The organism is Armatimonadota bacterium, from assembly GCA_031432545.1.
GTDB lineage: Bacteria > Sysuimicrobiota > Sysuimicrobiia > Sysuimicrobiales > Sysuimicrobiaceae > Caldifonticola > Caldifonticola tengchongensis.
In genome coordinates, this window is record JAVKGX010000010.1 from 1 (window position 1) to 57,671 (window position 57,671).

Genomic DNA, 57,671 nt, shown 5'->3' on the forward strand with positions numbered 1-57,671 from the left:
TTTGGCGAATTGCGAAAAGTGGGCGCAAGAACGTCAGATTGTTCTTGTTATGGCAGAAGACTTGCCTCAACTACCTGATATTCTCAGGAAAATTGTAACAGGCGATAAGAATGCCGAACCAAAGCACATACCTTGTTATGCAAGAATCTAGCCGAGAACGCAGGCTAACAACGGGTTGCAGCCGACACGCTTCGCTTCGCTCCGCGTGCGGCTGAACCCTATCGTAGGCGGACGCATACAAACGAGGACAAGATGTGACTCAGAATCCTGAGATGCGCGCTTCGGCGGCCCTGGGCTGCAGCGCGGCAGATGCCGTCGAGGTGTTGGTCGTCAATCTCGGCGTCCGGGCGGTGATCCAGTGACCATGGCTGGGATCGCAGAGCGGTTCGACGTTACCTCCCGCGACGGCACGAAACTGGTCATGTGGGTGCGGGGTGCCGGCCCCGCGCTCGTCCTCGTCCACGGCTCGCTCATGGACCATCGCCGCTGGGATCCAGTCGTCGCTGAGTTCGACAGCTCGGTCAGCACCTTCGCAATGGACCGCCGAGGTTTCGGGGCTAGCGGCGACGCCCCAGGCTACGACATCGAGCGCGAGTTCGACGATGTCGCTGCCGTTGTCGATGCCGTCGCCGCGCGGACCGGTGGGCCCGTCGCTCTGTGGGGGCACTCCTACGGCGCCAACTGCGCCATGGGCGGTGCCGCCCGCTCGGCGAACGTGGGACGCCTCATTCTCTACGAACCGAGCCTTGGGCTCACCTACCCGCCGGGCACGCTCGACGCCATCGAGCAGGCCCTCGCGGGCGGCGACCCCGAGCGGGCCATCGTCCTGCTTTTGACCGACGTGCTCGGCATGAGCGACGCTGAGGTGGCCGCCATGAAGGCCAGCCCGCTCTGGGAGGCCCGCCTGGCAACCGCTCCGACCGTCGCCCGAGAAGGCCGCGCCGAGGAGGGCTGGGTGTGGAGGCCGGGCCAGTTCACGACGATCACTGCGCCAACGCTGATGCTCGCCGGCACCGAATCCCCGTCTCCGATCGCGCGATGCACGCAGCTCGCCGCCGACGCCATACCGAACGTGCGCATCCACACACTTTTTGGACATGGCCATCTCGCCCATGTCACCCACCCATCGATGATCGCCACTCTGGTCCAGGAGTTCATCACATGACCCCCACCGAGGTTCTCCGCATCGTCTTCGAGCGTTTCCGAGCCGGCGACCGCGACGGCGCCGTCGCCCTCTTCCACAAAGACGCCACGTTCATCTACGATGGGCCCGGAGGCCTCCATGGAACATACGTCGGCCACGACGCCATCCAGCGATTCTGGGCAAACCAGGACCGCCTCTCCGGCGGGTTCGTGCCTGAACTCCTCGATCTCGGCGAGAGCGACCGCCACGCGTTCCTTCTCGTCCGAATCGGCAAGCCGCCCGGCCCGTCGTTCCTGCGCGTGGTCGTATACGAGGTCCATGATGGGCTCATCACCGCGGCGCGGGTCTTCGAGGACGATCCGGCGGCAGCGCAGCAGTTCTTCGCATCCAACACGTCATGACCGGACGGCCGCCCAACAACAGCATGCAGCGGACGGTCCGCTGCGCGGCCCGCCGCTGAACCGGAGCGTTAGGCTTCAGGGAGAGAAAACGTCATGTGTGAGTTGCTTGGACTCAATTTCAACCAACCTGTTCGACCCACGCTGTCTTTTAGAGGGTTTCGTCACCGGGGCAAGGATAACCCACACGGATGGGGGATAGCCAGATTTGATGGACGAGCCTGTCAGGTATTTAAGGAGCCGATCAAAGCTTTGAACAGCAAGTTGGCCACGTTTCTTCGCGACTATGAGTATTTCGTGAGCAAGATTTTCATTGGTCATGTGCGTCGCGCTAGTAAAGGCAACCACACGCTTCAGAACACCCACCCCTTTGTGCGCACTTTTCGGTCTCGGGAAGTAGCACTTGCCCACAACGGCACTTTGGACCCAGTTATACCAAAGTCTGCATTGAAGTTTCACCCTGTGGGCGAAACTGATTCCGAGTACCTATTTTGCGCGTTTCTCACGAGATTGTCCGACGAGGGAATTCGCTTCACAGATTTTCAGAGAATTGAGGCTCTCCTTCGTGAATTCAACAGATTCGGCACCATGAATCTTCTTTTTTCGGAGGGGGATCATCTTTACAGTTATTGCGACCAATGTGGCTATAACAGCCTTTGCATGACTGAGCGGACTGCGCCATTTGATAGAGTATCTCTGCGGGACGAAGACTGGGAGGTTGATTTGGCTGAGGAGAAGCGCCCGGATCAAAGAGGTTTTGTGATAGCGACTCGCCCTTTGACGGATGAAAAGTGGAATGATCTGCCGCGAGGCTCCCTGCGTGTTTTCAAGGATGGGCAGTGCGTTTATGGTGCCTAACAAGGCGCTGCACCGGACGGCAATTCCGCTGCGCTCCATTGCCGCCGGTGAGCTTAATCGTTAGCCACACCGCGACCTCCTTGTCCGTCCCTGACTCACCGATCTCGTCCGCCGGGCACAGACGCGAAACCTGCTCTTCCTGTCGGCCGACGCCGGCTACGACAAGACCAGCCTGCTGCTGCTAGAGCGGCGCGGCCCCGAGGCCGTGCGCAGGCCGCACCGACGCGCCGCGGCGCAGCTGAAAACCGAGGGTCTGCCCGAGCAGGTAGTCCGCCACTGCATCGCGGCCGCCCTGTATGAGGAAGCCGAGCGGGTGATGAAGCCCATCCTCAGGGCACGACTCGCGGCCCGGGAGGCTGCGGGCGCCACCGGCATGCGGTCGCAGGTGTGAAGGCCGAGGTTGACAATCAAAGTCCAGCACTGCGGATCTACCAGATGTTCGAACACAACAAGTCGGCATTCCGGGCCCCGCCTGCGCGATCACGCTGTCCGGGTCACGGGGAAGTGCGGCTTCGAATCGTCGCTATGTCGCACCGCCCCGCTCGAGGTCATGCGTCACGCCTCGCGCGGGCTTTCGCCGCTTTGCGGGCCGTCTCCGAGGCCGGCCAGCTCCGCCGGGCACACGTCGGCTACCCATAGCCGGTCAGGCCTGCTGCCCAAACTGTCGCCTCACTCGATCAGGTGCCGCGGCAGGCCGGCCGGTTTCGTAAGGGCGTGCAACCCCAGAACATCCCAGCAGGCGAGGCCAGGCCGCTGCGAATTCCTTCCTGGCGGCCGTTCAGTCCCTTGGAGAGGTTGGGCGAGGAGGCGACTGTGCTGGCCAAGGCGATGTCGGTGGCGGTGCTCGGCCTGGATGCGTACCCCGTGAACGTCGAGGTGGACGTGGCGACCGGGTTGCCCGCGTTCACGATCGTCGGACTGCCGGATGCCGCGGTCCAGGAAGCCAAAGAGCGCGTCCGCGCCGCGATCAAGAACGCGAACTTCGAGGTCCCGGCCCGCCGGATCACGGTGAACCTGGCCCCCGCGGATGTGCGAAAGGAGGGTCCTGCCTTCGACCTGCCGATGGCCGTCGCGGTGCTGGCGGCCACCGGACAGATTCCGGCCGAAGGCTGCGCCGATGCGCTGTTTTTGGGGGAGTTGAGCCTCGACGGCAGCGTCCGGCCGGTCGCGGGCGTGCTGTCGGCGGCGCTGGCCGCGGCTCGGATGGGTCTGCGGCGGATCGTGGTGCCGGCGGACAACGCCGAGGAGGCGGCGATCGTGCCGGACATCGAGGCGTATCCGGTCTCCCACCTCCTCCAGGCTGCGCGGTTCCTCGCCGGTGAGGTCGCGATCCAGCCCGCGCGCCGCAACGGAGCACACGCAGACGGCGCTGACTGGGACGTCGACTTCGCCGAGGTGCGCGGCCAGGAGCACGCCCGGCGTGCGCTGGAGATCGCCGCAGCGGGCGGCCACAATGTGCTGCTCGTCGGGCCGCCGGGATCGGGCAAGACGATGCTGGCGCGCCGGTTGCCGACGATCCTGCCGCCGCTGGCGTGGGACGAATCGGTGGAGGTGACGCGCATCTACAGCGCCGCCGGAGCCCTGCCGGCGCGCGGTGCACTGATCACACGCAGGCCGTTCCGCGCGCCGCACCACACCAGCAGCTACGCGGCCCTGCTGGGCGGCGGTACGGTGCCGCGGCCCGGAGAGGTGAGCCTGGCGCACCGGGGTGTGCTGTTCTTGGACGAGCTGGCCGAGTTCCACCGCGACGTCCTCGAGGCGCTGCGCCAGCCTCTGGAAGAAGGCCGCGTGACGCTGTCGCGGGCTGCCGCCACCCTGACGTTCCCGGCGTCGTTCATGCTCGTGGCCGCGATGAACCCTTGCCCGTGCGGTCACTTGGGCGACCGCGTGCGCGAGTGCCCGTGCACGCCCTCGCAGGTGCGGCGCTACCAGGCGAAGGCGTCGGGGCCGCTGCTGGACCGCATTGATCTGCACGTGGACATGCCGCGCGTGCCGGCCGAAACCGTCGTGGAGGGAGGAGCCGGCGAGCCGTCGAGCGCGATGCGCGCCCGTGTAGAGCGGGCGCGGCGGATCCAGCAGGAGCGGTACGCCCGCAGTGCGTTCCGCTGCAACGCCCACGTGCCGCCGCGCATCCTGCGCCGAGTGGCGGCCGCGGACGAGCCCGGCCGCGCGCTGCTGCGGGCGGCGATGGACCGGCTGGGGCTTTCGGCGCGTTCGCACGACCGCATCCTGCGGGTGGCGCGCACCATCGCGGACCTGGAGGGGTCCGAGGAGGTCAGGGCAGTGCACGTCGCGGAGGCGATCCAGTACCGGTCCCTCGATCGGAAGGGTTAGCCCTCAGGGAGCGCGATTGCATCATGGGAATCGTCACGGAGCAGGACGCCTGGCTGTTGCTCAACGCCGTCACGGGGCTGTCTTTGCGCCGGAAACATGCCCTGGTCGCGCGGACCGGGGACCCGCGCGCCGTCCTGGCGCTTTCGGACGACCGTCTGGCGGAGCTGTGCGGCCCAAAGGCGGCTTCGAAGATCGCCGCCGCGCGCACGCACACGGCCGACGCGCTGCGCGCGCAAGCGCAGCGGCTCGGGCTGCGGATCCTGACGTTGGCTGATACGGACTACCCGGACTGCCTGCGGACCATCGTAGACCCCCCGCTCGCGGTGTACGTGCGCGGGCAGGTCCCGCCGGATCCGCGCGTCGGGGTCGTGGGGACCCGTCGGCCTTCTCACGAAGGGGAGGAGGTCGCATTCGGGATCGGCCGGGACCTGGCGCAAGCAGGGGTGTGCGTGGTCAGCGGTCTGGCGCGGGGCATCGACGCGGCGGCGCACCGGGGCGCGCTCGAAGCGAGCGGTCCCACCATCGCGGTGCTGGCGTGTGGCCTCGATCAGGTGTATCCACCGGAGCACCGCGACCTCGCCGATCGGATCGCCCACCGCGGCGGGCTGATCTCCGAGCATCCGCCCGGCACCCCGCCGCTGCCGCACCACTTCCCGGCGCGCAATCGCATCGTCAGCGGACTTGCCCGTGCGGTCGTCGTGGTTGAAGCGCGCCTGCGCAGCGGCGCGCTGATCACCGCCGACTTCGCCCTGGAGCAGGGACGTGAGGTGTTCGCGGTGCCGGGCTCGGTGCTGAATCCCCGTAGCCGCGGGCCCCACCGGTTGCTGCGGGACGGAGCCCACCTCGCGGAGTCCGCAGACGACGTCTTGGAACTGCTCGGAATCCCCCTCCCGGCGCGATCGGCCCCGCTCAGCGCCGACGACCGGGCGCTGCTGGACGTGCTGTCCCAACCCCGTCACCCAGACGAGATCGCCGGCTCGTGCCCCGGCGGTGCGGCGGCGCTGGGGGCGCTGCTGACGTCGTTGGAACTGCGAGGCGCAGTCCGCCGGCTCGCTGGCGGACGGTACGTGCGGACGGTGCGCTGACTGCGCGGGACACTCCGGCAGGTGCGGCAGCGCGCGGCACGAATGCTCCCGGTGTGACGACTGCGTTGCCATCGGTGGCCGTGATCGGCGGTACCGGCAGGCAGGGATGGGGGCTGGCCGTCCGGTGGGCCGGCGCGGGTGTGCACGTGATCCTCGGATCGCGCGACGCGGCGAAGGCGCGTGCGGCCGTCGACAGAGCGCACCAGATACTCGGCGACGCGCCGATCGAAGGGGCGACGAACCCCCAGGCGGCAGCCGCCGCCGAGGCGGTGGTGCTCGCGATTCCGTTTGCGGGCCAGGAAGCGATCCTCGCGGAGATCCGAGAGCCGGCCGCCGGCAAGGTCGTCATCGATACCACGGTGCCGCTGCGCACGTACGCGCCCGCAGAACTGGAGCAGATCACGGACGGCTCGTCGGCGCAGAGGATCCAGCGCCTGCTACCGGAGTCGCGCGTGGTTGCCGCGTTCCACACGGTGTCGGCGCACCGCCTGCGCCGGTTCGCCGAGGCGTTGGCAGAGGATACGCTCGTCTGTGGGGATGACGCAGCCGCCAGGCAGACCGCCACCGCGCTGGCCGCCCGGATCGGTCTGCGCGGCCTCGAGGTCGGCGGTCTGGAGGCCTCAGCAGCCCTCGAGCACCTCGCGGTCGTGATCCTGCGGCTGAATTCCCGATATGGACGGAAGGCCATCGGCGTCCGCTTCGTCGGGCTGTAGCGGTGACCATCGGCGAGATCCAAATCCGCGTCTTTCCGTTCCCCCGTGTGGAGCCGGGCGACGACGTCCCCGAACTCGTCGTTCGTTGCCTGCGCGCGCAGCACGTCGCGCTGCGGCCCTCGGACGTGCTGGTGGTCGCGCAGAAGATCGTATCGACCGGCGAGGGGCGGATCGTCCGGCTCGAGACCATCGAGCCGTCCGCCCGCGCCCTGGCGCTGGCCCGCGAGGTGGACAAGGATCCGCGGCTGGTCGAACTGGTGCTGCGCGAATCGACGGCGATCGTCCGCCGGCGACCCGGCACCCTGATCGCGCGGCACCGGCTGGGGTTCGTGTGCGCGAACGCCGGGGTGGATCTCTCGAACGCCGGGCCGGGTTGCGCGGTGCTGCTGCCCGCTGACCCGGACGCATCGGCGCACCGCATCCGTGCTGCGATTGCCGATGCGTACGGGGTCTGGGTCGGGGTGATCGTCTCGGACACGCACGGACGCGCGCACCGCGAGGGTGCGGTCGGCGTGTGCGTCGGGGTGGCGGGGATCCGACCTCTGGCGGACCACCGGGGACGGCGGGATCTGTTCGGTTACGAGCTCCGCAGCTCGGTCGAGGCGATCGCAGACGAGATCGCCTCGGCGGCGACGCCGCTGATGGGTCAGTCCGACGAGCAACACCCTCTGGCGCTGGCGCGTGGGTTTCCCGTGACCACCGGCGTCGGCAGTGCGGCGGAACTCGTTCGGCCGCGACGGCGCGATTTGTTTGAGTGAAACGAGGTGCCAGCGGTGCGCATCGGCGTGGTGTTCCCGCAGACGGAGATCGGCAACGATCCGGTGGCGATCCGGGACTACGCCCAGGCGGCGGAAGGCGCGGGATACGACCACCTGCTCGTATACGACCACGTCTTGGGTGCACACCCCGATCGGTTCGCCGAACTGGGGATCCGCCCCCCGTACACCTACGAGGACGCGTTCCACGAACCGATGGTGCTGTTCGGCTATCTGGCTGCGCTGACCCGTCGCCTGGAGCTGGTGACCGGGATCCTGATCCTGCCTCAGAGACAGACTGCGCTCGTGGCCAAGCAGGCCGCAGAAGTGGACGTGCTGTCCAGCGGGCGGTTGCGGCTGGGCGTCGGGTTGGGGTGGAACCCGGTGGAGTACGAGGCGCTGGGCGAGCGGTTTGCCGACCGGGGGCGGCGCATCGAAGAGCAGATCGCCTTGCTGCGCTCCCTGTGGACGAGCGAACTCGTGGACTTCGCCGGCCGCGATCATACGGTGCGCCGCGCCGGGATCAACCCGCTGCCGGTGCGCCGGCCGATCCCGATCTGGATGGGCGGCGCTGCGGAGGGGGCGCTGCGCCGCATCGCGCGGATCGCCGACGGGTGGTTCCCGCAGCTGCGCGCGGGCCCGCAGGCGGCGGAGGTCGTGGAACGGGTACGCTGCTACGTGCGAGAAGCGAGACGGCCGGTGGAGTTGTTCGGGATCGAGGGACGGATCAGCGCAGCGGGTGCGTCCGAGGCGGAGTGGATCGAGGCACTGGAGGCGTGGCGAAAGATGGGTGCTACGCACGTCTCGTTCAACACGATGCGCGGTGGACTGTCGCCGGCCGGTCACATCGAGGCCATCCGCCGGATCCGCGAGGCGATCGCCTGACGGGGCGCGTTGACCTCGTATGCTAACATGGGGCCGCGTGAGAAGCGCACAGGCGCTGGGGCTTGCCATGACACAACCGAACTTGGTCATCGTCGAGTCGCCGACCAAGGCGCGCACACTGAAGAAGATGCTCGACCGCCGTTATCGGGTCGTGGCGTCGATGGGACACGTACGCGACCTCCCCAAGTCCAGGCTCGGTGTCGACGTTGAGCGGGGCTTCGCCCCCCACTACATCGTCATCAAGGGCAAAGGGCAGATCATCAAGGAACTCAAACAGGCCGCCAGGGAAGCCAAGACCGTTTACCTGGCGCCCGACCCCGACCGCGAAGGGGAGGCGATCTCCTGGCACCTGGCCTCGGTGCTCGACGGTGTGAACCGCAACATCCGCCGGATCGAGTTCCACGAGGTGACCCGCGAGGCGATCCGGCGGGCACTGCAGCATCCGCGCGACATCGACGCCAACCGGGTCAACGCGCAGCAGGCGCGGCGCATCCTCGACCGTCTGGTGGGCTACAAGCTCAGCCCGCTGCTGTGGAAGAAGGTGCGCGGCGGGTTGAGCGCAGGGCGCGTCCAGTCGGTCGCCGTGCGCCTGGTCTGCGACCGTGAACGCGAGATCGAGCAGTTCGTGCCGACGGAGTACTGGACGATCACGGCGCGGCTGTCCAAGCACGAGGCGGACGCGATCTTCGAGGCACGTCTGCACAGCCGCGGGACGGATCGGATCGAGATCCCCGACGAGCAGACCGCCCGCCGCATCCTCGGAGACCTCGAGGAGGCCGCCTACGTCGTCGCCGACGTGCGGCGCAAGGACCAGCAACGCCACCCCTCACCACCGTTCATCACGAGCACACTGCAGCAGGAAGCCAACCGGCGCCTGGGGTACACGGCGTCGCGCACCATGGCGATCGCCCAACAACTCTACGAAGGGCTGGACGTCGGCGAGGAAGGGACCGTGGGCCTGATCACCTACATGCGCACCGACTCGGTGCGCGTCGCTCCTTCGGCCCAGCAGGAGGCGCGGCGGTTCGTCGCCGAACGGTACGGGTCCGAGTACGTGCCGGCCCAGCCGAGGCGGTACGCGACGCGCCGCGGCGCCCAGGACGCGCACGAGGCGATCCGTCCCACATCCGTCTTCCGGACCCCGGAACGCGTCAAGCCCTACCTGCGGGCCGACCAGTTCAAGCTGTACAAGCTGATCTGGGAGCGCTTTATCGCCAGCCAGATGGCTTCCGCGGTGCTCGACACGCTGTCGGTGGACATCCGGGCCAAAGCGTATACCTTCCGCGCCACCGGCCAGCGGCTGAAGTTCCCGGGCTTCCTCAGTGTATACCGGGATGCGGCGGAGGCCGGCGAAGAGGAGCGCGAGGGGTGGCTGCCCGAACTGACCGTCGGCGAGGTCCTGCGCCTGGTCGCCCTGACGCCGCAGCAGCACTTCACGCAGCCGCCTCCTCGCTACACGGAAGCCACGCTCGTGCGTGCCCTGGAGGAGAAGGGCATTGGCCGCCCATCCACGTACGCGCCGACTCTGGAGACCATCAAGAAGCGGGGGTACGTGCGCGTCGAGGAGCGCAGGCTCGTGCCGACCGAACTGGGCCGCCTGGTCGATGACCTGCTGCGGGAGCACTTCCCCGAAGTCGTGGACGTCGGATTCACGGCCACCCTGGAAGCCGACCTCGACAAGGTGGAAGAGGGCAAGGCGGACTGGGTGGAGGTCGTGCGCGAGTTCTACGACCCGTTCGAGCGCGACCTGCGCAGGGCGGAGGCGCTGATCGAGGAGGTCGATCTTAAACCCGAGCCCATCGGGGAAGCGTGCCCCCAGTGCGGGCGCGAGCTGGTGCGCAAGCAGGGGCGGTTCGGCGAGTTCATCGCCTGCACCGGATACCCCGAGTGCACCTATACGCGGCCGATCGGGATCGGGGTGGCATGTCCGAAGTGCGGCGGCGAGATCGTCGAGAGGCGGTCCCGCCGCGGTCGGATCTTCTACGGCTGCGCGAACTACCCCGGCTGCGACTTCACCGCCTGGGACCGGCCCACCGCACAGCGGTGCGAGGTCTGCGGCTATCCGATGGCGCACAAGCGTCCGCGGCGCGGGGGTGCGTACTACCGCTGTGTCAACCCGACCTGCAGGGCCGCCCGACGTGAGGAACACGAACGGATCCCCGTCGGAGCTCGGTGACCGACATGCGGCGCGAGATCGAACGGTTCGTGCGGACTCTGGAAAGCGAACGGGGTCTGTCGGCGCATACGCTGCGCGCGTACGGGCACGACCTGCGGCACTTCCACGCCTTCCTGCAGGGCGAAGGCGTGACGGACTGGGCGGCGGTCGACGCCGGGACCGTGCGCCGGTACCTCTCGCGCCGGGTCGCCCAGGGATCCCGCGCGACGGTGGCGCGACGACTCAGCGCGCTGCGGGCGTTCTTCCGGTTCCTGGCGCGGGAAGGGAGGGTGGGCGGCAATCCGGTCGCTGCGATCCGGACGCCGCGACGGGGCCGGCGCCTGCCGAAGTTCCTGACGCCCGAGCAGGTGCGCGCGCTGCTGGAAGCACCTGACCCCGCCACACCGGAAGGGCTGCGTGATCGGGCCATCCTCGAGCTGCTATACGGCAGCGGGCTGCGGGTCAGCGAACTGGCGGGGTTGAGTGTTGCCGACGCTGCGGGCGGACGCGAGATGCGCGTTACGGGCAAGGGGCGCAGGGACCGCGTCGTGGTGCTGACCGCCGCAGCACGTGCCGCTCTCGACGCCTACCTGGAGCGCGGCCGCCCTGCGCTGGCCCACCCACAGACCCGGGCGCTGTTCGTGAACGCCCGTGGCGGCGCGCTGTCGGTGCGCGGGGTGCAGTACCGTCTTGCGCTGTGGATCCGACGGGCGGCGGCCGGATTGCGCTGCAGCCCACACACCCTGCGGCATACGTTCGCCACCCACCTGCTGGAGGGGGGTGCCGACCTGCGCGTCGTCCAGGAGCTGTTGGGCCACAGCAACCTCGCGACGACCCAGGTCTATACCCACGTGACCCGATCACGGCTGAAGGAAGTGTACGACCGCGCGCATCCGAGGGCGTAGGCATGCGCTCCACGACCATCCTCGCCGTACTCCGCGACGGACGCGCCGCGCTGGCCGGCGACGGCCAGGTGACGTTCGGCCAGACCGTAGTCAAGCACGGCGCGACGAAGATCCGGCGCATCGGCGACCGGGTGCTGGCTGGCTTTGCGGGCAGCGCCGCCGACGGCCTCACCCTGTTCGAGAAGTTCGAGGCGAAGCTGACAGAGCACCGCGGCAACCTTCCCCGCGCGGCGGTCGAACTCGCCAAGGAGTGGCGGACCGACAGGGTGCTGCGGCGCCTGGAGGCGATGCTCGTGGTGTGCGACCGCGAGCACCTGTTGCTGATCTCCGGAGCCGGAGACGTCGTCGAACCGGACGACGGCGTGGCGGCCGTCGGATCAGGGGGTCCATACGCTCAGGCCGCCGCGCGCGCGCTGCTGCGACACACCGATCTGCCCGTGGACCGGGTTGTTCGGGAGGCGATGCGGATCGCAGCCGAGATCTGCATCTACACCAACGAGCAGATCACCGTCGAGACGCTCTGAGCGGGTGGTGCGAGGCCCCAAACATGCCGATCCCAATGGAAGAGCTTACGCCGCGGCGGATCGTCGCCGAACTCGACCGGCACATCGTCGGCCAGGCCGCGGCCAAGCGTGCGGTCGCCATCGCCCTGCGCAACCGGTACCGGCGCAGCCGGCTTCCAGAAGAGATCCGGCGCGACGTGATTCCCAAGAACATCCTGATGATCGGCCCCACGGGGGTCGGCAAGACGGAGATCGCACGCCGCGTGGCACGCCTGGTCGACGCTCCGCTCGTCAAAGTCGAGGCGACGAAGTTCACGGAAGTCGGCTACGTCGGTCGTGACGTGGATTCGATTATCCGCGATCTGGTGGAAGTGTCCGTCCAAATGGTCCGTGCGGAGCGGATTGCCGCGGTGCAGGATGAAGCCCGGCGGCTGGCGCGCGAACGCATCCTGTACGCGCTCGTGCCCGAGCCGCAGCGTCCGGCGGCCAACCCGCTGGAAGCACTGTTCGGCGCCCGCGGCGTCGAACCCGCGACCGAGGGAGCAGCGCGCCGGGACGCGGAGGAAGCGAGCGCGCGCCGTGAGGCGCTGCGCGTCCCGCTGGAGCGCGGCGACTTGGACCGGGAAGTCGTGGAGATCGAGGTCGAAGAGCAGGGTTTGCCGATGATCGAGGTCTTCAGCGGTCAGGGCGTGGAAGAGATGGGCGTCAACCTCCAGGACGTGCTCGGCGGCCTGCTGCCCAGACGCCGCAAGAAGCGCCGCGTCACGGTCGCCGAGGGACTGCGGTTGTTGGCCGCCGAGGAAGCACAGAAGCTGATCGACCAGGAGCAGGCGCAGCGCGAGGGCGTGCGGCGAGCCGAGGAGATGGGGATCGTCTTCATCGACGAGATCGACAAGATCGCGGGTCCGCCCGCCGCCTCCGGTCCCGACGTCTCGCGGGAGGGCGTCCAGCGGGACCTGCTTCCGATCATCGAGGGGTCGACCGTGGGCACCAAGTACGGGCCGGTTCGCACCGACCACATCCTGTTCCTGTGCGCCGGGGCGTTCCACGCGAGCAAGCCGTCCGACCTCATCCCTGAACTGCAGGGCCGGCTCCCGATCCGTGTCGAGCTGGAGCCGCTGACCAGGGCCGACTTCCTGCGGATTTTGACCGAGCCGGAGAACGCGCTTACCAAGCAGTACCGCGCGCTGCTCGCCACCGAAGGAGTGGACGTCGTATTCACGCCCGACGGAGTTGAGGCGATCGCGGAGATCGCCGCGGAGATCAACGAGCGCAGCGAGGACATCGGCGCCCGGCGCCTGCACACCGTCCTGGAGAAAGTCACCGAGGAGATCTCGTTCGCCGCTCCCGACGGGCCGCGCCGCGTGGAGATCGACGGCGCCTACGTCCGGGATCGGCTGCGCGACGTACTGCGGGATCGCGATCTCAGCCGCTACATCCTCTGAGCTGCGTTCCGTCCTCCGCGTACGCCGGGCCCAGGTCACGGGAATCGGAACCGCACGGTGCGCCCCATCCGTAGGAAGAGTGACAACTCTCTTCATCGGGGCGTCGGGCCCGACGGGGTCGCGGCGCCGCGGGGGAGTCTGTGATGGTGGAGCTGCTGGAACGGGCCAGGAGGATCGTTCGAACGGTCGGTACGACGGCGGAACGCCACTGCGCCCGCGACGTGCTGTCGACGTTGGCGGAGATGATCCGGGCCGGTGTCGTCCTGGTGGACGCGGAAGGACAAATCCGGGCGGCGGCGGGTCGGGGCGTTGGCGATCGGCTGGCGGTGGGGACCCACATCCCGGCCGACGCGCGGCGGCAGTTCGCTGCCCCGCAGGCACCGCGCCAGGGTCTGAGCGAAGGCCCGGTGGCCTCGCTGTTCTCGCCCGGAGGGAAGGTCAGCGCCGTGCCCCTGCGCGCGTTCGGCCGCCGCGTCGGCACGCTGTTGATCGTGCGGGACGCCCCGCCCGACGACCGGGACCGCGTGCTGATCGAGTACACGGGTGCGCTGCTGGCGCTCGACCTGGCTTCAGGAGGGGATGGCGACCGCGATGGAGCCTCGACGGAACGGCTACGGGCGGCTCTGCGTGTGCTGTCGTACTTGGAGGTCGAGGCGGTGTGGTACGTCCTCGCAGAACTCGAAGGTGACGAGGGGATCGTCGTCGCCAGCCGCGTGGCGGACCGAGTCGGCATCACCCGCTCGGTGATCGTCAACGCGCTGCGCAAGCTCGAGGGTGGACAGGTCCTCCGGACCCGGTCCCTCGGAATGAAAGGAACCCACATCCAGGTCCTCCACCCGTCGCTGCGCGGGGAACTGGAGCGGCTGCGCTCCCGCTGCTGACCGCGGCCCTGCCGGTTTTCTGCTATACTACGTCGGGCGCGCCGGTGGCTCCGGGTCGACCGGGGGAGACGGCCGCACTTCCGCACGCGCGACGGCAGGCGAGGGGTCTCGAACACGGATTCGGGCCTTGCGGGCTCCCCGGAGAGCACATCGCGCGGAGGCAAACCAGGAGGCAGGATGCCCGTCGTCAGCATGAAGCAACTGCTCGAATCGGGAGTCCACTTCGGGCACCAAACCCGGCGGTGGAACCCGAAGATGGCCCGGTTCATCTTCACCGAACGGAACGGCATCCACATCATCGACCTCCAGAAGTCCGTTCCCCTGATGGAGGAGGCGTACCGTTTCGTCCGGGACACCGTCGCGCAGAGCGGACTGGTGCTGTTTGTGGGGACGAAGAAGCAGGCACAGGACGCCATCCGCGAGGAAGCCCAGCGTGCCGGCATGCCCTACGTCAATCAGCGGTGGTTGGGCGGCATGCTGACCAACTTTCAGACCATCCGACGCCGGGTCGACCGGCTCCGCGAGATCGAGCAGCTGCGCGAGATGGGCCAGTTGGAGATGCTCACCAAGAAGGAACAGGCCCGGGTCCTCGAAGAGCATGCGCGGCTGGAGAAGTACTTGGGCGGGATCAAGATGATGAATCGGCTACCGTCCGCAGTCTACGTCGTGGACACGCGGAAGGAGCACATCGCGGTCGCCGAGGCCCGCAAGCTGGGGATTCCGATCGTCGCGATCGTGGACACCAACTGCGATCCCGACGAGGTCGACTACCCGATGCCGGGCAACGACGACGCGATTCGGGCGGTGCGTCTGATCACCAGCCGGATCGCCGACGCCTGCATCGAAGGGGCCGAGGAACGGCGCAAGCACGCGGCCGAGGAACCGGTGCCCGTCCCGGAACCCGTGCCGCTGGACGGGGAGGTAGACGGACAACCGATGACGGCGGAGGCGTACGAGCGCAGCGAGAGCGAAGAGGAGGAAGCAGAGGTCTGATGGCGGCGACGGCAGAACTCGTGAAGGAACTGCGGGCACGCACCGGCGCGGGCATGATGGATTGCAAGGGCGCTTTGGAGGAGGCCGGCGGAAACCTCGACAAAGCCGTGGAGCTGCTGCGCAAAAAGGGGCTTGCGAGTGCGGCCAAGCGAGCGGGGCGCGCGGCCAGCCAGGGTTTGGTGGATGCGTACATCCACGGCGGCGGGACGCTGGGCGTGCTGATCGAGGTCAACTGCGAGACGGACTTCGTTGCCCGCACGGAAGAGTTTCGGGCCCTGGTGCGGAACCTGGCGATGCAGGTGGCCGCCACCGACCCCCAGTACGTCTCGGAGGCGGAGATCCCAGCCGAGGTCCTGCACCGGGAACGGGAGATCGCGCGCGCGCAGCTGCAACAGACGATGCGCGATCGCCCTCCAGCCGCGCTGGAGAAGGCGGTGGAGGGCAAGCTGCGCAAGTGGGTCGAGACGGTCGTGTTGCTTGAGCAGCCCTACATCCGCGACGAGAAGAAGAAGGTTTCGGAGATCGTCCAGGAGACGATCGCCCGGACCGGCGAGAACATCGTCGTGCGGCGCTTTGCGCGGTTCCGGCTGGGAGAAGCGACCTGAGGTCCGCAGCCGACCACCCGCTCCGATGCTACAGGCGCGCTACCAGCGCATCGTCCTCAAGATCAGCGGCGAGGAGCTGAGCGGCCCCGAGCCAGCCACCCTGGACCCCGAGGTCCTGCGGCTGATCGCGCGCGAGGTGCGGGCGGTGCAGGAGCTCGGCACCCAGATCGCTCTCGTCGTCGGAGGCGGCAACATCGTGCGGGGCGCAGAATTCAGCCGCAAACTCGGCATCGACAAGGTGACCGCTGACTACATGGGGATGCTGGCCACCGTCATCAACGCGCTGGCGCTGCAGGAGGTGCTCGAGAGCCACGGCCTGCAGACCCGGGTGCAGAGCGCGATCGCCATGCACGAGATCGCCGAACCGTTCATCCGACGCCGTGCCGTCCGCCACCTCGAGAAGGGCCGGGTGGTGCTGTTCGCGGCCGGAACGGGCAGCCCGTACTTTACGACCGACACGACCGCGGCGCTGCGCGCAATCGAGATCGAAGCCGGCGCGGTGCTGATCGCCAAGAACCGTGTGCCCGGCGTCTTCGACAAGGATCCCAACCGCTACGCCGACGCGGTGATGTTCGACCGGCTGACCTATCTCGACTACATCAACCGCGGCCTGCAGGTCATGGACACGACGACGGTGTCGCTGTGCATGGACAACGGTTTGGACATCTGGGTGTTCAACCTGCAGGAACCCGGCAACCTCGCGCGGATCGTCCGCGGCGAACACGTCGGCACGCTGATCGGAGGCGTGCGATGATCGCCGACATCCTCCGGGACGCCCGTCAGAGGATGCAGAAAGCCGTGGAGGCCACGCAGCGGGAGTTCGGCGGACTGCGCACCGGGCGCGCGAGTCCGGCGTTGGTCGAGCACATCCGCATCGACTACTATGGCACCCCAACGCCGCTCAACCGGATCGCCACGATCTCGGTGCCCGAGCCGCGCCTGCTCGTGGTCCAGCCGTGGGACAAGAACGCGCTCAAGGCGATCGAGAAGGCGATCCTGCAGAGCGAACTCGGACTCGTGCCCAGCTCCGACGGCGCGGTGCTCCGCATCCCGATTCCTCCGCTGACGGAGGAGAGACGGCGCGATCTCGTCAAGGTGGCGCGGCGGCACGCCGAGGAGGGGCGTGTGGCCGTGCGCAACATCCGCCGCGAGGCCAAGGAGATGATCGAGGAGCTGGAAGACGCCCACGAGATCTCGGAGGACGAGGCCAAGCGGGCGCAGGACGAACTGCAAAAACTCACCGACAAATTCATTGCGGAGATCGACGCCCTGCTCGAGAAGAAGGAAGCGGAGATCCTGACGCCGTAATGACGCCCGACGTCGTCGGCTACCCGCTCGACGAGGCGCGCGCGCTGCTGGATGCGCGCACCGTGGAGCTCCGCCTGACCGCGCCGCCTCGCGCGACCGGTCGGGGCCGACAGAGGGTGGTTCGCCAGCGCGAGATCGAAGGTCGCGTGGAGCTCGTCGTGGTCTGGGAGCAGTATGAGCGCGCGTCCCGCCCATCGCGGCCCTCACGTGGCTGAGCCACCTGCCATACGCCCCGGGGACCCCTCACCGACGACCGAGGCTGCACTCCCCCACGATGAGGGGCTGCGCCGCCTGGGGCTGGATCCCCGAAGGATTCCCGCGCACGTCGCGATCATCATGGACGGCAACGGCCGCTGGGCCACCTCGCGCGGGCTGCCGCGCATCGAGGGTCACCGGGCGGGGCGGGAGGCGATCCGGGAAGCGGTGCGCGCCGCGCGCGAGTTCGGGATCCGTGTTCTGACGCTGTACGCCTTCAGCACCGAGAACTGGCGCCGGCCGCGCGAGGAGGTCGAAGCGCTGTGCGCCTTGTACGAGCAAGTGCTTCGCGAGGAGACGCAGGAGCTGGCGCGCGAGGGCGTACGGATCCGCATCATCGGCGACCGGGAAGCCTTCCCACCTGGCTTGCGCGAGGCGATCCGCTACGCGGAGGAGGCGACTGCCCACAACCAGGACCTGGACCTTGTTGGGGCGTTGAACTACGGCGGCCGCGCGGAGGTGGTGCGGGCGGCACGGGCGCTGGTGGAATCCGGCGTGAGGGGGATGCTGCGGCCGGAGCAGGTGGACGAGGACGCATTCGTACAGTGCCTGCAGACGTACCCCCTGCCCGATCCGGATCTGCTGATCCGGACCGGGGGGGAGCAACGCATCAGCAACTTCTTGATCTGGCAGTGCGCATACGCGGAGATGTACTTCACTCCCGTGCTGTGGCCGCAATTCACCCGTCAGACGCTGCTCGATGCCCTGCGGAACTACCAAGCGCGGGTCCGCCGGTTCGGTGGTCTCGATGCTGACTAGACGCCTGTTGACCGCAATGGTCGGCGTGCCCCTCGCCGTCGCGGGGATCTGGGTGGGCGGGTGGTTTTTCGCCGCGCTGGTGTGCATGGTGGTCGCGTTCGGAACATGGGAGTTCTATGCGCTGATGAACCGCGCGGGATACGTGCCGAGTCGGGAGGCGGGCATGGTCGCTGCCGTGGCCTTCGTGGTCCTCGCGCACGTCGGCGAGCACCGCTGGATCCCGACGCTGCTGGCGGGCCTGCTGCTGTACGCGCTGTCGGCGCAGCTCGCCGAACGGCGAGGCCGCGCCCTGCCCAACGCCGCGGGCACCGCGCTGGGTGCGCTGTACGTCGGCTACTTCGCCGCCCACCTCCTCCTGCTCCGTCGGCTGCCCGACGGCGTTGCACTGACGCTGCTTGTGCTTGGAGCGGTGTGGGTTGGCGACAGCGCCGCCTACTTCGTCGGGCGCAGAATCGGGCGCCGCAAGCTGCTGCCCGAGGTGAGTCCGGCCAAGACGATCGAGGGTGCCGTCGGCGGCCTGGGGGGTGCCCTGGTCGCGGCGTTGGGGGTAGGATGGGCCGCCGGCCTGCCGGCGGCGTTCGCGGTGGTCGGCGGCCTGGCCTGCGGCGTGGCGTCGCAGGTGGGTGACCTGTGGGAGTCGGCGATCAAACGCGAAGCGCGGGTGAAAGACTCAGGCAACCTCCTGCCCGGACACGGTGGTTTCCTGGACCGGTTCGACGGGCTGTTGTTCGCGGGTGTGATCGCTTACTACGCGTTCGGGCTGTGGACGGGGGCGATCTGAGCACGGTCACCATCGGATGAAACGTCTCGCCATCCTCGGATCCACCGGATCGATCGGGCAACAGGCGCTGCAGGTCGCCGATGCGCTCGCCGACCGCGTACGCGTCGTCGCGCTGGCGGCCAGGCGGGACGTCGACACGCTGGCTGAGCAGATCCGCCGCTGGCGACCCGAGGCGGTAGCCGTCTGGGAACCCGCCGCCGCGGCGGCGCTGGCCGACCGCGTCGCCGGGTGGCGGGGCGAGTTGTTCGCGGGGCCGCCCGGCCTCGAACGTGTGGCGGGGTGGCCGTCGGCGAATGTGGTGCTCGTCTGCGTGGTGGGCATCGCTGGTCTGGTGCCGACCCTCGCGGCGATCGCCGCCGGCAAGGACGTGGCGCTGGCCAACAAGGAAGCCCTCGTCGCCGGCGGCCCGCTCGTCCGGCGCGCGGTCGCCGAGCACGGCGTCCGGCTCATTCCGGTCGACGGCGAACACAGCGCGATCTACCAGTGCCTGCGCGCGGGACACCGCGACCAGGTGGCGCGCATCGTGATCACCGCTTCGGGCGGTCCCTTCCTGCGCCGCTCACTCGAAGGGATGGAGTGCGTCACGCCGCAAGAAGCGCTGGCCCACCCGACCTGGCGGATGGGGCCGAAGATCACCGTGGACTCTGCCACGCTGATGAACAAGGCGCTCGAGGTGATCGAGGCGCGGTGGCTGTTCGACCTACCCCCCAGCCGGATCCAGGTCGTGATCCACCCGCAGAGCATCGTACACGGTATGGTGGAGTTCGCCGACGGGTCCGTGGTGGCCCACCTGAGCCCCCCCGACATGCGCCTGTTCATCCAGTACGCGCTGACCGACCCCGACCGCACGCCCCCGGCCCACACACCGATGGACTGGACGGTACATCACACGCTCACCTTCGAGCCGCCCGACCTGCGCCGGTTCCCGTCTTTGAGCTACGCGTACGAGGCGCTGGCCGTCGGTGGCACGATGCCAGCGGTCCTCAACGCTGCCAATGAGGCCGCGGTCCACAGGTTCCTGGCTGGCGAACTCGGCTTCGCGCACATCCCCCGGGCGGTCCGCGCCGCGATGGAGTTGCACGAAACCGTTGCAGACCCCAACCTGGAAGATATCCTGGAGGCGGACCGCTGGGCCCGGGCCGTGGTAAGGAGTCTGTGATGCCGATCGTGCTCGCGATTTTGGCATTCGGCCTGATGATCCTGGCCCACGAGCTCGGCCACTTCCTCGTGGCCAAGCGCGTGGGCGTGACCGTGCACGCCTTCGCGGTGGGGTTCGGCCCGGCACTGTTTCGGTTCCGCCGGGGTAATACGCAGTACAGCCTCAATGCCCTCCCGCTGGGCGGCTACGTGCGTCTGGAGGGCGAGGACTTCGCAGACGGCGAGGGCCCGGGGTCGTTCCGCCAAAAGAGCGTGTGGGCACGCATCGCCGTCGTGGCGGCCGGTCCGGCGATGAACCTGGTGCTCGCCGCGCTGCTGTTTGCCGTCAGTGTGTGGGTGTACGGACTGCCCGAGCGTGTCACCAACGAGATCGCCGATCTGCGGCCCGGTTGGCCCGCCGCGCAGGCGGGGCTGCAGCGGGGTGATCGGATCGTCGCGATCGACGGGCAGACGATCACCGACGGTGAGGCGATGGTGCGTACGATTCACCGCAACGCCGGCAACCCTCTGAGGTTGACCGTGCAGCGCGACAGCCGGACTTTCACGGTGACGGTGACGCCCCGGCTCGATCCGCGGCTGCAGGTGGGCGTGACGGGTATCACGCCCGGGGTGCAGCGGCGCTCCTTCGGGCTCGCAGGCGCCCTGGTCTGGGGTGCGCAGCAGACCGTGCGCGCGATGCGCGAGATCGTCGTGGGCATCGCGCGGCTGGTCACCACAGGCAGCTTTTTGGAGGAGCTGGCTGGCCCGGTGGGCGCGGTGCGGCTGCTGGGGGATGCCGCGCGGGTCGGCGTCGACGCCTACCTTTTCATGACCGCATTCTTGAGCATCATGATCGGCATGTTCAATCTGCTCCCCCTCCCGGCGCTGGACGGCGGGAGGCTGGGCTTCCTGCTCGTCGAGGCGATCCGGCGCCGGGGGATCGACCCGCGCCGAGAGGGCTACGCCCACCTGGTCGGGCTGGCGCTGCTGTTGATGCTGATCCTTGCACTCACCTATCGTGACATCCTACGATGGGTGGGCACGAGTTACTAGCCCATGATCGACACCTTCGAAATCGGCCTGCGCCTGCTTCTCGCGATCATCCTCGGAGGGATCGTCGGCATCGAGCGCGAGGTCTTGGAGAAGCCGGCGGGGTTCCGGACACACATCCTCGTCACGCTGGGGGCGGCCACCTTCACGCTGGTCAGCCGTTACGGATTCTTCGGCAGCGGGGCTGACCCGGCCCGCATCGCGTCCAACATCGTCGTCGGAATCGGCTTCATCGGTGCCGGGACGATCTGGCGGCACGGGGCCGGTGTCGGTGGGCTCACCACGGCCGCCAGCCTCTGGACGGTGGCGGCGATCGGCATGGCCGCAGGTGCCGGGTTCTACGCGGGCGCACTGCTGGCGACGGCGCTCGTGGTCGTCGTGCTCCACCTGTTCGCCCGGGTGGAGCGCCGCCTGCCGCGCCGGGTCGAGGGCGCGGGCATCCTGACGATGACGACGGTCGATCGCCCCGGACAGCTGGGGAGGATCGGGTCGATCCTCGGGCGCTACCAGGCGAGCATCGAGGGCGTGGAGATGACCGAGAGGCTGGACGGCCGCGTGAACCTGCAACTGGCGGTGCGCCTGCCAAAGGCCGCCGACCGCGAGAAGGTGCTCTTGGCTGTGGCCGAAGCCGAGGGTGTGGACCAGGCCGCCTGGGAGCGGTAGCCTGCCCCGACGATGATCCCACTGCGCGACAGCGAGCCGTCTCGCCACACGCCCGCCGTCATGCTGTCGATCCTCGCAGCGAACGTGGCGGTGTTCCTGTACACCGTCTCCTTGCCGAACGAGGCCGCGATCGGGCGGTTGTTCCAGACATTTGGCCTCGTGCCGGCACGGATCGCCGGGCCGGAACCCCCGTACTACGCCTTCGTCACGTCGATGTTCCTGCACGGCGGCTGGCTGCACCTGATCGGCAACATGCTGTACCTGTGGATCTTCGGCAACAACGTCGAAGACGCGATGGGCCCGTTGCGCTTTGCGACCTTCTACATGCTGTGTGGGATCGCCGCAGCGCTGGCCCAGATCCTGATCGACCCGACCTCATCGGTGCCGATGGTCGGTGCGAGCGGCGCGATCGCGGGCGTGCTGGGCGGCTACCTGATCCTGTATCCCAGGGCACGCATCCTCGCGCTGGTGCCCCTGGGGTTCTTCACCCAGGTAGCAGAAGTGCCGGCGCTGCTGTTCTTGCCGATGTGGTTTCTGCTTCAGCTGCTGTACGGAGTCGCCTCCCTGGGGGTCCAGACCCAGGGCGGCGGCGTGGCGTTCTGGGCCCACGTCGGCGGGTTCGTCGCCGGGCTGATCCTCGTCCGGCTGTTCGCGCATCGCACGCACGCGTGGCGTTAGCCACCTCCCCTTGCGGTGGGCACGGATGCTAGGATCGTCGAGTGGGAGACTGCCAGCGGAGGGAGATCGGTGACGCGCAACATCCTCGTGGAAGCACTGCCGGGCGTACCCGTTTCCGAACACCAGGTGGAGTTGGTGGAGCGCAAGGGCGTAGGGCATCCCGACTCCATCTGTGACGCCATCATGGAGCAGGTGTCGGTCGAACTCAGCCGCGCGTACCTGGAACGGGTGGGCACGATCCTGCACCACAACATCGACAAGGCCTTCCTGGTGGCGGGCGACGCCGAGGTCCGTCTGGGCGGCGGGGTGATCCGCGAGCCGATGCGCTTGATCTTCGGAGACCGAGCCACCTACCGCCTGGGCGAGGTCGAGATCCCCATCGGCGAGATCGCGACCCAGACGGCCAAGCGGTGGATCCGCCGACACCTGCGATTCGTGGACCCGGATGAACACGTGACCTACGACATCCAGATCAAGCCCGGGTCCCCCGAGCTGGTGGACATCTTCCACCGCACCGAGATCGGCGCCAACGATACCTCGGCCGCCGTCGGCTACGCACCGCTGACGGAGACCGAGCGCATCGTGCTGGAGACCGAACGGTACATGAACTCGGCGGCGTTCAAGAAGCAGTTCCCGGAGGCCGGCGAGGACATCAAGGTGATGGGGATCCGTACCGGCAGCGCGCTGCACCTGACCGTGGCGGTGGCATTTGTGGACAGGTTCATCGACAGCGAGCGGACGTACTTCCGGCGCAAGGCACAGATGCACGAAGCGGTCCTGCAGCACGTGCGCGCGCATTCGTCGATCGAGGACGTCGCGCTGCACCTCAACAACGCCGACGAGCCCGACCGGGGAATCGGGGGGATGTACCTGTCGGTCACCGGGACCTCGGCAGAGAGCGGCGACAGTGGGCAGGTCGGCCGCGGGAACAAGGTGAACGGCGTGATCGCCCTGAACCGTCCGATGGGCACCGAGGCGGCCGCCGGCAAGAACCCGGTATCGCACGTCGGCAAGATCTACACGATCCTCACGCACCGCATCGCGCAGAGAGTCTACGACGAGGTGGCCGGCGTGCGGGAGTGCTACATCTGGTTGTGCAGCCAGATCGGCGAACCGATCGATCGCCCCAGGGTGGCGGCGGCGCAGGTGATCCTGGAGCCCCGCGCGCGACGCAGCCGGGTGCTGCGCGGGGTTCGCGAAGTGCTCGACCGTGAGCTGGCGGACGTGCGCGCTCTGATCCAGGACCTGGCCGCCGGCAAGTACACGGTGGTGTGAGACCACCTGCCAGAGGGTCGGCAACCCGCGCCGCCACGGCCATCGTTGCCCTGGCGCTCGTTGCCTGCCAGGTCCAGTTCTCCCGCGTCCCCAAGCCCGAGCCGGTGGCCTCGCTGGAGGTGGTCCGTGTCGGTCGGATCACCGACCGTATGGCGATCAGCAACGCCAGCTGGTCCCCCGAAGGGGATCAGATCGCGTTCGGCACCCAGACCGGCGTCTTCGCGCTCACCCTCGCCACCGGGCAGGAGCGCCGGATCGTCGCCCTGCAGCCGGTCACCGGGTTGGACTGGTCGCCGAGCGCACTGTGGCTCGCAGCGATTGCCGGCGGTCGGCTGTTCGTGGTGGACGCGGCCCGTGGCACCGCCACACCTCTGCCCACCGAGGGGGTCGTGCGTGGGTTCCGCTGGGGCCCTGGAGGCGAGCGCGGCGTCGCGATCGTCGAGCGCGACGGCTACCACGCCTGGCTGCTCAGCCGCGACGGCGGGGTGCGAAGGCCTCTGCTGTCGTCGCCCTCTGGGACGTGGATGGGCGACCTGGGCTGGTATCCCGACGGCGTGTATGCCTTTGTCCGGATCGAGGACGCCTCCGGCGCGACGCGGGCGCAGTGGCGGGTGCGCGTGGCCGGGGGGGACCGCGCTGCGGTGCCGCCGCCGGTAGGGGTCGTCGTCAGGTCGGTGCTGTCGGCAGACGGGCGGTGGATCGCCTACGTCCTCGGGCGGGAGGGCAGCATGTCACTGTGGGTGGGGCGATCGGACGGCTCGTCTGTGCGCCGGATCGCCCACGCGGTGCGGATCACCGACGCGGCTTGGTCCCCTCAGTCCGACAAGGTCGCCTACGCGGAGGTCGCCGGCGACGAGCAGGCGACGATCTGGATCGCCGATGCGGACGGCCGCAGCCGGCTGCACGTGACCGACTACCGTCCCGAACTGGCCGACCACGGGTTCGAAGTCGCGCTGGCATGGAGTCCGACGGGGCGGGCGCTGGCATTCGGCACCAACACAGCGCACTCCGCAGGCCCGGTTTGGATCGCACACCTGGCACGCAGGTAGCCGCGGCGCGGGCGCCCGGCCGACGCCTCGGTTGACGGACAGGCGGCGGCGGGAGAAGAATGGAGGCAGTTCATCGTCGTATCCATCGGAGGTCCGTACGTGCCTGTCTACGAATATCGATGCCCACAGTGCGACAACCGGTTCGAGACGTTCCACGGAGTCGACGCCCAAGCGCCCCGGTGCCCGCGGTGCGGGGCGACACCGCGCCGCGTCTACGGATCCATCGGAATTGTCTTCCGCGGTTCGGGGTTTCACGTGACCGACTACCGACGCCGTGAGAAGTCGTCGGGCGACGGCGCGGCGTCGGAGGGCAAGACCTCGGCGAAGAGCGACGGTCCGGAGGCCCGAAAGGAGACGGCCAAGACTTCCGACTGAGCGCCGCGGTGCGGCCCGTCATGCGGGATGACGCCTCCGAGCATCACGGTACCGGCTGAGTCGGCGCGGTCAGGGATTGCGGCGGACCGGCGCACGGCGTTACGCCGTGCGCTGTTGTTTTTCACGGTCTTCGCAGGGACGCTTGCGCCGGCTGGACAGACTGCCGTGCAGGTCTCCGGCCGGCTCGGCTGGGACGGCTGGATCAAACCGGGAACGTGGAACCCGATCACGGTGACTTTGCGCTCTACGGGTACGCTTGAGGGTCGGCTGGTCGTGGACCTTCCGCAGGAGGCGGGGCGTCAGCACATTCGGGTCTCCCGCCCCGTGCAGGTCGGCGCAGGGGGGAGTCGCATCGTCCGGTTCCCCGCTCTCGTGCGCGACAGCCGACGCCCACCGGTCCTGTCGCTGATCCGGGGGCAGGTGGTCGTGGCGTCCGAGGAGCTGGCGGTCAGTCCGGCGCGCACCGCGGCGACGCTCCTGGCGGAGGTCGGCGACAGCACCGGGGGCGCGGGCCGACTCGCCGACCCCGTGCGCCGCCGGGCCGTCGCTCACTTGCGGGAGGAGGACCTGCCGGAGGACGCGGTGGCCTACGCCTCCCTGGACCTGTTGATCGTCACCAACCTCAACGAGCGTATCCTCAACGAGCACCAGCGGTCGGCGCTGCGGGAGTGGGTGTTGCACGGAGGACGGGTCCTGGTCGCCGGCGCACTCCCCGATGGGCCGCTGGCGGCCTGGCTGTTGCCTGGCACGTACACCGGCCGCGAGAGCGTGGTGCGGGGCGTGCGGTCGCTGGGGGGCGGAGAGGTGACGATTCGGCAGATCCAGCGCGATCCGGGAACGCAGCCGATCTGGGAAGGTGCGGTCCTGCTCGGCGTCACGGCCGCCCGCGGCCTGGGATCCGTGACGCTGTGGGCGCCCGAGCTGGTCGATGTGCCACCGGGCTCACCGTTGTGGCGGCTGGCGTTGCCTGCCCCGCCACAACCTCCTGAACTGGACGAGTTGGAGGTGGTATCTCGCGCGGCGTTTGGGCCAGCCGCAGCGGGTCTGCTGGCGTACTGGATCCTATGGGTTGCGGCGGTGGCGCTCGCCGGCTTGGGCCGGGGGCGCTGGCTGGCCATTCCGCTGGTCGCGGCGCTCGCGACCGCCGGCCTGCGGCACATGTCCCAGCGTGCGCGCGAGATCTCCGGGTCTCCCCAGATCCAAGCGCTGAGCGTCGTCGTGGAAGGCGTCGAGTGGACGCGGGCTCGCGGGGTCCAGGTGTCGGCGTATGGGGGACGCTTCATCTACACACTGTCGGCGGGTTCCCATCCGGCCGTGGTCGGCGGCTTTCAGGACGCGGAGGTCGAAGTGCTGCCCGACCGTGTTCGCATAGAAGCTAAGCAGCGGGCCGGCGACCGCCTGTGGCTGTGGTGGGACGGCGTCGCACCCCGACGGCTGGAGGTGGAACTCAGCGCCGACGAGACCGAACTCCGCACGGTGGGTCCGCTGGCCGATTTGGGAGAGGGGACTTTGTTTTGGCAGGATCGGATGATCCCGCTCGGCCGTCTGCAGGGTCGCCACCGACTGGATACGGGCGCTTGGAGGCCCGTGGAAGCGCGCCACCCGGGCCTGAGAACGCTGCGGGCATGGATCCCTCAAGCAGGTACTATAATGAAGAACCATCCCGTCGTGGTGGTCGAGCGCGAGGGGTTCGGGGGCGGCTGGTGGGTCGTGATCCCGGGTCGGATCCGGTGAACGAGCTGGCCGTCGTCCGCGGCGACCTGAGGGCTCGGTTCGGGACGGGCAAAGGCGTGGGCGTGCAGGCGGTGTTCGCCCTCCTGGTTTGCCTAGCGACACTGCTGGGGCTGTCGCCCGACGCCGACGGTGCGACGCCCAGCCAGGTCGTCGGCGGGGTCTCGATCGCGATCCTCGTGGCGGCCGCCTATGTGGCGGTGGCCATCAGCAGCGGCGAGATTGCCATCCCGGGTGAGAAGACCTTGCCGGACCTCGTGATGTCCCCCTTCTCGGCCGGCGAGATCGTGCGCGGCAAGGCGATCACCTCCGCCGTATTCGCAGCCCACTTGGCGCTGGCCACCTGGCCGGCGTTCTACTTTCTGAACGCGCTGCGCGACGGCAGCCCCTGGGTGGCTGCGGCGCAGGCAGGGGTTGTGGCCGCCGTGGTCTGGGGGTTTGCCGCGATTGGGACGTGGTTGTCCGGCGCCGTCGAAGGAGACCTGGTGCGGTCGTTGGCCGCGTGGGGCCTGTTGGCGGGCGTGTTCGGTCTGTTGCCTCTGCTCGGCTTTCCGTCGTTCCAACCGGTGCGGGCCGTGCATCCGGGGGTGGCGGGCGAACTGCGCGCGATGTGTGCGCTGTTCTCGACGGTGATCGGTGCGCTGGCGTTCTGGGGTTCGGCCCGGCGCATCCCCTACCTACGAGCGGAGACGTGAACGCGACCGTGCGACGACTGCTGCGCGACGCCCGGCTCCGGCTGGCCTGGAGGCGGGCCGTGGGCGCGGCGGCGCTGGCGGCCGTCCTCGCCCTGTCCGTGGGTCTGGGCGCGCAACTGCTTACCCTCCTCATGCCCTTCGAGGTGTCGGCCTGGTGGGTCCTGGGTGGCGCCGCCGCGGCGGCGGCGCTCGCGCTGGGCGCCGGGCGGCTGGTGCTCGTTCCGTCCGTCAGCCGGGCGGCGTTCGTGCTGGACCGACGCTGCGGCCTGGACGACCGGCTGACCACGTGGCTGGCGGTGGAAAGCGGGCAGGCGAAGACGGCGCTGCGGGACTACCTCGAAGAGGACACCCTGCGGGCCGCCGCGCGCGTGAGGGTCCGCGACGCGATCGCGCTACGGCCGCCGGTTGCGGGTCGGCGCATCCTCGCGCTGGTGGCCGCCGTAGTGGTCTGGGAGTTCCTGTTGGCGGGTACGACCCTCCCCTACACACCCGCCCGCCGGACAGCGGAGGCGATCCGACAGGAAGGCCGGGCGCTGGAGGACACAGCCCACCGGATGGTCGCGACGGCGCGGGCGCGCCAGCTGCGCCGCCTCGGCGAGGCGGCTTCACGGACCGAGGAAGTCGGTCGTGCGCTGCAGACCGAGCGCATCGGACGGGGTGGTGCTCTCGGACGGCTGCAGCGGCTGGCCGAACACATCGAGCAGGCGCGCCAGCAGGCGCGCACCCAGATCCAGCAGCGGATGGGCGCACCCTCCTCGCCCCAGCCCGACCGCACCTCCCCACCGCCTGTGCCGAACGCCGAGGCGGTGGAGGCGCAGGCGAAGCAACTGCGCGAACTCGCCGAGCAGCTGGAGGAGATCACCCCTTCGCCCCAGGAGCTCGCTCGCATCCGCCAGGCACTGCGCAGCGTGTACGAGCAGTCGCGCGGAAACGCCTCGGTGCAGACCCGCCGCCACCTCGACGAAGCCCACCAGCGGCTGCGGCGCCACGATACCGCGGGCGCACGGCGGGCGATCCAGCAGGCGGAAGAAGACCTCCGCGACCTCCAGAGACTCCTGGAGGAAGAGGGCCTGCTGCAGCAGGCCGGTGAGCGGGTCCGCCGGTCGCACCAGCGGGTCGCGGAGGCGCCGAGGGGTGGTGTGGGTGAGCAGGCGGTGGGACGCGGCGAGGGGGACAGCGAGGGGGTCGGTCCCGGCGACGAACGGCTTGACGGCGGCACTGGCGAGGTGGGCGAAGATCCGGCGCCCGAGGGCCCGCGCCAGGGACGCCGGGCAGGCTCCGGGCAGGCGCCGGCGAATACCGGCCCGCCCACCGAACGGCTCGCGGGCGAGCGCCGCCGGGAAGCCCTCGCCGGACAGCAGGGCGGCGGCCCGACGTTCGGCGCCGAGGTCGAAGCAGAAGCCCGCCGCACGCAGGTACGGACCCAGACCGTCGCGATCTCGCCGCGCATCGTGCGCCAGGCGGACGAGACCATGCACAGCGCCCGCGTGCCGGGCAGCTACCGCGAGATCGTGCGCCGCTATTTCCTGCACTTGGCCCGACAGGGGCGGTGACCGTGCCCGGCGATCGGCAAACGCACCGACCCGAGTGCGAATCCCCGGCACCGTCCGACGACTCGGAGGTTTTCATGGACGTCGCCCGTTTCCAGCAGACCTACCACCGGGTCCGCGAGGAAGTGCAATCCGTCATCGTCGGCCACGCCGACGTCGTCGACCACGTGCTGCTGGCCGTCTTCGCCGGCGGACACGTGTTGCTCGAAGGTGTGCCGGGTGTGGGCAAGACACTGCTGGTGAAGACGCTGGCCAGGGCGCTGGACTTGCGGTTCGCGCGGATCCAGTTCACCCCGGACCTCATGCCGGCGGACATCGTCGGGACCAACGTGCTCATGCAAGACGAGGAGGGCAGGAGATACTTCGCATTCCAGCGAGGTCCGATCTTCTCACAGATCGTTCTGGCGGACGAGATCAACCGGGCGACGCCCAAGACGCAGTCCGCTTTGCTGGAGGCGATGCAGGAGTACGCGGTCACGGTCTCGGGCGTCCACTACCCACTGGACGTACCCTTCTTCGTGCTGGCGACGCAGAATCCGATCGAGATGGAGGGCACCTATCCGTTGCCCGAAGCCCAGCTGGACCGCTTCCTGTTCAAGTTGCGTGTGCGCTACCCCGACGCCGACGCGGTCGTCGAGATCCTTGAGCGGACGACGGGCGCCCACGTCCCGGACGCGCGGGCAGCTGCCGACGCGGCGGTGGTGCGCGCGATGCAGGCGCTGGTCCGCGAGGTTGCGGTCGCGCCGCACCTGCGCGGTTACGTGGCGCGTCTGGTGGAGGCGACGCAACCGGAAGGTCCCCGTCCGGCGAGCGCGGCCCGGCGGTACGTGCGGTACGGCGCCAGCCCGCGCGGAGCACAGGCCCTCCTGCTCGGTGCGAAGGCACGCGCGCTGGCCTCCGGGCGTGCGAACGTCAGCATCGACGACATCCGGTCGCTCGTCGGACCGGCGCTGCGCCACAGGATCCTGTTGAACTTCGAGGGGGAGGCCGAAGGCATCGACCCCGATGACATCCTGCACGAGGTGGTGCGCGAGACGCCCGAGTTCGTGCCGAAGACGAAGATCGGCTCGCCGTCATCGGCCGACGGGGACTCGTAGCGGGGCGGGCACGTTCTCATGCCGTTGCTCGACAGCGAGTTCCTGCGCAGCCTGGAGCAGCTGAGCCTGCTGGCGCGACGCCGCGTGCGCGGCGGCACGTACGGCGAGCGGCGCAGCTTCACGCTGGGGCGCGGCGTCGAGTTCGCCGACTACCGCTCCTACCAGGTGGGAGACGACACCCGCTACGTGGACTGGAACGTCCTCTCGCGCCTGGACAGGCTGTTCGTCAAGCTCTTCCGAGAGGAAGAAGACCTCGACGTCCATCTGATCGTCGACGCCAGTGCCTCGATGCGGTTCGGCAACCCCAGCAAGCTCGATCACGCCAGGCGCCTGGCCGCCGCGCTCGGCTACGTAGCGCTGGCGAACCTCGACCGCGTCGGTGCGGTGTTTGTGCGCGACGGTGCCGGTCGGGCTCTGCCGCCGCGGCGCGGCCGTCACCACGCGCTGCACCTGTTCTCCTTCTTGGAATCAGAGGGGGCGCACGGCGGCACCTCGCTGGCGGGCGCGATCCGCGATTACACCCAGCGCACGCGCCGCCGCGGGATGGCGGTGTTGATCACCGATCTGTTCGATCTGTCGGGATTCGAGGCCCCGCTCAAGATGTTGCGCTACCGTCGGTTCGAGACGTTCCTGGTGCAGGTGCTCTCCGACGAGGAGATCGCTCCGGCGCTGCAGGGCGACCTGCGGCTGGTGGACAGCGAGACCGGCGACGCCGTGGACGTGACCGCGGACGGCGTCGCCCTGGAGGCGTTCGAGCGCGCGCGCGACGCGTTCTTCGCGGACGTGGAGCGGTTCTGTTTCCGCCACGGCATCGAGTACCTGCGGACGACGACGAGCGTACCGGTGCGCGACCTGGTGCTGCGCTACATGCGGATGGGCGGACTCGTTAGGTAACGGGTCGCGGCAGTGTACTTCTTGAATCCCTCGGCGTGGTGGTGGCTGGCGGCGATCCCGCTGCTGGTCCTGCTGTACCTGCTGCGGGCCCGCCGCACCGAGGTCACCGTCCCCAGCCTGTTTTTGTGGAGGGCGGCGCGCCGCGATCGTCTCGCGCACCGGCCTTTGCGGCAACTCGAGCGCAACCTGCTGTTGGTGCTCCAGATCCTTGCGGTCGCTGCCGCGACGTTCGCGCTGGCGAGGCCACAGATCCCCACCACCGGCACAGCGGGCGACGACGTGGTGATCGTCGTCGACCTGTCGGCAGGGATGCAGAGCACCGATGTCCGGCCGACGCGGTTCGAGGCGGCGCGCCGCGCGGCCATCGCTCTCGCTTCAGGGCTGGGCCGGGGCCAGCAGATCGCCGTGGTGGGCGCCGCACGCTCCCCCCGCATGGTCGTTCCCCTGACCTCCAGGCGGCAGGACGCGGTGGCGGCGTTGCGATCGCTGCGGCCGACCGACGGCGCGGCCGATCTGGATGCCGCCGTCCGTCTAGCCCGCGCGCAGGCACGACCCGGCAGGCACCTGCACGTGCACCTGTTCTCCGACCGAGCGGCAGCCGGCGCCATGGCGCATCGGTTCGCAGGCCGCCCCCGGAACTTCGGCATCGCCGGTCTGGTGGTCGCGCCGGCGGGCGACGGGCAGTTGCGCGCGGTCGTGCGGGTCCGCAACGACACCGACGCGGCGGAGCAGGTGCCGCTGCAGCTGAGTGTCGACGGCCGCGCGACGGCGTCGACGGCCGTGGTCGTCCCGGCCGGGCAGGAGGCCACGGCGGCGGTCGCGATCCCCCAGGGGGAGGTCGTCGAAGCGGCCATCCCCCTGCGCGACGACCTGGGTGTGGACAACCGCATGGCCGCCCTCGCCTCGCGTCCGATGCCGTCGGTCCTCGTCGTCGGGCGGGTGAACCCTTTTTTGGACGGGCTGCTGGAGACGCTGCCGCTGGCGCGCCGCGATCGGGCCCGCGAGGTGGATCCGACCCGCTGGGGTGTCTACGACGTCGTCATCCTGGACCGGACCCCTCCCGCCGCGCTGCCCGCGGGCAGCTATCTGCTCTTCCGCACGCTGCCGACCAACGTACCGATCGAGGCGTCGCGCGAGCTGCGGCGGCCGGAGATCTTACGGTGGAAGCACACGCACCCGGTGACGCGGTTCGTGGACTGGAGCGAGGTGCGCATCACCGACGCGCTCGCCCTGGAGAGCCGGTCCGGAGAGGCCCTGGTGGAAGGCGAGTTTCCCCTGGTCTGGGGATACGAGGATCGGGACCGGCGACTGATCGTCGTCGCGTTCGACCTGGAGCGATCCGACTTCGCGCTGCGGCCTGCGTTCCCCGTGTTCTTCGTCAACGCGCTGGAGTGGCTGTCGGGCGCGTCGGCGCTGACGGTGGAGGCGGGAGACCGGCTGACGATGCCGGCGGGGTCGGCCCGCGAGGCGCTGCTGCAGGGGCCGGACGGAGAGGTCACACTGCGCGCGCAAGACAGGCGATTCGTCACGCCGCCGCTGGACCGCGCGGGCCTCTACACGCTGCGCTCGGGCGACCGCGTGCGGAGGTTCGTGGTCCGCCCGTCGTCGCTGAGCCCGGTTCCGGCGGCTTTGCCGGTCGCACCGCCGACTGGCGTCGACGGGCGATCCGGCGCGCGCGAGGTGGCGTCCGTCGGGCTGCTCTGCCTGCTCGCTTTGCTCGTGGTTGAGTGGTGGGCGTATGCGCGCCCCAACGTCCGGCGTCCGCTGCGTGCCGTGCGTACGGTGAAGCCGTGATCCGGTTCGAAGCGCCCTGGGCGCTGATCTTGTTGGTGTTGCTGCCCGTGCTTTGGCGGGCGGCGCGCGCGGCCCGCACCCCGCCTAGGTACCTCCCACTTCGGCTTGCGGCGGTCGCGCTCGTAGTGGGTGCGCTCGCCGGACCGCAGGTCGTCGCCCGCTCCCCGCGCCTGACCGTCGTCTTCGCGCTCGATCGGTCTGACAGCATCGACGCCAACCAGGCTGCCACGGCCGAGCGGTTTGTGGCGGAGGCGGCCGCAGCGCGGCGGCCGGGCGACCGGGTGGGGCTGGTGACGTTCGGCGGGACGGCGGTCGTCGAACAGGCGCCGTCGGACTCATTCGATCCCAGACCTTCGCAGCGGCCGCGCCCGATGGAGACCGACATCGGTGCGGCGATCGACGCCGCGGTCGGTGCACTGCCGCCGACCGGCGGGCGCCGGATCGTCGTGATCAGCGACGGCCTGGACCACGGCGGCCGGGCACTGGAGGCGGCGCGGTCCGCCTGGGCCGCCGGCATCGAGGTGTCCGTCGTGCCGCTGCCCCGCCGGCGCACCCGCGAGGTACTGGCGGAGGAGATTGTCGTCCCGCCTCAGGTGCGTGCCGGTGAGCGTTTCGTCGCCCGGGTCCTCGTGCGGTCGAACTGGGGGCAGATGGCGGAGGTGGAACTGCGCGCCCAGGGCGAGGTGATCCGCCGGCGGCGCGCGCACGTCCCGGTGGGCCTCAGCGCCGTCGCGTTCCCCGTACAGGCCCGCTCGGGCGGCTGGCTCGAGCTCGTGGCGACTGTGATTCCGGACCGGGACACCGTCTGGGAGAACAACCGCGCGCAGGCGGTCGTGCGGGTGGCGGGGCCGCCGTCCGTTTTGTACGTGGGCCAAGGCGGCCTGCCCGAGGTGCTGCGTGCCCAGGGGCTGGGGGTGCGCCGTACGTCCGCCGAACGCTTGCCGGCGCGCCCGTCCGCGCTGGCGGGCTACGACGCCGTCGTGCTCGAAGACGTCACGGCCACGGTGCTGTCGCGCGCGCAGATGGAGGCGCTGCGCGACTACGTGCGGGACCTGGGCGGCGGTCTGGTGGCGGTCGGCGGCCCGCGGTCCTACGGCGTCGGTGGATATGCCAAAACGCCCCTGGAGGAAGCGCTCCCCGTGACCATGGACGTGCGCCACCGCGTGGCGCTGCCGAGCATGGCGATCGTCCTGGTCCTCGACACCTCCGGCAGCATGGCCGGGCTGGGCGCCGAAACCGCCAAGGTGGAACTCGCCAAGGAGACCGCGCAGTCGGTGATCGATCTGCTTGCAGAACGCGATCTGATCGGTGTGATCCAGTTCGATCAGGAGTACCGCTGGCTCGTGCCGCTGACCGAGGCGCGCCACCGGGAACGGATCATCGACCAGGTCGCGCGGCTGCGCGCCGGCGGGGGCACCAACATGTGGCCGCCGCTTGCCGGTGCGCGCGAGGCGCTGGCCGGCGTCGACGTCAAGGTCAAGCACGTCATCGTGCTCTCCGACGGACACACCGACCCGGGCGACTTCGAGCGACTGGCCCGGCAGATGCGCTCCGAGAGGATGACGGTCAGCACCGTATCTGTGGGCAAGGACGCCGACGTGAAGTTCATGACCTCCCTCGCGGCCTGGGGTGGGGGTCGGCACTACGTGGCCCGCGATGTCTACAGCATCCCGCAAATCTTCGTCGCGGAAGCGATGGTCGCCACGCGCGCCTACCTCGTGGAAGAGCGGTTCGTGCCGCGCCGCGAGGCCACCGACCTGCTGGCTGGACTGGGGGAGGTCCCCGCTCTGCGGGGCTACGTCGCGACGTCGCCGAAGCCCTCGGCGGAAGTACACCTGCGGTCGGCGCAACGGGATCCGATCCTGGCCACGTGGCGCTACGGGCTCGGGCGCGCGGTCGCGTTCACCTCCGACGCCGTTCCGCGCTGGTCGGTGGAGTGGCACCGTTGGCGGGAGTTCGCGCGCTTCTGGTCGCGGACGGTCCGATGGACGATGCGTCCCGTTGGGGGAACCCTCGACGTCCACACCGCGTGGGAAGGCGCCTCGCTGCACGTGGCCGTCGATGCGCGCGACGCCGACGGCGACTACCTCGACGGACTGTCGGTGGGAGCCGTCGTCGCCGGGCGCGAGGCCACTGCGTTGCACCTGCGCCAGACTGGACCCGGATGGTACGAGGGGCGCGTGCCCCTGGACGGTCCAGGTCTGTATGCCCTCGCGGTCACGGCTCGCAGCGGCCCGCGCGTGATCGCGACCGAGACCCTGCCCGTCGTGCTCTCTTACTCACCGGAACTGAGAGACGTGGGAGCGGACGGGTCCCTGTTGGCGCGGATCGCCGAGGTCGGTGGCGGATCGGTCCTGCTCCGCCCGGCGGATGCGATGCGGAGGGCTCGCGCCGGGCGGGACGTCCGCGAAACGTGGCCTTTGCTAGCCACAGCAGCACTGGGTCTGTTCCTACTGGAAGTCGCCGCGCGCCGTCTCCCGGTCGTCGGCGCCGTGGTCGGCGCCGCGGTCTTGCGCCTGCGCCGTCGCCTCGCGAGCCCGCAGGCCGACGCGGAGTACGCGCAGGCCGACCGCTGGATGGTGCCGGGTGCGCAGGGGCGGTCCGATGCGTCTGGCGAAGAGCTCGCCCGGCTATACATCGCCCGGCTCAAGCAGACCCGGCGCTAGGGGCACGTGCCACAACCGGCCGATCGGGCGGTGCGGATGGTAAACTGGCGGTGTTGCCGGTTCGCTGCCGCGCCGGCGCTCGATCTTCCCCGAGGAGGGTTGCACGTGCTGAACGCCGATGTGGGCGTCTTCGGCGGGTCGGGGTTTTACCGTCTGCTGGAGGACGTCTCCGAGCACAGGATCGACACGCCGTACGGCCCTCCCAGCGACGCGATCACGATCGGAACCGTCGGTACGCACCGCGTGGCTTTCCTGCCGCGCCACGGACGGCACCACACGATTCCCCCCCACAGAATCCCGTTCCGGGCCAACCTGTGGGCGATGCGCGAGGTGGGCGTGCGGTGGCTGTTCGGTCCGTGTGCGGTGGGTAGTCTGCAGCCACACGTGCGACCCGGTGACTTCGTCCTGTGTGACCAGTTCGTCGATCGCACGAGCGGGCGCACCGACACGTTCTACGACGGTCCGGTCACCACCCACGTCAGCGCGGCCGATCCGTACTGTCCGACGCTGCGGGCGTTGGTCGCGGACGTCGCGCGGTCCATGGGCCTGCCGCTGCACGAGCGCGGCACCGTCGTCGTGATCCAGGGGCCCCGCTTCTCGACTCGGGCCGAAAGCCGCTGGTTTCGGTCCCAGGGGTGGGAGGTCGTGAACATGACCCAGTACCCGGAGGCCTGGCTGGCGCGGGAACTGGCCTTGTGCTACGTGAACATCTCGCTGGTGACCGACTATGACGTTGGTGTTCCCACAGAACCCGACCGCGCGCCGGTGACGGCCGACGAGGTGATGAAGCAGTTCGCCGCCAACAACGCCAAGCTGCGCGACCTGATCCTCGCGGCGATCGACCGTCTGCCGGAGCGCAACGACTGCCCGCTGTGCCCGCGTGCGCTGGACGGCGCGAGGGTCCAGTGACCCGTCGCACAGGGGCCAGCCCTCCCGACTCCGCTTCTCGGTCTGGACGGCCCGAGACGTGCAGTGCAGGGCGACACGATCACGACAAAAGGAGGGAGCGAGGATGACCTACAGGGCGTCGCCCACGCCGGATGCGTCCGGACGGATCTTGGGGATGGTCGTGTTCGTCGTGGGCGTGGCACTGCTGCTGTTGGTGTTCTACCTGGCCTACGGAGAGCTCACCGGGGGCATGCTGGGTGGACTCGCCGCAGCACCCACCGCGCAACAGGGACCCAACCTCAACGTCGCGCTGGTCCTGGTGCTGAAGGCGATCTTCCTGTTCATCCTCGGCTACCTGGCCTCGGCGGTGGCGGGCCGCGGCATCGGCATGTACCACGCGGCGCGCCTGACGGAAACACCAGAGTGAACGTCGGGCACGGACGCGAACAGTACGGTGGATTTTTCTCGTGCGACGAGAAGGATTTTTGCAGGCTGCCTTCGTATTTGTAGGACAAACCACAGGAAAGGAGGTACCGAGCCATGGCGGCCAAGAGAAAGAAGGCAGCTGCCAAGAAGACCTCCGCCAAGAAGACGGCGAAGAAGACCGCCAAGAAGAAGCGGTAACGCTTCTGCTGCCGTCCGAGGTACATGAGGGCGTCGCAGATGCGGCGCCCTCGTCGCTTCGAGGCTGCTCAGAAGCGGTACTGAACGCCGATGCCCCAGGAGCGATCGTAGAGGATGTCGCGCAGGTGCAGCGAGATGGCCCAGCTCGGCTGGAAGCTGTAGTACGTCGTGAGGTCCAGCGTGAGTCGGTTCAGATTGTACACATCCAGCATGGTCAGCCAGTTGTGCGCGATTTGGTAGTCGAGCCCTAGCCCGATGTGTGATTGGATGAGGCCCACCCGCCACCCCAACGTGTCGGACAGCCGGAACCCAGCCTGCAGGTTCAGGTAGTTGCCCCGGCCCACGTCGTGGAGGCCCAGCCGATAGTAGCGCGGCTGCCCGTGTGCCACCCACACGTCCAGGTCGTGGCGGAACGCCGTGGCGCTGTCGTACCAGAGCCCGTAGGAGAACCGCAGGCTCGGCAGCAGCGGGACGGCCGCCTGGATCCCCTGCACGAAGCCGGTGACCGCGTCAACCCCACTGCTCACCTTGTCCAGCACCTCGCTGGCCTTTTGCACCGCAGTGCGCGCGTCCGCGATGATGCCGCGGACTTCTGCTACCTGGTCGGGGTTGACGAGTCCTTCCTGCAGCGTCCGGGCCATCTCGTCGATGCGGCGGGCCGTACGCTCGATCGAGATCATCGTCTGTCGGATTTGTGCTGCCAGTTGTCCGTCACCGGCGACGTCAAAGACGAAGGTCTGGACCTGCTCGGCGATACCCACCAGCTCCGACGACACCGCGCGCAGGTTGCGCACGGTCTGTCGGGCGTCCGTCCCCACGGCCGCCACGAGACCATCCAGCCGCCTGGTGGCGGCTTCGACGTTCGTCGCGGCCTGGCGGAGCGAGGCGCGCAGCGCCGGATCGGTCACGACGTCGCGGACACCGAGGACCGTCAGGTTCAGGTTGTCGACGACCTGCTGGCTGCTGCGGACCACGCTGCGCACCTCCTGCACCACCGCCCGTAGGTCCGCGGACAGCTCGTCGATCCTCTGGTAGATCGCGTCCAGGCTGAACGGCGGTTCCCCAGCCACCACCTCCCCCGGGTCGATCGGGGGACCGACCTGCGCGGGCTCCACCGAGAGGTAGCGCTGACCCAGCAGCGTGCTGGTGGCGATGAAGAACCGGGAGCCGCGGGCGATTTCCACCCCGGGCCGGATGCGGACGCGCACCTCGGCGCGGTTGTCGGGCGTCAACGCCAGCGACTGCACGGTGCCGATCTGTACGCCGGCCATGCGGACGGCCGTCCCGGGGCTCAGGCCCTCCGCGTTGGTGAACCGAATCCGGATCTCATATCCGGGTTCGGCCAACAGTCCCCGGCCCAGAAAGGCCAGCAGTCCGACGAACAGGACGGCGGCCAGGACGACGATCAGTCCGACGCGCACCTCGGTCTTCATGGATGGTCTCCGCGGACGGTCATCCGACCTCCGCCGCTGCGGGTGTGCCCAGCGCGCTGCTGCGCACGAACTCCGCTACGATCGGGTCGGACGAGGTGCGGATCTGCTGCGGTGTGCCGAGGGCGACGAACCGGCCCTCGTGCATTACCGCGATCCGCTGGGCCACCGCGAAGGCGGTGACCAGGTCATGGGTCACGACCACCGTGGTCGTGCGCATCTGCTCGTGCAGGCGGACCATCAGCCGGTCCACCGCCCGGGCGGTCACGGGGTCCAGTCCGGCGGTCGGCTCGTCGTACAGGACGATGACCGGATTGAGTGCGAGCGCGCGCGCGATTCCCACCCGCTTGCGCATCCCGCCGCTGAGGTCGGACGGCATGAGGTCCTCTGTGCCTTCCATGCCTACGAGTCTTAGCTTTTCGGCGACGATCTCCTCTACTTCCTGGGATCGGAGGTTGCGGTGACGCCGCAGGGGAAACGCGACGTTTTCGCCGACGGAGAGCGAGTCGAACAGCGCCGCGCCCTGGAAGACCATACCGATCTGGGAACGGACGACTTGCAGTTCCTCCGAGGTCATCCGGTGCACCGGGACGCCGTTCAGCCGCACCTCCCCTGCGTCGGGAGTCAGCAGACCGACGACGTGCTTGAGCAAGACGCTCTTGCCGCAGCCGCTGGGGCCGAGGATGGCGACCGCCTCGGCCGGCTCGACGGAAAGCGAAATCCCGCGCAAGACCTCCTTGTGGCCGAAGGCCTTGCGCAACCCGACGACCTCGATCCGGCCGCTGATGCCCAACCCGCCCTCCGCGTATAGTCTCCGGCCGGCGCGGACGCGACTGGCACCGCTCCGGTGGGCGCACCCTGCCGCTGCGTGCGACGGCTGGCAGCAAGCCTCAGAATAGCAGAATGTCCAAGAAGTAGTTGGCGACGAGGATGAGCGTGATCGCGGCCACGACCGCGCCTGTCGTCGACCGCCCGACACCGTCGGCGCCTCCGGTCGTGTGCAGCCCCCTGCGGCAGGAGACCATGGCGGTGAGCAGACCGAAGGCCGCTGCCTTGACCAGCCCTCCGGTCACGTCGCTGACCTTCAGGAACTGGCGGACCGACGAGAGGTAGACCGAGCCGGGCACCCCCGCCAGGATGCTGACCCCGTAACCGCCGAGGTATCCGATGACGTTCGCGAAGAGCACCAGCACCGGCAGCATCGTCACCAGGGCCAGCACGCGCGGCAGGACGAGGTAGCGGATCGGGTCGGTGCCCATCACCCGGAGGGCGTCCACCTGCTCGGTGACGGCCATGGTGCCGATCTCGGCAGCAAACCCGGCGCCCACGCGGCCGGCGATCACGATCGCCGTGAACACCGGGGCGGCTTCGCGGGCCATCGACACCGCGATCAACCCCCCTACGAAGCCCTCGCCGCCCAGCCGGAGCAGCTGGTTGGCCGTCTGGAACGCCAGCACCATCCCCGAAAACAGGCCGGTGAGCAGGATGATCGGGACGGAGTCCGCACCGGCACGCCCCATCTGGCGCAGGGTCTCCCTCGGCTCCCAGTTCAACCGGGCCACGTAACCGACCACGCGGCCGAGCATGATCGCCGCGTCCCCGATCTCCTCGAGGCGTCGCAAAGTGAACGCGCCCACCGCCCTCAGGCCCGCTTCGATCCGGACTCCCATGGCCCAGCCTCGTCCCGGCGTCCTACGCTCGTTGACCTCGACGACCGGTCGTGGTATCGTGACAGGCGCTTGGACAAGCAGAAGCCTCGCTTCTCACCCGGCGGCGTGGTCTGCCAGCCGGGTCGGTCGAATCCCAGAGTCTTCGACTGCCACGGGCTTCTGTGCCCGTTTTTATTTTCCTCTCGCGAGGAGGCGATAGCATAGAGCGGGAACCGCGCGTCAACGAGCGAATCCGGATCCGGGAAGTCCGCCTGATCGGTCCCGACGGGGAGCAGCTGGGCATCGTGCCCACCGCCGAAGCGCTGCAGCGGGCGCGGGATGCGGGCCTGGACCTGGTGGAAGTCGCGCCGACGGCGCATCCGCCGGTGGCCAAGATCATGGACTATGGGAAGTACAAGTACGAGCAGAGCAAACGCGACCGGCAGGCGCACCGTAAGGCACGCAGTTCGGACATCAAACGGATGCGGTTGACGCCGAAGATCGGAGACCACGACTTCCAGACCAAGGCGAAGCTGATCTACTCCTTTCTGCAGGACGGGCACAAGGTCAAGGTGGAGCTGTGGTTTCGGGGACGCGAGATGGCGCACCCGGAACTGGGACGCCTCATTTTGGACCGACTCGCTGAGTACGTCTCGGAGATCGCCTCGGTCGAGCGGTCCCCGACGATGGAAGGCCGGAACATGGTGATGGTGCTGAATCCCCTGAGGCGATAGGGAGGCGGGTCCGTGCCGAAGACGAAGACGCACCAAGGGCTACGCAAGCGCATTCGCGCCACCGGCGGGGGCAAGCTGATGCGCGGGCGCCAGGGTGGCGGCCACCTCAAGGAGAAGAAGAGCGCCCGTCGCCTGCGACGTCTGGACAGAGAAGTCCCCGTCGCGAAGGCGGACGCGAAGAGGCTGCGCCGGCTGCTGCCCTACGAGTAGCGACCGACCCCGCCCAGTTGGAGGTGATCCGCTGTGCCGAGAGTCAAACGCGGGAAGACGACGCGCGCCCGTCACAAGAAGGTGTTGAAGCTCGCGAAGGGCTACTGGGGCAAGAAGAGCCGCTGGTTCAAGCTCGCCAACCAGTACGCGATCCGCGCGCTTGCGGCGGCCTACCGCGACCGTCGGCGCCGCAAGCGCGACTTCCGGCGGCTGTGGATCGTGCGCATCAACGCCGCGGCCCGACAGCACGGTCTCACCTACAACCGGCTGATCCGGGGGCTGCGCCGCAACGGCGTGGCGATCAACCGCAAGCTCCTGGCGGACCTGGCCGTGCGCGACGAAGCGGCGTTCGCCGAGGTGGTCAGGCGGGCGCAGGAGAAGCACTGACGGTTCGGCGGCGCCCTCAGGCCGCAGGCACTGCCGCAGGTGCCCCACCCCGAGATGATCACGAGCCTGCGCAACCCCCACGTCCTCGCCCTGCGCGCGCTGCTGCGCCCCCGCGAACGGGCCCGGCAGGGCCGCCTCGTCGTGACGGGGCTGCGTCTGATCGACGCCGCGCTGCGCTACGGCGCGCACGTTGAAGAGGTGCTCGTCGTACCCGGCGTATCCGGACTGGGCGGGTTGCGGGACCGTGCCGCGGCGGCGGGTGCCGCGGTGGTCTCGGTCTCCGAGCGGGTGATCCGAGCCCTCGCCGACGTCCAGACGCCTCAGCCCGTGGCGGCGGTGGTGCGGACGCCCCCACCGGTGGCGCTGGACAGCCTCACCTGGTCTCGCCTCGTGGTAGCCGATGGCCTGCAGGACCCCGGCAACCTCGGCAGCTTGATCCGCACCGCCCACGCCGCCGGTTTCGATGCCCTGGCCCTGACCGAAGGCACCGCAGACCCCTTCAACCCCAAGGCCGTCCGCGCCAGCGCCGGCTCGTGCTTCGCGCTGCCGATCGTGCGGACGGAGCCGGACGCGCTCCCGCGCGACGCCCACCTCTGGGTCGCGGACGCAAAGGGGGAGGAAGACTATCGGAGAGTTCGCTTCCGGCTTCCGCTGGTGTTCGTCTTCGGGAGCGAGGGGAGGGGCCCTGCGCATACCTGGGCACGCGCACGCCGCGTACGGATCCCGATCCGCCCCGGTTCGGAGTCGTTGAACGTCACGGCCGCAGCGGCGGTCTTGCTGTTCACCGCCACAGACGTCGACGCCCGAGGGGCCGGCGTTTACGGTCCGGAAGACCGCCTGCTATACTACGGCCACCGGTTGGACCGATCGTGATGCCTGCCGAGGGTCACGGATGATCTGGACCGCGGAGTTCTTCTGGAAGGTGTTCCAGGCGACCGGGGCGGCGTGGGCGTACGTTGTGTACCGCCGGTTGCGGCGGGTGAGCCCGCACGGCACGGCGATCTGGAACTGACGGAACCGGTCAGGTCGGCGGCCGACGGTCGAGGGTGTCTGGCGGCCGTGGGCCGACAGGCACGACGGCGACGACGGAGAGAGTACGCGGTCGGGCGTCGGCAGGGAGAGGGGTTGGCGACTGCGAGCCCCTTCGGCGTCCAGGTGCGGAAGTTCGCTCCCGAGCCGCGGGAGGAAGCCGGGTAGGCGGCCGGTGCCGCCCACGCGGTTGTAGAGCCCGCCGGGTTCGCCCGTGACAGCGAATCGAGAGCCGCGAACCGGGGAGGTGCAGGTTGTCGCCCGCACGGGTCGCGGAATCAGGGTGGTACCGCGGAGGCGCGCCTTCGCCCTTGAGGCGAAGGCGCGCCTTGTCGTTGGGGGAGGAGACGGCGATGGACACGACGGACGTTGCCGCCCGGGCGGAGGAGATCCGGCAGCGCGCCGCTGCAGAGATCGCCGGCGCAACGACGCCGGAGGCGCTGGAAGGGGTGCGGCGCCGCTACCTGGGGCGGCAGGGAGCGCTCACCGCGGAGCTGCGCGCGCTGCCCGGCCTCCCTCCGCGAGAGCGCGCGGCGGCCGGTGCCGCGCTGAACGGGGCGAAGGTCTGGATCGAAGCGCAGTTGGACGCGCGCCGCGCGCAGATCGCCGCCGAGGCCGCCGCGGCGCGCCTGCGTGGGGAGGCGATCGACGTGACGCTGCCCGGGCGCCGCCCGGTGCCCGGGCGCGAGCACGTCCTGGGCCGGATGATCGAGGAGATCAAGGAGATCTTCCGGTCCATGGGGTTCGAGATCGTCGAAGGGCCCGAGGTGGAGACCGAGGACCACAACTTCCGCCGGCTCAACATTCCCGACGACCATCCCTCCCGCGACGCGCAGGACTCCTTCTACCTCGATCGCGAGCACCTATTGAGGACTCAGTGCACCTCGGTCGACACGCGGGTGATGCTTCACCGCCGGCCTCCGATGCGCGTGGTGACCGTGGGACGCTGCTACCGCCGGGATCCGGTGGACGCCACCCACATGCCCGTCTTCCACCAGGTGGACGGCTTCATGGTCGGCGAGGGCATCCGCTTTTCCGACCTCAAGGGGGTGCTGGCTCAGTTCGCGCGCGAGCTATGGGGACCGGAGGCCCGGACGCGATTCCAGCCCTCGTACTTCCCGTTCACCGAGCCCAGCGCGGAGACCGCCGTGTGGTTCCGGGGCACCTGGCTGGAGATGGGTGGATGTGGGATGTTCCATCCTCGCGTCCTGGAGATGGCGGGCATCGACCCGGAGCGCTACACCGCGTTTGCTTGGGGCTGGGGCGTGGAGCGGCCGGCGATGGTCCGCTACGGGATCCCCGACCTCCGCGTGTTCTGGGAGAACGACATGAGGTTCTTGAGGCAGTTCTGAACGCCGGTGTGGATCGTCTGGCCGATCGGAGGTGCCGATGCGGTTTCCCTGGAGCTGGCTGCTGGACTACGCCGACATCCCCCCCGATGCGCAGGACGCGGAGATCTGGCGGGATCGATTCCCGATGCTCGGGCTGGGCGTGGAGTCCGTCGAGCGCATCGGCGACGACTGGATCTTCGACTTGGAGACGACAGCCAACCGCCCGGACTGGATGAGCGTGGTGGGCATCGCGCGGGAGGTGGCGGCCTCCGCCCGAGGCACCCTCCGCCTGCCGTCCTTCGAGGTCGTACAGAGCGATCCGCCTGCCTCGGACCTGGCCGCCGTGGAGATCGCCGATCCCTCTCTGTGTCACCGCTACGTCGGCCGCCTAATCGTCGACGTCACGGTGGGGCCGTCTCCGGCGTGGATGGTAGATCGGCTGGAGAAGTGCGGCGTGCGCAGCATCAACAACGTCGTCGACGTCACGAACTACGTGATGCTGGAACTCGGCCAGCCGCTGCACGCCTTCGACTACGATCTGCTGGCCGGTGAGCGGGTCATCGTGCGGGCGGCGCGCAGCGGCGAGCGGCTCGTGACGCTGGACGGGCGTGAGCACGCGATGTTCGAAGGCGCGCTGGTCATCGCTGACTCCCACGGCCCGGTGGCCCTGGGAGGCATCATGGGCGGTGCCGCGACGGAGATCCGGCCGACCACGCGACGCGTGCTGCTGGAGTCGGCGTGGTTTTCGGGTCCGGCGGTCCGTCAGACCGCCCGCGCCCTGGGGCTGCGCACCGAGGGCAGCGCCCGTCACGAGCGCGGCGGCGATCCCGAGCGCGTGCGCTACGCGGCGGCCCGGGCGGCGCAGCTGATGCGCGAACTGTGCGGCGGGCGGGTGCTGCGAGGTGAGATCGACGTCTACCCGCAGCCCGATCCCCCGCGCCGCGTTTCGCTCCGCCTGCCCCGCCTGGGGCACGTGCTGGGCACGGAAGTCCCCGAAGCCGACGTCGAGGAGATCCTGAGCCGTCTGGGATTCCGGCCGACCCGGCAGGGTGAGCGGATCGTGGTCGAGGTGCCAAGCCACCGGCGGGACGTGGAGCGGGAGGAGGACCTAATCGAAGAGGTGGCGCGGCTGTGGGGGTACCACCGGATCCCCGAGACGCTGCCCACGGAGGCGATGGCCGTCGGCCACGTGGCGCCTGAGGTGGAAGGCGAAGCGATCGTTCGGGAGGCCCTGCTGCGTGCGGGGCTGACCGAAGTACTGACCGTCTCGCTGACGCATCCCCGCGACCTCGACCGCATCAGGGTCCCACCGGACGACCCCCTACGCAACCTGGTGGCGCTGCAGAACCCGCTCACCGAAGAGCACACCCACCTGCGCAGCACCCTGGTCCCCTCCTTGCTTGCGGTCCTGCAGACGAACCGGACCCGCGGGAACGCAGACGTCCACATCTTCGAGATCGGCCGCGTCTTCCGTAAGGGCGAGCCCGACTGGGGCGAGCGCAAGATGATCGGGATCGCGCGCATCGGTGGCGTGATCGAGGGGCGGTGGAATCTGCCGCCGGACGTCGTGCAATCGGACTTCTACCACCTGAAGGGATCGGTCGAAGCCCTGATGGAGGCGTTGAGCCTGCGAGGATGGTTGGTGCGCGCGGAGGCCAGGCCCTGGTTGCACCCGCACCGCGCTGGCTCGCTGTGGATCGACGGCGAGCGGGTGGGCTGGCTGGGGGAGGTGCACCCGGAGGTGGCCGAGCGCTACGACCTTCGCGGGCGGGCGTACGTCGCGGAGATCGCGCTGGCGCCACTGCTCGCGCGCACGGACCGCAGCCCCCAGTACCGGCCGCTGCCCCGGTACCCGGCGGTGGTCCGCGACCTGGCAGTCGTCGTCGGGGAGTCTGTTCCGTCGGGCGAGATCCAGCGCATCGTCGCGCAGACGGCGGGGCCGCTGCTGGAAGCCTGCGAGCCGTTCGACGTGTACGTCGGTCACCCGGTGCCCCCCGGCCACAGGAGCGTGGCGTTCTCCCTGCGCTTTCGGGATCCTCACCGGACGTTGGAGGCCGCAGAGGTCGACGGCGTGATGGAGCGCATCCGAAAAGCGCTGCGATCCTCGCTCGGAGCCCAGATCCGGGGAGCTTGACAGGCCGCAGGAGCCCGGGGTCTTAGCGAGAAGACTAGACGGACGCCGGTCCAACGGGGAGGCCAGAGTCGGATGACCTGGATCGACTGGGTCGTTGTGGGACTGGTCTTGCTGATGATCCTGTCCGGGCTCCAGCGCGGACCCGTGCGCGCCTTGCTGGAGAGCGTCTTCCTCCTGCTGGCGTTTACGGTCACCTCGCTCGTCTACAAGCCCGTCACCCAAGCCCTGTTCACGACGGAGTTTCCCTGGCCGGACTGGGCGGCGATGTTCACGTTCGCCGGGCTGTTGGTGGTCCTCGTGATCGTGGGCAACTTCCTCACGGCCGCGATCGCAGGGCGGAAGGCGGCGACCGGCGTGAACATCCTGCTGGGCGGGATCGTCGGCGCCGCCAAGGGCGTGCTGTGGGGCATGGTGTTCTTGGTGTTCGTGCTGGCGGCACCGTTTGCGCCCGCGGTCCGCCAGGACGTCGAGCGCTCCACCTTCGCATCGTATCTGGCGGACTGGCAGCGCGGCCTGCACCAAGCGGTGGACTCGCTGCTGCCGATCGACGTCCCGGCCCTGGGGCCGGGCGGGGAGAAGTTCTGAGATGCCGCCCGTCGGCCGGACCGTCGAACATGAAGAACCTCGAGCTCGCGGCGCTGTTCAATGAGATCGCCGACCTCCTGGAGATCAAGGGGGAGTCCACGTTTCGCGTCAACGCATACCGGCGAGCCGCGCGCGCGATGGAAACACTGGGGGAGGACATCGAGGTCCTCGCCGACCGCGGCGAACTCGAGGAGATCCCGGGCGTAGGCAAGAGCATCGCCGAGAAGATCAACGAGTACCTGCGGACCGGCAAGGTCGCCTACCACCTGGAACTGCTCCGCGAGCTGCCGCCGAGTCTGCCCAGCCTGATGCGCGTGCCGGGGCTGGGGCCCAAGACCGCGCTGGTCGTCTACGAGAGACTGGGCATCACCACCCTCGACGAACTGGAACGGGCGGCGCGCGAGGGGCGGCTGCGGGACCTTCCCCGCATGGGCCCCAAGACCGAGGAGAACATCCTGCGCGGCGTTGAGCAGGTCAAGCGTGCGGGCACGCGGACGCTGCTGGGCACGGCGCTGCCCCACGCGCAGGAGATCACCGCGCAGCTGCGTCGGCGTCGCGAGGTGCGCGACGTGATGGTGGCGGGGAGCCTGCGGCGCATGCGCGAGACGATCGGCGACATTGACGTCCTCGTGACCAGCCGCGACCCCGAGGCGACGATGGATGCGTTCGTCGCGCTCCCCGAAGTCGGGCAGGTGCTGTCCAAGGGTCCGACGCGCAGCAGCGTGATCTTGCGAATCGGCTTGCAGGCCGACCTGCGAGTCGTCGAGCCGGAGGCATTCGGTGCGGCGCTGCAGTACTTCACCGGCTCGAAGGACCACAACGTCCGGATCCGCGAACGCGCCGTGCGGATGGGCCTGAAACTGAACGAGTACGGCGTCTTTCGCGTGCGCGACAACAAGCGGATCGCCGGGCGCACCGAGGAGGAGGTCTACGCGGCGGTGAGGCTGCCGTGGATCCCGCCCGAGATGCGCGAGGCCCAAGGTGAGATCGAAGCCGCCGAGCGGGGGACGCTGCCGGTGCCCGTGTCGCGCGAGGACATCCGGGGCGACCTGCACATGCACACGAAGTGGAGCGACGGCCGGCACACCGCCCGGGAGATGGCACAGGCCGCCCAGCGTCTGGGCTACGAGTACATCTGCATCACCGACCACTCGCAGTCGCTGAAGTTCGCCGGTGGGGTCACGGTCGCGGACCTCCGCGCGCACGTCGCCGAGGTCCGGGAACTGTCCGACCGCATGGACGGCATCACGGTGCTGATCGGTTCGGAGGTCGACATCCTGCCCGACGGCGGACTCGATTACCCGGACGACGTCCTGGCCGAACTGGACGTGGTCATCGCCTCGGTGCACAGCCGCTTCAAGATGACCGTGAAGGAGATGACCGACCGCATCGTGCGCGCCATGCACAACCCATACGTCACGATCATCGGGCACCCTACGGGACGGTTGATCGGCAGGCGCGACCCCTATGAGGTCGACGTCGACCGGTTGATCGAGGCGGCGCGCAAGACGGCTACGATCCTAGAACTCAACGCACAGCCCGACCGGCTCGACCTCCGCGACGCCTACGTGCGGACGGCCTCCGAGCGCGGCGTCAAGATCGCCATCGGCACCGATGCGCACAGTACGTCGGAGCTTGCGTTCATGGAGTTCGGAGTCGGGACGGCACGCCGGGGCTGGCTGCGGGCGTCCGACGTGGTGAACACCCTGCCGCTTGGGCACCTGCTCCGCCAGATCCGGCAGAAGCGCGAGGGGTGAGGGCGTGTCTGGGGTCCGCAATGCGGGTGTGCCGGTCATCCTGCGGGTTTTGCCGAGCGCGCTGCAGAGGTCGTTCTTCGCCCGACCGACGCTCGAGGTGGCGCGCGACCTGGTCGGGGCGCTGCTCATCCGGCAGCTGCCCGATGCCCGGGCTGTCGTGCGAGTGGTGGAGGTCGAGGCGTACCTGGGCCCCGCCGACCCCGCCAGCCACGCGTTTCGCCGTACGCGTCGCAGCGAGGTGATGTGGGGCCCGCCGGGCACGGCCTACGTGTACTTCTCGTACGGGAACCACTTCTGCCTCAACGTCGTGACCGAGCGCGAGGGCACGGCGGGTGCGGTGCTGTTGCGCGCCGGCCAGCCCCTGGCAGGATTGGAGGTCATGGTCCGCTTGCGCGGCACGACCGAGGTGCACCAGCTGTGCAGCGGACCCGGCCGTCTGACCCAGGCGCTGGCTATCGACGGATCGTTCAACCGCGCGGATCTCACGCGTCGCGGCGCCCTGTATTTGGCGCGCGGCACGCCGCCGCATCGCGTGGCGACGTCCCCCCGGATCGGCATCCGCCGCGCCGCCGATCGGCCGTGGCGGTTCTTCGACCCGGACAGTCCGTTTGTGTCGCGGCGGAGGACGTGAACCGCACCCGCGTCCTGCTTTGGTTCGTCGACGGGCTGGGGGTCGGGGAGTGCGATCCCCGGGTGAATCCTGTGGTCCGGGCGCGCACCCCCGGTCTGGACCGGATGCTGGCCGGGAGGCTGTGCTGGGCCACCCTTCCGGTCCGCAATGGCGGCTGCTGGGCGACCGCCGTGGACGCGACGCTCGGCGTGGTGGGCCTGCCACAGAGCGCCACGGGGCAGACGGCCCTGCTGACGGGCATCAACGCGGCCGCCCTCCAAGGGCGGCACGTCACCGCGTACCCCACGCGCGCCCTACGGGCGCTGCTGGACGAGCACAGCCTGTTCCACCGCGCCCGGCGGGCTGGGTTGCGCGTCGCGTTCGCCAACGCGTTCACCGACGACTACTTCGCGGAAGTCGAGGGCCGGCGGCGGCACGCGGCGTTCACCTACGCGGCGATATCAGCCGGAATTCCCCTGTGCACGATGGACGCCCTGCGCAGCGGCCGGGCCGCGGCGATGGACCTGACGAATCAACGGTTCCGCGCGATGGGCCACGACGTACCGCAAGTCGAGCCCGAGGACGCAGGCCGCGCGCTTGCCCGCCTTGCCCGCGACTACGATCTGACGGTCTTCGAGTTCTTCCTGACCGACATGGCTGGCCACCGGCGCTGGAACCTCGACCCGGTGGCGGTGGTCGAACGGTTGGATCGTGCCTTTGGCGCTTCGGTGGAGGCGAGCGACCTCGCCGAGACGCTGATCGTCCTGACGAGCGATCACGGCAACATCGAAGACGGCACCACGGACGTCCACACGCACAACCCCGTGCCCCTGGTCGCCGTGGGTGCGCGCGCGGAGCAGGTCGCATCCTCGGTGCGGTCGATCGCCGACGTATCCCCCGCGATCCTGGCGGTCCTCGAAGCGGGGCAGTCTGCGCCGATCCGTCGCCCCCCGACCGCCGGCGCCTGCTAATCTGAACACATGGACGAACGCACGCTGCGCGTGCTGGAGTTCTTCCGGGTCCGCCAGCGGCTGGCGGCTGCGACGGCGAGCCCCCTGGGCGAGGAGGTCGCCTCCGCGCTGCTGCCGTCCGGCGACCGCGCCACGGTCGAGGAGTGGCTCCAGGAGACAACCGAGGCGCGGCTGCTGCTCGCCGCGGGCGAAGTGCCCCTGCGCGCGCTGCCGGACGTCCGTCCCGTGCTCCACCGCGCCCGCATCGGCGCGGTGCTTCGGGCCGAAGAACTGCTGGAGATCCTCCACGTGCTGCGCGCAGCCCGCCTGACGAAGGCCTACGTCCTCGAACGCGCAGACAGAGTCCCCCACTTCGCTGCGGCCGTGCGGGAGGTCCCGTCGTTCGAGCTGCTGGAAGCGGCGATCGAGCGGGCGATCTCCGAAGACGGCAGCGTGCTGGACTCCGCCAGTGCCGAGCTGGCGCGGATCCGGCGGGACATCCGGGCGACGCAGGAGAGGCTGCGGGCCAAGCTCGAGGAGATCGTCCGGTCAGAGCGCTGGGGACGGATGTTGCAGGACCCGGTCGTCACCGTCCGCGGCGACCGGTACGTCGTGCCCGTCAAGCAGGCCTACGTGTCCCAGTTCCCCGGCATCCTGCACGACCAGTCCGCCAGCGGCGCCACCGCGTTCATGGAACCCCTGGTCGCCGTACAGATGGGCAACCGGCTGCGGGAACTGGAGGGAGCACAGGCGCGGGAGGTCGAGCGCGTGCTGGCGGCGCTGTCCTCGCGTGTGGGCGAACGCGCCGACGAGGCTCAGACGACGGTCGCGATCCTCGGCAGAGTGGACTTCGCGTTGGCGAAAGCACGCCTGGCCGAGGAGCTGGATGCGGTGCAGCCTGTCCTGCAAGACGCCCCCGCGCTGGACTTCCGGCGGGCGCGCCACCCTCTGCTGATCCCGCGCCGCGGCGAGCCGCGCACCGTCGTGCCCATCGACGTCCGGCTGGGGGATGACTTCCGGACGCTGGTCATAACCGGTCCCAACACCGGAGGCAAGACGGTCACCCTGAAGACCATCGGTCTGCTCACGCTGATGGCCCAGGCCGGGCTGCACATCCCGGTGGATCTGGGCAGCCGCGCGGGCCTGTTCGAAGAGGTGTTCGCGGACATCGGGGACGAGCAGAGCATCGAGCATTCGCTGTCGACGTTCTCCTCCCACATGACGGCGATCGTGCGCATCCTCGACCGGGCTTCGCCGACCTCGCTTGTTTTGCTGGACGAAATCGGAGCGGGCACCGACCCGACCGAGGGATCGGCGCTGGCCCGGGCGATCATCGAGACGCTGCACGAACGAGGCGCGCGCACCGTCGTCACGACCCACTACGGCGAGCTGAAGGCGCTCGCCTACCAGACGCCGGGCATCGAAAACGCTTCGGTGGAGTTCGACGTCGAGACGCTGCGCCCCACGTACCGGTTGCGGATCGGGACCCCGGGCCGGAGCAACGCATTCGTCATCGCCTCGCGCCTGGGGCTGGCCGACGAGGTCGTCTCGCGGGCGAAGTCGTACCTGGCGGCGGAGTTGCTGGCCGTGGACGACGTCCTGGCCGGCATCGAGCGCGATCAGAGGACCGTCGCCTCGGAACGTGCGCGGGCGGCCGAGCTGCGTCGGGACCTGGAAGAACTGCGCGCACGTTACGAACAGCGCCTGCGCAGTCTGGAGGTCGAGCGCGACCAGGTCCTCGAACGTGCTCGTTCCCAGGCGCGGCAAATCGTCGAGCAGGCCCGCGCCGAAGTGGACGCGATCCTGGTGTCGCTGAGGGCCGAGCGCGCGGAACGGGCCGCGGAGGCCGCGCGCCGGCGCCTTCGGACGATCGAGGAATCCCTGCGGCCCGCCCCCGGCGTCCCGCGGCCGCCCCCGCCTTCGGTGGAGCCGGGTGCGCCGGTGCACGTCGCGTCGCTGAACGCCGGCGGCACCGTGGCGGCATTGGGCGAGCGCGACGTGGAAGTGCAGATCGGACCGGTGAAGGTCCGGGTTCAGCGGGAGGACCTACGTGCGGCGCAGCCTGCCGCACCGGCGGGGAGGGCACCGATGCCGACGGGCACGGCGGAAGCAGCGGTCGTCCCATCGAGGCTGGACCTGCGGGGGCAGACCGCCGAAGAGGCGGCCTCGGCCCTGGAGAAATACCTCGACAGCGCGCTGCTGGCCGGATTGCCGCGGGCCGTGATCGTGCACGGCAAGGGCACCGGCGCACTGCGGCGGGCGGTGCACCAGACGCTTTCCGCCCATCCCGAGGTCCGCTTCCGCCTGGCGCCGCCCCACGAGGGCGGGGAGGGTGCCACGATCGTGGAGTTCGTGACGTGAAAGGCACGCTGGTCCGCGTGGCGTCCCGACCGGATCTGATTCCGGTCCTGCGGCGCCTGCCCGCATACGCGCGCCTGGCGTACCGTCTGGTCCGCGACGCGCGGGTCGGGCGGTGGGAGAAGGCGCTGCTGTGGGGCGGTGTGGGTTACCTGGTATCGCCGGTCGACCTGATCCCCGGCGTCGTGCCGGTGATCGGCCAGCTCGACGACCTGACCGTCGCGCTGTGGGCGCTGCGCAGGGCATTGCGGAGGATCCCCGCCGAAGTCGCCGACGAGCACCTGCGCGCCGTCGGCGTCACGGCTGACCAGATCGACGCCGACAGCCGGCGGGCCGCGGCCGCGACGGCGATCCTCGCGGGTGTGGCGCTGTCCGTCGCACGCAGGGGTCTGGGGTGGGCGGGCACCGCCGCGCTGCAGAGCGCCGGATCGCTGTGGCGCCTGTGGCGGAAGCGATGACGTTCGATCGTACCTACGGCACCTGACTTGTTGCGGGTGGCCGGAAGTCGCGGAGGCACAGACGATGAAACTGGCGCGGGTGCGGGACGGATCGCACGAAGGCGTGGCGGTGGTCGTGCGGGAGTGGGCCATCCTCCTGGAGGGTGTGCGCAGCGTGGTCGACGTCCTCCGGCACCGAGATGTGCTTGCACGCATGGAGGAGCTGGTCGCGCGCATGGAGGCCATCCCCGCTGCAGACGAGGTGGAAGGCCAGGTACGGCCGCTGGACGCCGTGACCCTGCTGGCGCCCATTCCGCGTCCGCCGAAGATCGTGGCGCTGGGCCGTAACTACGCCGCCCACGCGCGCGAGATGGGCAACATCCCCAGCGAGGAACCGACGATCTTCTTCAAGCCCCCCAGTTCGGTCATCGGTCCCGACGAACCGATCCTGCTGCCGCCGGAGTCGCACGAGGTGCACCACGAGATCGAAATCGGCGTGGTGATCGCCGCACACGGCGTCCGCGTCCCCGCCGAGCGTGCGTACGAGATCGTCGGCGGCTACACGGTGCTCAACGACCTGACCGCGCGGGACATCCAGAGGGAGGACATCCGCCGCGCGCAGCCGTTCGACCGCGCCAAGTCCTTCGACACCTTCTGTCCGATGGGGCCGTTCGTCGTGACGAAGGCGTCCCTGCCCAACCCCCAAGACGTCCGGCTCGTGCTGCGGGTGAACGGGGAGGTCCGCCAGGACTCGTCGACCGCGGACATGATCCTGTCGATTCCGCGCGCGATCGCCTACATCACCCGCTACATGTCGCTCGAACCGGGCGATGTGATCGCGACCGGGACGCCGGAGGGCGTGGGGCCGCTGCGGCCCGGCGACGTCGTGGAAGCGGAGATCGGCGGGATCGGCGTGCTGCGCAACCCGGTCATCGCCCTCACCGCGTAGGCGAGGGGACCGCTGCCGGAGCCCGGTGGCCGCTATGCTGGAGGAAAGATGACAGCCGACGTGCGGACCCTCACCCGCGCCGCCGTTATCGCCGCAGCGTACGCCGCGATCACGGTTTCGCTGGGCGATCTGGGATACGGGCCGGTGCAGGTGCGGGTCTCCGAGGCGCTCGCGGTGCTGCCGTTTTTGGACCCGGTCGGGGGCACGCTGGGCGTGACGGTGGGCGTCCTGTTGGCCAACGTCCTGGGTCCGTACGGCCTGCCCGACATCGTGGGCGGGACGCTGCTTACGTTGACCGCGGCGCTGCTGACGGCGCGCATGCCCAAGCCGTGGCTGGCGCCGCTGCCGCCGGTGGTCGTGAACGCGGTGGGTGTACCGCTGTACCTCACCGCCTTGCTGGGCATCCCGTACTGGCCCACCGTCGGAGCGGTCCTGGCTGGACAGACGGTCGCGTGCTACGCGCTCGGCTACCCGCTGTTGCTGGCCCTGCGCAACCGGCCGCAGCTGTTGGGCCTTCCGCGCCGACCGTAGGCGCGGGGTACGGACGATGCACACCCGCCGACGATCGAACGGAGGTCGACGTTGCCGGTAACGCTGTCCCCCGAAGAACAGTTGGAACGGCTGCGGCGCGGGGCCGTCGAGATCATCACCGAGGAGGAGCTGCTGGCCAAGCTGCGCAAAGGACGCCCCCTGCGCGTCAAGCTCGGCCTGGATCCCACCGCCCCGGACATCCACATCGGGTTCGCGGTCGTGCTGCGCAAGCTCCGACAGTTCCAGGACCTCGGGCACGAGGCCATCATCGTCATCGGCGACTTTACGGGCCTGATCGGGGATCCCAGCGGCAAGAAGCAGACCCGCCCGATGCTCACGCGCGAAGAGATCGAGCGCAACGCCGCGACCTACCGCGATCAGTACGGCCGCATCCTCGATCCCGACAGGACGCGCGTCGTGTTCAACAGCCAGTGGCTAGCCCCGCAGACGTTCGCGGACGTGGTCCGGCTGTGCAGCCGCGTGACCGTGGCGAGGGTACTGGAGCGCGACGACTTCGCGACCCGGTGGCGGGAGGGCAGCGCGATCGGCCTCCACGAGTTGCTGTACCCGCTGTGCCAAGCGTACGACTCCGTGGCGTTGCAGGCTGACGTCGAGCTCGGCGGCACCGACCAGAAGTTCAACAACCTGATGGGCCGAGACCTCCAGCGCGAGTTCGGACAGCCACCGCAGGTCGTGCTGCTGACGCCGCTGCTGCCGGGGCTGGACGGCGTCGAGAAGATGAGCAAGTCGCTGGGCAACTACATCGGGATCACCGAACCGCCGTCGGAGATGTACGGCAAGGTGATGTCGGTGCCCGACCACGTCATGCCCGACTACTTCGAGCTGTGCACCGACGTGCCGACCGAAGAGGTCCGCACGATCGTGGCGGGTCTGGCCGACGGATCGGTGCACCCGCGGGACGCCAAGCGCCGCCTGGCCCGCGAGATCGTCGCCGTATGGCACGGCCCCGCCGCGGCGGAACAAGCCGAGCGGGAGTTCGACCGCGTGTTCGCGCGCGACGAGCTTCCCAGCGAGATCCCCGAAGTGCACGTCCGCCGCGCAGATCTGGACGGGGAGGACGGGATCGACGTCGTCCGCCTGCTCCGGCTGGCAGGACTCGTCGACTCGAACAGCGAGGCGCGCCGCCTGATCGCCCAGGGCGGCGTGCGCCTCGACGGCCGCCGTGTGGAAGCGGCGGACGTCCGGGTGGCGGTCGGAGACGGAGCCGTCGTCCAGGTAGGCAAGCGCCGCTTCGCCAGGATACGGATCATGGAGTAGCCGCCGGCGCGGTCGGTGAGACCCGTATGATCCGCACCCGGCGCACGAACGATCGTCCGACCCCCGCGCCGGCCGCACTCTGGATCGGTACCTGCGGATTCGACTATCCGCACTGGGTGAACGTGTTCTATCCTCGCGATCTGCCCCGGCGCGAGTGGTTTGCGTACTACGCCCGCCACTTCGACACCGTGGAGCTGAACGTCACCTTCTACCGCCTGCCGCACCGCAGGACGTTTGAGGCGTGGGCACGCCAGGCGCCCGAAGGATTTTGCTTCGCCCTCAAGGGGAGTCGGTTCATCACCCACGTCAAGCGCCTGCGCGACGCAGCGGGCGCCGTGGCGAACTTCTTCGAGAACGCCCAGCTGCTGGGAGGCCGGCTGCGCTGCGTCCTGTGGCAGCTCCCGGCGCGGTTTGCGGCCGACGCGAACCGGCTGCGCGAATTCTTGCGCGCGCTGCCCGGCCGGACGCTTCACGCGTTCGAGTTCCGCGACAGGTCGTGGTTTACCGACGACGTGTTCGCCGCGCTGCGCGAGACCAACGCCGCGATCGCCGCCGCGGACTGGCCGTTCCAGGTTCTCCTGCCCGGCATGCGGCCCCGCCGGATCGCACGGCAGGCCGTCCGTGTTCCGGCGACGGCCGACTGGGCCTACCTCCGGCGTCACGGCCCCGGCGATCGCTACGGCGGCGCGTACACCTTGGCGATGCTGCGATCGGACGCCGAGTGGATCCGCAGCCGGCACCCGGCATTCCGCGAGGTGTTCGTGTACTTCAACAACGACCCATCCGGCCACGCCGTCCGCAACGCGCTGCGCCTGCGCCGTCTGGTCGAGTAACTGCACTCAGGAGGCCTTTCCGCCCGCCGCGCGCCCTGGCGGGGTGGAGGATTCTGATCCGGTCGGCGCGGGTCTTTCGGTCGTCCGGTCGAACCCAGTCACCTCCTCGCCCGACGAACAAGAGATCGGTATAATGCGGGTCAAACCGGGGAGTGAGATCGTCCATTGGCGAAAGACAATCGCATCAGTACCGTTCCTCAGAATGGTGCCATGGTCGGGTATGGTGGCTTGGTCCGCCTCGTCGCGTTCAGCGGTGGGAAGGCAGAAAGGGTCCAAGCGAACACATGTACGCAACCTAGTTATCCTCGTGGATAGTGTAGTGCAATTTGTATGCAGCCTAAAGTCCACGAGCTAACTTGGGACGACGAGACGGTGGAAAAGCTCTCGGGGGAAGCACCGTGTTCGACCTTGGGAAGTGGAACAGGTGGTCTTTGAGGACGAGGAGGCGGAGTTCAGGTGGTCCCGGGACCGCCGGCACGGCAGGCGGTTACTGGTCCGGGGCCGCACGGCTGGGGGCCGGCGCTTGCTGATCATCCTGAGGCCGGTGGATCCGGAAGGAGGGTTGTGGAGATGCGCAAGGGCGTGGGACGACGAGTGAGGGGAAATGACGAGATGACGAAGGAGGAACCCCAGCGCCTGTGGGAGACGGCGCAGCCTGTGGAAGTGGAGCGCCGGCGGAGGGAGAGCAGTGTGCTCTCGGTCCGCCTACCCTCCCATGTCTTCGACGAACTGGTGTGGGAGGCCCAGCGCCAGGGTAAGGGACCGGCCACGCTTGCACGAGAGCTGATCGAGGACGGGCTTACCCGAAAGGAAGCAGCCCCACTTGCCCTGCTCTTTGAGCGCTTGGCCCAGCGTTTGAGGGAACTCCAATGGAAGGCGCCTTCTGTACACTTTAGCGAAACGCCCTTCGGATCTGTGATAAAGCCTGAAAGGAGCACGCTCTGTACCTATTTCTCGGCTGCACGCACAGCGGCACTTCTAGGTCAGCCCAGTACAGGGCCAGCGGAGGAGGTCAAGGTGAGGGTGAAGTAGGTGAACACGCACGAGGTGCTGACAGATCAGTGGCGGGTCACCGTCCTTCTCTGTGACTTCGCGCAGGTCGCGGCTGGCAAGCTTTACCTGCTCGGCGGAGGCTGGAGCCTGTGCGGCCCGGGGCCCTTCCAGCACGGGCTGGCCATCAAAGTGGAGGTCCCGTGGACCGAGGCGAACCGGCCCCACGTCCTGGAGGGCGTCCTCAAGGATGCGGACGAGCGGTCTGTAAGAGTCGGGGACCCTCCCAACGAGGTCCGGTTCAGAGCGGAGTTCGAGGTGGGCCGCCCGCCGGGCCTGCCGGCTGGCACCGCCCTGGACGTCCCGCTCGCGGTGAACTTCGGCCCCCTGGAACTTCCTCCGGGGGCCGCCTACTTCTGGTCCATAAGCGTGGATGGTAAGGAGCTCCAGCGGGTGAGGTTCAGGACGAGGAGCCGGGGATGATGGGGGCTTGGCCCGTACGTTGAAACCCGTAGTTGCGGGGAAAGGTGAACCCTGCGATGCCCAGGACTTGGTCCTCCT

Annotated in this window: 58 protein-coding genes; 55 read left to right on the forward strand and 3 right to left on the reverse strand. The window is 69.3% G+C overall.

Going from position 1 to position 57,671, the window contains the following annotated elements; genetic code table 11:
* The first annotated feature begins 364 nt into the window (after positions 1–364).
* The 37 genes from QN163_08990 to QN163_09170 all read left to right on the forward strand — a co-directional run bounded on the left by QN163_08990 (position 365) and on the right by QN163_09170 (position 36,731).
* Positions 365–1,165, forward strand: coding sequence for an alpha/beta hydrolase (locus QN163_08990; GenBank protein MDR5684147.1), 801 nt, complete (start codon positions 365–367; stop codon positions 1,163–1,165).
* Positions 1,162–1,545 carry a nuclear transport factor 2 family protein gene (locus tag QN163_08995; protein MDR5684148.1) on the forward strand — a complete coding sequence of 128 codons (384 nt, stop codon included), beginning with the start codon at positions 1,162–1,164 and terminating at the stop codon, positions 1,543–1,545. Before QN163_08990 ends, QN163_08995 begins: the two co-directional genes overlap by 4 nt.
* Positions 1,546–1,638: 93 nt before the next feature.
* Positions 1,639–2,400, forward strand: coding sequence for a class II glutamine amidotransferase (locus QN163_09000; GenBank protein ID MDR5684149.1), 762 nt, complete (start codon positions 1,639–1,641; stop codon positions 2,398–2,400).
* 205 nt (positions 2,401–2,605) lie between these two features.
* A complete protein-coding gene (locus QN163_09005) occupies positions 2,606–2,791 on the forward strand; it encodes a hypothetical protein (protein MDR5684150.1) in 186 nt (61 codons plus the stop codon).
* Positions 2,792–3,213: 422 nt separating this feature from the next.
* Positions 3,214–4,734, forward strand: a complete 1,521-nt coding sequence (locus tag QN163_09010) for a YifB family Mg chelatase-like AAA ATPase (protein ID MDR5684151.1) — start codon at positions 3,214–3,216, stop codon at positions 4,732–4,734.
* A 23-nt stretch (positions 4,735–4,757) separates the two neighbouring features.
* Positions 4,758–5,819: a DNA-processing protein DprA gene (gene dprA / locus QN163_09015; GenBank protein MDR5684152.1), complete on the forward strand. Its 1,062-nt coding sequence runs from the start codon at positions 4,758–4,760 to the stop codon at positions 5,817–5,819.
* A 53-nt stretch (positions 5,820–5,872) separates the two neighbouring features.
* On the forward strand, positions 5,873–6,532 hold the full coding sequence (npdG, locus tag QN163_09020) for an NADPH-dependent F420 reductase (GenBank protein ID MDR5684153.1): 660 nt from the start codon (positions 5,873–5,875) through the stop codon (positions 6,530–6,532).
* 2 nt (positions 6,533–6,534) lie between these two features.
* A complete protein-coding gene (cofE, locus tag QN163_09025; GenBank protein ID MDR5684154.1) occupies positions 6,535–7,290 on the forward strand; it encodes a coenzyme F420-0:L-glutamate ligase in 756 nt (251 codons plus the stop codon).
* A 15-nt stretch (positions 7,291–7,305) separates the two neighbouring features.
* Positions 7,306–8,172: an LLM class F420-dependent oxidoreductase gene (locus tag QN163_09030; GenBank protein MDR5684155.1), complete on the forward strand. Its 867-nt coding sequence runs from the start codon at positions 7,306–7,308 to the stop codon at positions 8,170–8,172.
* Positions 8,173–8,209: 37 nt separating this feature from the next.
* On the forward strand, positions 8,210–10,348 hold the full coding sequence (topA, locus tag QN163_09035) for a type I DNA topoisomerase (protein ID MDR5684156.1): 2,139 nt from the start codon (positions 8,210–8,212) through the stop codon (positions 10,346–10,348).
* Positions 10,349–10,353: 5 nt separating this feature from the next.
* Positions 10,354–11,232, forward strand: coding sequence for a tyrosine recombinase XerC (gene xerC, locus QN163_09040; GenBank protein MDR5684157.1), 879 nt, complete (start codon positions 10,354–10,356; stop codon positions 11,230–11,232).
* Positions 11,233–11,234: 2 nt separating this feature from the next.
* Entirely contained in the window at positions 11,235–11,756 is a 522-nt protein-coding gene (gene hslV, locus QN163_09045; GenBank protein MDR5684158.1) for an ATP-dependent protease subunit HslV, read from the forward strand.
* A gap of 35 nt (positions 11,757–11,791) precedes the next feature.
* The gene (gene hslU, locus QN163_09050) at positions 11,792–13,180 is read left to right on the forward strand and encodes an ATP-dependent protease ATPase subunit HslU (GenBank protein MDR5684159.1); all 1,389 of its coding nucleotides are present in this window, start codon (positions 11,792–11,794) and stop codon (positions 13,178–13,180) included.
* A 143-nt stretch (positions 13,181–13,323) separates the two neighbouring features.
* Positions 13,324–14,061 carry a hypothetical protein gene (locus tag QN163_09055; GenBank protein ID MDR5684160.1) on the forward strand — a complete coding sequence of 246 codons (738 nt, stop codon included), beginning with the start codon at positions 13,324–13,326 and terminating at the stop codon, positions 14,059–14,061.
* Between the two features lie 177 nt (positions 14,062–14,238).
* Entirely contained in the window at positions 14,239–15,054 is an 816-nt protein-coding gene (gene rpsB / locus QN163_09060; protein ID MDR5684161.1) for a 30S ribosomal protein S2, read from the forward strand.
* Positions 15,054–15,659 carry a translation elongation factor Ts gene (gene tsf, locus QN163_09065; protein MDR5684162.1) on the forward strand — a complete coding sequence of 202 codons (606 nt, stop codon included), beginning with the start codon at positions 15,054–15,056 and terminating at the stop codon, positions 15,657–15,659. The genes rpsB and tsf overlap by 1 nt, the downstream gene beginning before the upstream one ends.
* 25 nt (positions 15,660–15,684) lie before the next feature.
* Positions 15,685–16,413, forward strand: a complete 729-nt coding sequence (gene pyrH / locus QN163_09070; GenBank protein MDR5684163.1) for a UMP kinase — start codon at positions 15,685–15,687, stop codon at positions 16,411–16,413.
* On the forward strand, positions 16,410–16,967 hold the full coding sequence (frr, locus tag QN163_09075) for a ribosome recycling factor (protein ID MDR5684164.1): 558 nt from the start codon (positions 16,410–16,412) through the stop codon (positions 16,965–16,967). The genes pyrH and frr overlap by 4 nt, the downstream gene beginning before the upstream one ends.
* Positions 16,967–17,182, forward strand: a complete 216-nt coding sequence (locus QN163_09080; protein MDR5684165.1) for a hypothetical protein — start codon at positions 16,967–16,969, stop codon at positions 17,180–17,182. Before frr ends, QN163_09080 begins: the two co-directional genes overlap by 1 nt.
* The gene (locus tag QN163_09085; protein ID MDR5684166.1) at positions 17,175–17,981 is read left to right on the forward strand and encodes an isoprenyl transferase; all 807 of its coding nucleotides are present in this window, start codon (positions 17,175–17,177) and stop codon (positions 17,979–17,981) included. The genes QN163_09080 and QN163_09085 overlap by 8 nt, the downstream gene beginning before the upstream one ends.
* Positions 17,971–18,762 carry a phosphatidate cytidylyltransferase gene (locus QN163_09090; protein MDR5684167.1) on the forward strand — a complete coding sequence of 264 codons (792 nt, stop codon included), beginning with the start codon at positions 17,971–17,973 and terminating at the stop codon, positions 18,760–18,762. The genes QN163_09085 and QN163_09090 overlap by 11 nt, the downstream gene beginning before the upstream one ends.
* Before the next feature lie 16 nt (positions 18,763–18,778).
* Positions 18,779–19,921, forward strand: a complete 1,143-nt coding sequence (locus QN163_09095) for a 1-deoxy-D-xylulose-5-phosphate reductoisomerase (GenBank protein ID MDR5684168.1) — start codon at positions 18,779–18,781, stop codon at positions 19,919–19,921.
* The gene (rseP, locus tag QN163_09100) at positions 19,921–20,952 is read left to right on the forward strand and encodes an RIP metalloprotease RseP (GenBank protein MDR5684169.1); all 1,032 of its coding nucleotides are present in this window, start codon (positions 19,921–19,923) and stop codon (positions 20,950–20,952) included. The genes QN163_09095 and rseP overlap by 1 nt, the downstream gene beginning before the upstream one ends.
* Positions 20,953–20,955: 3 nt before the next feature.
* The gene (locus tag QN163_09105; protein ID MDR5684170.1) at positions 20,956–21,612 is read left to right on the forward strand and encodes an MgtC/SapB family protein; all 657 of its coding nucleotides are present in this window, start codon (positions 20,956–20,958) and stop codon (positions 21,610–21,612) included.
* Between the two features lie 12 nt (positions 21,613–21,624).
* Positions 21,625–22,290 (forward strand): rhomboid family intramembrane serine protease, encoded by a 666-nt coding sequence (locus QN163_09110; GenBank protein ID MDR5684171.1) that lies wholly within the window; start codon positions 21,625–21,627, stop codon positions 22,288–22,290.
* 69 nt (positions 22,291–22,359) lie between these two features.
* A complete protein-coding gene (locus QN163_09115) occupies positions 22,360–23,565 on the forward strand; it encodes a methionine adenosyltransferase (protein MDR5684172.1) in 1,206 nt (401 codons plus the stop codon).
* Positions 23,562–24,614 (forward strand): hypothetical protein, encoded by a 1,053-nt coding sequence (locus tag QN163_09120; protein MDR5684173.1) that lies wholly within the window; start codon positions 23,562–23,564, stop codon positions 24,612–24,614. The genes QN163_09115 and QN163_09120 overlap by 4 nt, the downstream gene beginning before the upstream one ends.
* Positions 24,615–24,713: 99 nt before the next feature.
* The gene (locus QN163_09125) at positions 24,714–24,989 is read left to right on the forward strand and encodes a zinc ribbon domain-containing protein (protein ID MDR5684174.1); all 276 of its coding nucleotides are present in this window, start codon (positions 24,714–24,716) and stop codon (positions 24,987–24,989) included.
* Between the two features lie 165 nt (positions 24,990–25,154).
* The gene (locus tag QN163_09130; protein ID MDR5684175.1) at positions 25,155–26,723 is read left to right on the forward strand and encodes a hypothetical protein; all 1,569 of its coding nucleotides are present in this window, start codon (positions 25,155–25,157) and stop codon (positions 26,721–26,723) included.
* The gene (locus QN163_09135; protein MDR5684176.1) at positions 26,693–27,415 is read left to right on the forward strand and encodes a hypothetical protein; all 723 of its coding nucleotides are present in this window, start codon (positions 26,693–26,695) and stop codon (positions 27,413–27,415) included. Before QN163_09130 ends, QN163_09135 begins: the two co-directional genes overlap by 31 nt.
* Complete coding sequence (locus QN163_09140; protein MDR5684177.1) at positions 27,412–28,968, forward strand: hypothetical protein; 1,557 nt, start codon at positions 27,412–27,414, stop codon at positions 28,966–28,968. Before QN163_09135 ends, QN163_09140 begins: the two co-directional genes overlap by 4 nt.
* Before the next feature lie 74 nt (positions 28,969–29,042).
* Entirely contained in the window at positions 29,043–30,062 is a 1,020-nt protein-coding gene (locus tag QN163_09145; protein MDR5684178.1) for a MoxR family ATPase, read from the forward strand.
* Between the two features lie 18 nt (positions 30,063–30,080).
* A complete protein-coding gene (locus QN163_09150; GenBank protein ID MDR5684179.1) occupies positions 30,081–30,956 on the forward strand; it encodes a DUF58 domain-containing protein in 876 nt (291 codons plus the stop codon).
* Between the two features lie 21 nt (positions 30,957–30,977).
* Positions 30,978–32,750 (forward strand): VWA domain-containing protein, encoded by a 1,773-nt coding sequence (locus tag QN163_09155; protein MDR5684180.1) that lies wholly within the window; start codon positions 30,978–30,980, stop codon positions 32,748–32,750.
* Positions 32,747–35,416: a VWA domain-containing protein gene (locus tag QN163_09160; protein MDR5684181.1), complete on the forward strand. Its 2,670-nt coding sequence runs from the start codon at positions 32,747–32,749 to the stop codon at positions 35,414–35,416. Before QN163_09155 ends, QN163_09160 begins: the two co-directional genes overlap by 4 nt.
* Before the next feature lie 108 nt (positions 35,417–35,524).
* Positions 35,525–36,325 (forward strand): S-methyl-5'-thioadenosine phosphorylase, encoded by an 801-nt coding sequence (locus QN163_09165; protein ID MDR5684182.1) that lies wholly within the window; start codon positions 35,525–35,527, stop codon positions 36,323–36,325.
* Between the two features lie 103 nt (positions 36,326–36,428).
* Positions 36,429–36,731, forward strand: a complete 303-nt coding sequence (locus tag QN163_09170) for a hypothetical protein (protein ID MDR5684183.1) — start codon at positions 36,429–36,431, stop codon at positions 36,729–36,731.
* Positions 36,732–36,996: 265 nt separating this feature from the next.
* On the opposite strand, the gene QN163_09175 is transcribed toward QN163_09170, so the two are convergent.
* The 3 genes from QN163_09175 to QN163_09185 all read right to left on the reverse strand — a co-directional run bounded on the left by QN163_09175 (position 36,997) and on the right by QN163_09185 (position 40,028).
* A complete protein-coding gene (locus QN163_09175) occupies positions 36,997–38,361 on the reverse strand; it encodes an MlaD family protein (protein ID MDR5684184.1) in 1,365 nt (454 codons plus the stop codon).
* Positions 38,362–38,380: 19 nt separating this feature from the next.
* Entirely contained in the window at positions 38,381–39,151 is a 771-nt protein-coding gene (locus QN163_09180; GenBank protein MDR5684185.1) for an ABC transporter ATP-binding protein, read from the reverse strand.
* 97 nt (positions 39,152–39,248) lie between these two features.
* On the reverse strand, positions 39,249–40,028 hold the full coding sequence (locus QN163_09185) for an ABC transporter permease (GenBank protein MDR5684186.1): 780 nt from the start codon (positions 40,026–40,028) through the stop codon (positions 39,249–39,251).
* Between the two features lie 161 nt (positions 40,029–40,189).
* On the opposite strand from QN163_09185, the gene infC reads away from it, so the two are divergent.
* From infC to QN163_09275, 18 genes are all read left to right on the forward strand, one after another.
* Positions 40,190–40,741, forward strand: a complete 552-nt coding sequence (infC, locus tag QN163_09190; protein MDR5684187.1) for a translation initiation factor IF-3 — start codon at positions 40,190–40,192, stop codon at positions 40,739–40,741.
* Between the two features lie 12 nt (positions 40,742–40,753).
* The gene (gene rpmI, locus QN163_09195) at positions 40,754–40,951 is read left to right on the forward strand and encodes a 50S ribosomal protein L35 (GenBank protein ID MDR5684188.1); all 198 of its coding nucleotides are present in this window, start codon (positions 40,754–40,756) and stop codon (positions 40,949–40,951) included.
* A gap of 33 nt (positions 40,952–40,984) precedes the next feature.
* Positions 40,985–41,338 carry a 50S ribosomal protein L20 gene (gene rplT / locus QN163_09200; protein MDR5684189.1) on the forward strand — a complete coding sequence of 118 codons (354 nt, stop codon included), beginning with the start codon at positions 40,985–40,987 and terminating at the stop codon, positions 41,336–41,338.
* Positions 41,339–41,392: 54 nt separating this feature from the next.
* On the forward strand, positions 41,393–42,211 hold the full coding sequence (locus QN163_09205) for an RNA methyltransferase (GenBank protein ID MDR5684190.1): 819 nt from the start codon (positions 41,393–41,395) through the stop codon (positions 42,209–42,211).
* Positions 42,212–42,720: 509 nt separating this feature from the next.
* Positions 42,721–43,719 carry a phenylalanine--tRNA ligase subunit alpha gene (gene pheS / locus QN163_09210; protein MDR5684191.1) on the forward strand — a complete coding sequence of 333 codons (999 nt, stop codon included), beginning with the start codon at positions 42,721–42,723 and terminating at the stop codon, positions 43,717–43,719.
* Between the two features lie 37 nt (positions 43,720–43,756).
* A complete protein-coding gene (pheT, locus tag QN163_09215; protein MDR5684192.1) occupies positions 43,757–45,832 on the forward strand; it encodes a phenylalanine--tRNA ligase subunit beta in 2,076 nt (691 codons plus the stop codon).
* 72 nt (positions 45,833–45,904) lie between these two features.
* Positions 45,905–46,417 (forward strand): CvpA family protein, encoded by a 513-nt coding sequence (locus QN163_09220; GenBank protein MDR5684193.1) that lies wholly within the window; start codon positions 45,905–45,907, stop codon positions 46,415–46,417.
* Between the two features lie 29 nt (positions 46,418–46,446).
* A complete protein-coding gene (gene polX, locus QN163_09225; GenBank protein MDR5684194.1) occupies positions 46,447–48,174 on the forward strand; it encodes a DNA polymerase/3'-5' exonuclease PolX in 1,728 nt (575 codons plus the stop codon).
* A 4-nt stretch (positions 48,175–48,178) separates the two neighbouring features.
* Positions 48,179–48,805, forward strand: a complete 627-nt coding sequence (locus QN163_09230; GenBank protein MDR5684195.1) for a DNA-3-methyladenine glycosylase — start codon at positions 48,179–48,181, stop codon at positions 48,803–48,805.
* The gene (locus QN163_09235) at positions 48,802–49,755 is read left to right on the forward strand and encodes a hypothetical protein (GenBank protein MDR5684196.1); all 954 of its coding nucleotides are present in this window, start codon (positions 48,802–48,804) and stop codon (positions 49,753–49,755) included. The genes QN163_09230 and QN163_09235 overlap by 4 nt, the downstream gene beginning before the upstream one ends.
* Positions 49,756–49,764: 9 nt before the next feature.
* Complete coding sequence (locus QN163_09240) at positions 49,765–52,095, forward strand: endonuclease MutS2 (protein MDR5684197.1); 2,331 nt, start codon at positions 49,765–49,767, stop codon at positions 52,093–52,095.
* Positions 52,092–52,550: a YkvA family protein gene (locus QN163_09245; GenBank protein MDR5684198.1), complete on the forward strand. Its 459-nt coding sequence runs from the start codon at positions 52,092–52,094 to the stop codon at positions 52,548–52,550. The genes QN163_09240 and QN163_09245 overlap by 4 nt, the downstream gene beginning before the upstream one ends.
* Before the next feature lie 64 nt (positions 52,551–52,614).
* On the forward strand, positions 52,615–53,478 hold the full coding sequence (locus tag QN163_09250; GenBank protein ID MDR5684199.1) for a fumarylacetoacetate hydrolase family protein: 864 nt from the start codon (positions 52,615–52,617) through the stop codon (positions 53,476–53,478).
* Between the two features lie 48 nt (positions 53,479–53,526).
* Positions 53,527–54,009: a QueT transporter family protein gene (locus tag QN163_09255; protein MDR5684200.1), complete on the forward strand. Its 483-nt coding sequence runs from the start codon at positions 53,527–53,529 to the stop codon at positions 54,007–54,009.
* A 51-nt stretch (positions 54,010–54,060) separates the two neighbouring features.
* Positions 54,061–55,287 carry a tyrosine--tRNA ligase gene (gene tyrS, locus QN163_09260; protein ID MDR5684201.1) on the forward strand — a complete coding sequence of 409 codons (1,227 nt, stop codon included), beginning with the start codon at positions 54,061–54,063 and terminating at the stop codon, positions 55,285–55,287.
* Positions 55,288–55,313: 26 nt separating this feature from the next.
* Positions 55,314–56,120: a DUF72 domain-containing protein gene (locus tag QN163_09265; GenBank protein MDR5684202.1), complete on the forward strand. Its 807-nt coding sequence runs from the start codon at positions 55,314–55,316 to the stop codon at positions 56,118–56,120.
* A gap of 570 nt (positions 56,121–56,690) precedes the next feature.
* Entirely contained in the window at positions 56,691–57,152 is a 462-nt protein-coding gene (locus QN163_09270; protein ID MDR5684203.1) for a hypothetical protein, read from the forward strand.
* On the forward strand, positions 57,153–57,593 hold the full coding sequence (locus tag QN163_09275) for a hypothetical protein (GenBank protein ID MDR5684204.1): 441 nt from the start codon (positions 57,153–57,155) through the stop codon (positions 57,591–57,593).
* Positions 57,594–57,671: the final 78 nt, after the last annotated feature.

Excerpts from the sequence above, each read along its gene's own strand:
- xerC (MDR5684157.1), top strand. The coding sequence starts at position 10,354 with ATGCGGCGCGAGATCGAACGGTTCGTGCGGACTCTGGAAAGCGAACGG.
- QN163_09105 (MDR5684170.1), top strand. The coding sequence starts at position 20,956 with ATGATCGACACCTTCGAAATCGGCCTGCGCCTGCTTCTCGCGATCATC.
- QN163_09185 (MDR5684186.1), bottom strand. The coding sequence starts at position 40,028 with ATGGGAGTCCGGATCGAAGCGGGCCTGAGGGCGGTGGGCGCGTTCACT.
- QN163_09255 (MDR5684200.1), top strand. The coding sequence starts at position 53,527 with ATGACAGCCGACGTGCGGACCCTCACCCGCGCCGCCGTTATCGCCGCA.
- frr (MDR5684164.1), top strand. The coding sequence starts at position 16,410 with ATGATCGCCGACATCCTCCGGGACGCCCGTCAGAGGATGCAGAAAGCC.
- rseP (MDR5684169.1), top strand. The coding sequence starts at position 19,921 with ATGCCGATCGTGCTCGCGATTTTGGCATTCGGCCTGATGATCCTGGCC.
- QN163_09000 (MDR5684149.1), top strand. The coding sequence starts at position 1,639 with ATGTGTGAGTTGCTTGGACTCAATTTCAACCAACCTGTTCGACCCACG.
- QN163_08990 (MDR5684147.1), top strand. The coding sequence starts at position 365 with ATGGCTGGGATCGCAGAGCGGTTCGACGTTACCTCCCGCGACGGCACG.
- QN163_09095 (MDR5684168.1), top strand. The coding sequence starts at position 18,779 with ATGAAACGTCTCGCCATCCTCGGATCCACCGGATCGATCGGGCAACAG.
- QN163_09055 (MDR5684160.1), top strand. The coding sequence starts at position 13,324 with ATGGTGGAGCTGCTGGAACGGGCCAGGAGGATCGTTCGAACGGTCGGT.
- QN163_09080 (MDR5684165.1), top strand. The coding sequence starts at position 16,967 with ATGACGCCCGACGTCGTCGGCTACCCGCTCGACGAGGCGCGCGCGCTG.
- hslU (MDR5684159.1), top strand. The coding sequence starts at position 11,792 with ATGGAAGAGCTTACGCCGCGGCGGATCGTCGCCGAACTCGACCGGCAC.
- pyrH (MDR5684163.1), top strand. The coding sequence starts at position 15,685 with ATGCTACAGGCGCGCTACCAGCGCATCGTCCTCAAGATCAGCGGCGAG.
- QN163_09175 (MDR5684184.1), bottom strand. The coding sequence starts at position 38,361 with ATGAAGACCGAGGTGCGCGTCGGACTGATCGTCGTCCTGGCCGCCGTC.
- QN163_09110 (MDR5684171.1), top strand. The coding sequence starts at position 21,625 with ATGATCCCACTGCGCGACAGCGAGCCGTCTCGCCACACGCCCGCCGTC.
- rpsB (MDR5684161.1), top strand. The coding sequence starts at position 14,239 with ATGCCCGTCGTCAGCATGAAGCAACTGCTCGAATCGGGAGTCCACTTC.
- QN163_09250 (MDR5684199.1), top strand. The coding sequence starts at position 52,615 with ATGAAACTGGCGCGGGTGCGGGACGGATCGCACGAAGGCGTGGCGGTG.
- QN163_09150 (MDR5684179.1), top strand. The coding sequence starts at position 30,081 with ATGCCGTTGCTCGACAGCGAGTTCCTGCGCAGCCTGGAGCAGCTGAGC.
- polX (MDR5684194.1), top strand. The coding sequence starts at position 46,447 with ATGAAGAACCTCGAGCTCGCGGCGCTGTTCAATGAGATCGCCGACCTC.
- QN163_08995 (MDR5684148.1), top strand. The coding sequence starts at position 1,162 with ATGACCCCCACCGAGGTTCTCCGCATCGTCTTCGAGCGTTTCCGAGCC.
- QN163_09205 (MDR5684190.1), top strand. The coding sequence starts at position 41,393 with ATGATCACGAGCCTGCGCAACCCCCACGTCCTCGCCCTGCGCGCGCTG.
- QN163_09170 (MDR5684183.1), top strand. The coding sequence starts at position 36,429 with ATGACCTACAGGGCGTCGCCCACGCCGGATGCGTCCGGACGGATCTTG.
- QN163_09220 (MDR5684193.1), top strand. The coding sequence starts at position 45,905 with ATGACCTGGATCGACTGGGTCGTTGTGGGACTGGTCTTGCTGATGATC.
- QN163_09090 (MDR5684167.1), top strand. The coding sequence starts at position 17,971 with ATGCTGACTAGACGCCTGTTGACCGCAATGGTCGGCGTGCCCCTCGCC.
- tsf (MDR5684162.1), top strand. The coding sequence starts at position 15,054 with ATGGCGGCGACGGCAGAACTCGTGAAGGAACTGCGGGCACGCACCGGC.
- QN163_09240 (MDR5684197.1), top strand. The coding sequence starts at position 49,765 with ATGGACGAACGCACGCTGCGCGTGCTGGAGTTCTTCCGGGTCCGCCAG.
- pheT (MDR5684192.1), top strand. The coding sequence starts at position 43,757 with ATGCGGTTTCCCTGGAGCTGGCTGCTGGACTACGCCGACATCCCCCCC.
- QN163_09265 (MDR5684202.1), top strand. The coding sequence starts at position 55,314 with ATGATCCGCACCCGGCGCACGAACGATCGTCCGACCCCCGCGCCGGCC.
- hslV (MDR5684158.1), top strand. The coding sequence starts at position 11,235 with ATGCGCTCCACGACCATCCTCGCCGTACTCCGCGACGGACGCGCCGCG.
- pheS (MDR5684191.1), top strand. The coding sequence starts at position 42,721 with ATGGACACGACGGACGTTGCCGCCCGGGCGGAGGAGATCCGGCAGCGC.
- QN163_09145 (MDR5684178.1), top strand. The coding sequence starts at position 29,043 with ATGGACGTCGCCCGTTTCCAGCAGACCTACCACCGGGTCCGCGAGGAA.
- QN163_09270 (MDR5684203.1), top strand. The coding sequence starts at position 56,691 with ATGCGCAAGGGCGTGGGACGACGAGTGAGGGGAAATGACGAGATGACG.
- dprA (MDR5684152.1), top strand. The coding sequence starts at position 4,758 with ATGGGAATCGTCACGGAGCAGGACGCCTGGCTGTTGCTCAACGCCGTC.